Below are 57,671 nucleotides of genomic sequence, written 5' to 3'. Positions count from 1 at the left end.
TGCATTAACATTAAAGAACCATGAAGATGAAGCAGTACTAAAAGAAGCTGCTGAACGAGTAAATGCTCTAACAGAAAAATCACCGTTGTATGTTTAATAGATTTGGAGAGGATTCCCTAAGGGGTTTCCTCTTTTTTAGTGGTTAATGTTAATTACTGGAGTAAGTTGGGTTGGGTAAATAGGGGCTGTTAGAATCAATTTGCCATGAAGCTATTGATTGAAATGAAATTAATAAGCGCCCTTAACATCATTTTGCCATGAAAATGTTGATTGAAATGAAGTTAATAAGTCTTCTTAGCATCTTAGCATCAATTTGCCATGAAGATGTTAATTGAAATGAAGTTAATAAGCGCTCTTACCATGATTTTGCCAGAAAACTAGTGATTAAAATGAAGTTAATAAAGCCTCTTAACATCACTTTCAAAGAGAAAAATAGTTCCAAATGAAGTTAACAAGGCCACATTTCTCGATAAATAACGCTATATTATTACACCTTCCTAACATTTCCGACCTTAACCTTGAATAACAGTCTGTTTTTCAGTACAATTTTAAAGATGTAAGAAATTAACTAAAGGAGTGGTCGCCAAATGGGAAATGTACATGTTTTAGATCATCCGTTGATCCAACATAAATTATCATTTATTCGAGACAGAAATACAGGAACAAAAGAATTTCGTGAGCTAGTGGATGAGGTTGCAATGTTAATGGCTTTCGAAATTACACGTGACTTACCACTAGAAGAAACAACAATCGAAACACCAGTAACCTCAACAAAAACTAAAGTGTTAGCTGGTAAGAAGATTGGTTTAGTTCCTATTCTTCGTGCAGGATTAGGAATGGTGGACGGAATGTTAAAACTGATTCCTGCTGCTAAGGTTGGACATGTTGGGTTATACCGTGATCCAGAAACATTAAAACCAGTAGAATACTACATAAAACTTCCTTCCGATATTCAAGAACGTGAGCTGATTGTTATCGACCCAATGCTAGCAACAGGTGGATCAGCAAATGATGCAATTCAATCGCTTAAAAACCGTGGAGCAAAAAATATTCGTCTGATGTGTTTAATTGCCGCACCAGAGGGTGTTGAAGTAATTAAAGAAGCACATCCAGATGTTGATATTTATTTAGCTGCATTGGATGAAAAATTAGATGACCATGCGTACATTGTACCTGGACTAGGTGATGCTGGTGACCGCTTGTTCGGTACCAAGTAAATAGAAATGGTGGAGTGGATTAAGATGCCAAAACGCATCAAAGTTATGACGATCTTTGGGACAAGACCAGAAGCTATTAAAATGGCTCCACTTGTTCTGGAATTGAAAAAGCGTTCAGAGGAGTTTGAGCCGATTGTTACGGTAACGGCTCAGCATCGAGAAATGCTTGATCAAGTCTTAGAGATATTTAATATTACGCCAGACTATGATCTGAACATCATGAAGCAAAAACAGACCCTTGCTCAAATTACAACTCGTGCGTTAGAAGGTCTGGATGAAGTCATGAAAAAAACGCAGCCTGACATCGTGCTTGTTCATGGCGATACAAGTACGACATTCGCTGCATCCCTTGCTGCTTACTATAATCAAATTGCAGTAGGTCATGTGGAAGCAGGACTTCGCACGTGGAATAAATATTCGCCGTACCCAGAAGAAATGAATCGGCAACTAACTGGGGTAATGGCAGATTTGCATTTTTCACCAACGGAGAAATCAAAACAAAACCTACTAGATGAAAATAAACCTGAGGACCGAATCTATGTAACGGGGAATACGGCAATTGATGCATTAAAAACAACCGTTGACCCAAGTTATACTAGTTCGATTCTTGAAGGTCTAAATGGTAAACGTTTAGTCTTAATGACTGCACACCGTAGGGAAAACCAAGGAACAAACATGCAGCAAATGTTCCGTGCGATCAAACGTTTAGTGGAGAAACATCAAGATATTCAAGTAGTGTATCCTGTACACTTAAATCCAGTTGTGCGACAGACAGCCAATGAGATATTAGGGGATGATGATCGGATCCAACTAATCGAGCCGCTTGATGTCGTTGATTTCCATAATTTTGCTGCGCATGCACATTTAATCCTGACTGACTCAGGTGGAGTTCAAGAGGAAGCTCCGTCCCTTGGTGTTCCGGTTCTTGTATTACGTGATACGACCGAACGTCCAGAGGGAATCGATGCAGGTACGTTAAAATTAGCAGGAACAGATGAAGATACGATTTTTAATCTTGCGGATGAATTACTTTCTAGTCAAGAAGCCCATGATAAAATGGCAAAAGCTTCTAATCCGTACGGGGATGGCGAAGCATCACGCAGAATTGCCGATGCGATAACCGAATACTTTAACAAATAATGATAAGAGACTTCCATTTCGGGAGTCTCTTTTGTCGATTAATGTATCATCCACCCAAATTTTACAAAGAATAATTTGGAGGAGGGATTTTGTGCGAATGATACTATGGGCGCTTATCGTTGGTTTTTCTTTTTTTGCCATACCAAGTGAAGGCTTTGCTACACCGAAGGAAGTCTTTGCACAAGAAAGAGAGAAACATCAATCCATTATTATTGAGGTAGAAGGAAATCCGATAGAGCACAAAAAATATTTGGAAACTTACCACCCCTTTATTGATGTTATCGCAACCTATGAAAAACTTTTTAATGGACTTGCCCTACAAGGGTCACCGGACCAACTCGAAAAGATGGGGACATTAGATTTTGTCAAATCCATACATACCGTGCAAACTTATCAAACCAACACAATGGAAAAACCAATTGATTCTATTGAGGATTTACTGAAAGGTAGTCCGGAGATCGTTATCCCTTCCGAACTTAATAACACCATATATACAGGAGAAGGGATAACAGTCGGAGTTGTCGACACAGGAATTGATTATAACCATCCAGATTTACAACTAAATTATGCTGGTGGCTATGATTTAGTAGATTTAGACGAGGACCCAATGGAAACGACAGAGACAGAAGGAGCCCCAACGAATCATGGTAGTCATGTAGCGGGAATTATTGCAGCCAATGGAAGCTTGCAAGGAGTCGCCCCAAGTGCTGAAATTCGAGCATACCGAGCATTAGGTCCTGGGGGGAGCGGAACGTCGGTACAAGTAATCGCTGCGATGGAACAGGCGGTGAAAGATGGTGTCGATATTATCAATCTGTCACTTGGAAATTCGGTCAATGGACCTGATTATCCGACAAGTGTTGCCGTGAATCGCGCGGCGGACCTTGGGATAGCAGTCGTCATTGCCAATGGGAATAGTGGACCCAATAACTGGACAGTAGGAGCTCCAGCAACAGCAGCGAATGCACTTGCGGTTGGAGCTTTTGCCAACTCACAAACGATTCCGATGTTATATGACAGCTTGTCGGATAAAAAAATAACCATGCTGCCGATGCAAGGCTCCATTTCCTGGGAACTCTCCATGGATTATGAACTGGCATTAGGTTATGAAGAGGACCTTGATGGGAAGATAGCATTGGTACAAAGAGGGAAAATTCCATTCTATGAATTGGCAAAAAAGGCGCAAGAAAAAGGTGCCATTGCGGTTATCATTTATAACAATGAAGCAGGGAGCTTCCGCGGAGCTTTAGCTGGCCGGGAACCACTCCAAATTCCGGTAGTATCGGTTTCAAAAGAAGATGGGGAGTGGCTTGTACAATATGCATCCGAGCAAAAGCACCCCTATATTGATACTATCTATGAAAAAACCAAAAGTGGAATCGCGCCATTTAGTTCACGAGGTCCAGTGACAGTTAACTGGGATATTAAACCAGATATACTTGCTCCGGGAACCAATATTTTAAGTACTGTCCCAGGTGGTTACATGGCACTTCAAGGGACGAGCATGGCAGCACCTCATGTTGTAGGGGTCATTGCATTAATGAAAGAGGCCAAACCAAAATGGACGAATGAGCAAATCTATGGTGCATTGAAAACAACTGCCATCCCAATTACAGACGAAACTGGTCAACTGATTGAGCCCATTATACAAGGTATGGGGAAAATAGATCCAAAGCGTGCCATAGAAACACCGACCATTATATATAATCCATCTTTATCCTTTGGGAAAATCAATGATTACCGCAAGACAGAAACAATAAAACTAACCATCGAAAACACATCCAATCAAACAAAGAAATATGCCTTTACGAATCCTAGAAAACAAACTGGCCTTAGTTGGAATCTTCCAATGCCGTTTGAAGTAGAAGCAGGGGAAAAAGTAGAGATACCGATAGACTTGAGTATTACCTCGCCACAAATGGAAAAGGGCATTCACCAAGGGTGGCTAACCCTAAGCTCGGATAACGAGAAGTATCATCTACCATATTTATTTATCAATGAGACAGCAGATTATCCGAAGGCGACAGGGTTCGAATTTACTCTGAAATCCTTCTCTGAAGATGAATTTGTCTACCGATTATATTTAACAGATGAAACGAGAAGTGTGGAAGTAGAACTCTATGATCCACAGACATTGATATTTGACCGAACATTATTCCGAATGGAAGATACGCAAGTAGGAATGAATGAGGGCTATATACGAAAGAGGGACCTTGGCAAGCCTGGTAGATATTTAGCCATCATTACGGTACAACTGGAAAATGGCACGTATGAAAGTTATGAAACAGAAATCGTGATTAGTCCAGATTTGTAGAGGAGCGAGGCATTTACTAATAGAGAGGTAAAAGGTAGATAGACAACTTATCATCTCCTTTATTATTAAATGGAATAGTTGGGACATAAGTATTATGTTGGTCTATAAGATGTATATTAATCTATACTAGCCCCGGAAATATACGAAGACTCCTGTGGGAGGATAGGCATAGGTGAGACCCCGCAAGATGCACCTGCGTCTGCTAGTAACGCTACGATGTAGGCTTCCTCGGTGCAAGGCAGCAAGGAAGCTTATTCAGGTAGTAGCCTGGCTCACCAGCCGCCCACGGCAAGGTAGACACTGCGAGGTACTTTCGAGCAGATGTCGCCCCTGTGCTGGAAGTAAAAGCGAAATATATTTCCAGGGCGGGTCACAACTAATACAATAGAATTCACCTACCCAACTCCCTAAATTTATTAATGGAGTTCACAAAACTGTCACGAAATACAGACGCTAGTTTCGATATACTAATAGTAGAAAATACGTAACGCCAAATCTTTACAAATCATTGGTTTATATACAAATTTTGGATTGTATAAAATATGTCAAATTTAATAGGATACCAATTGACAAACAAAGGTAGGCTAAGGTAAACTGACTTAGTGTGGAATGATAAGGTTTACATGAAAAAGTCTTGACTATGTCAAATTTTTTTTGCTTACATAAGGCAAGAAATGTGAACACACACCAATCATTTCCCCAGGAACTCTAGATTAGGAGTGATCAGATTGGGGAACAAACCACATCGAGCAATTGTATTAGCAAGTGCGGTTTCTGCTAACTTAGCAGGTGGGACGATTCTAGGGATTTTCCTTGGTGGCTGGATTGACAATCTATTATCCACAAGGCCAATTTTCACAATAATTGGGCTTCTGATAGGACTAGCTGCAGGAATCTATGGAATGCTAACAACTGTTAAGAAATTCACGGAAACGGGAGATAATAAGGAATGACCAACAATGAAAATCAATATGCCCGTCAACGTAAGTGGATGTTTTACCTTCTAGCAATTCTCGTACTTGGGGCAGGATTTACTCCTTATTTACGTATTTTCCTCGGGCTTCTACTAGGAAGTGCCATCAGCTTCTATAATCTATATCTATTACAAAAGAAAACAATCGAATTTACAGAAGCAGTCGCTACTAAACAAAAGGCACGAGGACTAGGTACATTTTCAAGGCTTGCTGCAGTTGCTTTAGCAGTCATACTATCACTTCGTTACGAAGAGTATTTTAATATGATTGCCGTAATTATTGGATTAATGACTTCCTATTTGGTCATTATGATAGATTTTATTATGTACAAAAATAAGGACAGCGCTTGAAAGAGGGGTGAATAAATATGGGTCATGGGGCGCCGATTTACCACGACGTCTTTGGAATCAGTTGGCTTGATTTCAACTTGTCGAACATATTTATGATTACTGTTACATCCTTAATTGTGTTTATTCTTTCCGTACTAGGAGCCAGAAAGTTACAAATGAAACCAACTGGTGCACAAAATGTAATGGAATGGATACTTGATTTCGTAAAAGGAATCGTAAATGACACGATGGATTGGAAGACTGGTAAGCTATTTTTACCATTAGCACTGACACTATTTTCTTATATTTTAGTAGGAAATATGCTTGGTGTTATCACAAACGGAATACACGACCATACTGTCTGGTGGAAATCACCAACAGCAGATCCGGGTATTACCCTAACACTAGCTGCAATGGTAATTGTTTTATCACATTTCTATGGAATCAAACTTCGTGGTGGAAAAGAATATGTAAAAGATTATTTCCGCCCACTACCAATGTTATTTCCAATTAAAATTATTGAAGAGTTTGCAAATACGCTAACTCTAGGCTTGCGTCTATTCGGTAACCTTTATGCCGGGGAAGTACTACTAACTCTATTAGTAGGATTAGTATCTGGCTCAGTTTTAGGATTTATCGGTGGGGCAATTCCATTCTTAGCATGGCAAGGATTCTCCGTCTTTATCGGTGGTATCCAAGCATTTATCTTCACAATGCTTTCAATGGTTTACATTTCTCACAAAGTAAGTGAAGAACATTAATTTCGTGTAACAACCAGTTTTAATAGTAATCTGTTAAAACCGGAATTATTAAAAATTTTATATATAATCTAAGGAGGATTTTTATTATGTCAGGAGCATTAGCAGCAGCAATAGCGGTAGGTTTAGCAGCACTAGGTGCAGGTATTGGTAACGGTCTTATCGTAAGTAAAACAGTTGAAGGGATCGCTCGTCAACCTGAGCTAAAAGGTCAACTTCAAACTACAATGTTCATCGGTGTAGGTCTAGTAGAGGCTATGCCTATCATCGCGGTAGTTATCGCATTAATGGTAATGTAGTAATTTGATATTAAATTGAAATGGCGAAGGTCCAATAAAACTTCGCCGTTGTTTTTAACTAAGTATTACGTGAACATTCTAGATGATTGTTGAATCAGGTTGAAAGGAGTGAATTCAGTGCAAGCATTCACAACTATTTATGCATCAGATGCCATAATTTGGGGATTTCATGTTGGTGACATGTTGTATCAACTATTCTTCTTCGCTCTTTTACTATTCCTAGTGCGTAAGTTCGCATGGGGCCCAGTAATGAACATGATGAAAAAACGTGAAGAATATGTTGCTAACGAAATAGAAGCTGCAGAACAAAGTCGTTTGGAAGCAGAGAAAGCGTCTAAAGAAGCAGCAGAACAATTAAAACAAACAAAATTAGAAGCACAAAAAATGATAGAGGATGCGAAAAACGCTGGTGTGAAGCAGGAACAAGATATTATTGAATCTGCGCGCCTTGAAGCTGATCGTATCAAAAAAGCAGCACAACAAGATATTCAGAACGAAAAAGAAAAAGCACTTCAAGCACTTCAAGATCAAGTTGCGTCCTTATCTGTTCTTATTGCAAGTAAAGTAATTGAAAAAGAACTAAGTGCACAAGATCAAGAGAAGTTGATCAACGAATACATTAAAGAGGTAGGAGAAGAGCGATGAGTGAAGCAGTAGTTGCCAAACGTTATGCAGATGCTCTTTTCAGGCTCTCAAGTGAAAAAACAACACTTAATGAAACGTTAGAAGAATTACGTGTTGTGAAGCAAGTTTTTAATGAGAACAGTGAATTACATGCATTCTTAGCGCATCCACGTGTTACAAATGACAAAAAGCGCGCATTCTTAGATGAAGTGTTCAAAGGGGCTTCCAAAGATGTATTAAGTACATTAAAGCTTCTTGCTGAACGTCATCGCGTAGACAGCATCGCTGATGTTGTGACAAGCTTTGAAGCACTTGTAAACGAGGCAAGCGGAGTTGCACAAGGAAAAGTATATTCTGTTCGTAAGTTATCCGATGCTGAAAAAGCAGAGCTTGAAATTTCTTTTGCAAAGAGCTTAAATAAATCAATGGTCAAGCTTGAAAATGTAGTAGATCCTTCTATTGTTGGTGGTGTGAAGATTCGTATGGGTAACACCATTTATGATGGAACAATTAGTGGTAAACTACGTCGTATCGAGCAAAATATTAAACTTGCGAACATTTGATGATAGGGGTGAAATGGTATGAGCATCAAAGCTGAAGAAATCAGTAAACTGATAAAACAGCAAATCGAAAATTTCGATTCAGATATTGAAGTAAGTGATGTCGGAACAGTTATTGAAATTGGTGACGGTATCGCACGTGCTCACGGTCTTGATAATGTCATGGCTGGAGAGCTAGTTGAATTCTCGAACGGTGTAATGGGTATGGCGCAAAACTTGGAAGAGTCTAACGTCGGTATCGTTATCTTAGGCCCTTACACAGAAATTAAAGAAGGCGATGAAGTTCGTCGTACAGGTCGCATCATGCAAGTACCAGTTGGTGAGGAACTAATTGGTCGTGTTGTTAACCCACTAGGGCAAGCAATTGATGGTGGTAAACCAATCGAAACGAGCAAAACTCGTCCAATCGAATCTGCTGCTCCTGGAGTAATGGATCGTAAATCAGTTCATGAACCACTTCAAACAGGTATTAAAGCGATTGACGCACTAGTACCAATCGGTCGTGGGCAACGTGAGCTTATCATCGGTGACCGTCAAACTGGTAAAACTACAGTAGCGGTTGATACAATCTTAAACCAAAAAGACCAAGATATGATTTGTATTTATGTTGCTATCGGACAAAAAGAATCTACCGTTCGTGGAACAGTAGAAACTTTCCGCCGTTATGGCGCATTAGATTACACAATCGTTGTATCTGCTGGTGCGTCTGACCCAGCTCCATTATTATACCTAGCACCATATACAGGTGTAACAATGGGTGAAGAATTCATGTACAATGGCAAGCACGTACTTGTTGTATATGATGACTTATCGAAACAAGCATCAGCATATCGTGAGCTTTCCCTATTACTTCGTCGTCCTCCAGGTCGTGAAGCATTCCCAGGGGATGTATTCTACTTACATTCACGTTTACTAGAGCGTGCAGCGAAACTTAGTGACGCACTTGGTGCTGGTTCACTAACTGCACTTCCATTTGTTGAAACACAAGCTGGAGATATCTCTGCTTACATTCCAACAAACGTTATCTCCATCACTGATGGACAAATTTTCTTGCAATCTGACCTATTCTTCTCTGGTGTACGTCCAGCGATTAACGCCGGTCTATCAGTATCACGTGTAGGTGGTTCTGCGCAAATTAAGGCGATGAAGAAGGTAGCCGGTACATTACGTCTGGATCTAGCTTCATACCGTGAACTTGAGGCATTCGCACAGTTCGGTTCGGACCTTGATAAAGCGACGCAAGCAAAACTTAACCGTGGTGCTCGTACCGTAGAAGTATTAAAACAGGGCTTACATAAGCCTCTAAAAGTTGAGTATCAAGTAGCGATTATCTATGCACTAACAAAAGGATTCTTAGATGACATTCCAGTAGAAGATATTACTCGTTTCGAGTCTGAATTCAATGGTTGGTTAGATTCTAATAAGCCTGAATTACTTGCTACAATTCGTGACACTGGAAACCTTCCAGAAACGGAAGATATGAACGGTGCAATCGAATCATTTAAAAAGACATTCTTAACATCTGATAATAAATAATTACCTTAAGAGTGATAAGTGAGAAGTTAGGATAAATCAAAAGGGTGAATTTAGACGGTCAATGGCATTATCAGCTCCGGGAATATACGGAGACTCCTGTGGGAGGATAGGCATAGGTGAGACCCCCGAGAATGCACCTGCGTCTGCAAGTAACGCTACGCAGAAGGATTCCTCGGTGCAAGGCAGCAATGAAGCAAACTCGTTGTAGTAGCCTGGCTCACCAGCCGCCCACGGCAAGGTAGACACTGCGAGGTTTTTTCGAGCAGATGTCGCCCCTGTGCTGGAAGTAAAAGCGCAGTATATTCCTGGAGCGGCTAAGGTGCAGTTATTATAGTATTGATCTAATCTTTCTTACATCAAACAGCTTTTATTCTAACCTCTCCACGAACTCTGCCTACGAAAGGGTGGTGAAAGAGCTTGGCATCACTTAGAGATATAAAGAAACGTATTGATTCTACAGGAAAAATGAAAAAAATCACCAAAGCGATGGAAATGGTATCTGCAGCTAAAATGAACAAAGCGGAGCAAAATGCGAAGAAGTTTGTTCCTTATAGCGAGAAGATGCAGGAGGTTGTGGCAAGTATTGCAAAACATACTGACGCAACACATCCAATGCTACAAACTCGCGAGGTGAAAAAGACAGGTTATATCGCGATTACTGCTGATAGTGGTTTAGCAGGTGCGTATAACGCGAACATTTTACGGAATCTAAAAAATACAATCGAAAAAAATCACACATCTTCTGATGAATATACCGTTATTGCAATCGGAAGAATGGCTGTAGATTTCTGTAAGAAACGTAATATTCCAATGGCGAAAAGCATTATTGGACTTCCAGATCAGCCATCATTTGCATTTATTAAAGATATCGCATCTGAAACCGTGCAAATGTACAGTGATGAAGAAATTGATAAACTAGTCATTATCTATAACCATTATGTCAGTGCAATATCTCAAGTTGTTACAACAAACCAGCTATTGCCGATTGAAAATATGGATAGTGCTACCGGACAAGGAAGCCAGTATGAATACGAACCAGGAGAAGAAGAAATTTTGGCAGTGCTCTTACCGCAATATGCTGAAAGTCTAATCTACGGTTCTTTACTGGATGCAAAAGCCAGTGAACACGCTGCACGTATGACGGCAATGAAGAGTGCAACTGATAACGCATCTGATCTTATCGATGAATTGTCATTGTCTTACAACCGTGCGCGCCAAGCAGCGATCACACAAGAAATTACCGAGATTGTTGGTGGAGCAGCCGCTCTAGAATAGTCTTGTGGATAGTAAGTTAGGAGGGAAATCGATGAGCAAATGACACGTTACTCAAGTAATGGGACCAGTCGTTGACGTACGATTCGATGACGACAAGCTTCCTGAAATTTATAATGCTTTAACTGTCAAACTAGCTGAAGGTACATTAACACTAGAAGTTGCCCTTCACTTAGGAGACAACTCTGTCCGTACGATTGCGATGGCATCAACTGATGGCTTACAACGTGGCATGGAAGTCGAGAACTTAGGTAGACCGATTTCTGTACCAGTTGGTGACGTAACATTAGGACGTGTATTTAACGTATTAGGAGAGAAAATTGACTTGGATCCAGAACTTCCAGAAGGATTGCGTTTAGATCCAATTCACCGTCAAGCTCCTAAATTTGAAGATCTATCAACAGAAACGGAGATTCTAGAAACTGGAATCAAAGTCGTTGACTTATTAGCACCTTATATCAAAGGTGGTAAAATTGGTTTATTCGGTGGTGCCGGTGTAGGTAAAACCGTTCTAATCCAAGAACTTATCAACAACATCGCACAAGAGCACGGTGGTATTTCCGTATTCGCAGGTGTAGGGGAACGTACTCGTGAGGGTAATGACCTTTACTACGAAATGAAGGACTCTGGCGTTATCGCAAAAACAGCGATGGTATTCGGTCAGATGAACGAACCACCAGGTGCACGTATGCGTGTTGCCTTAACTGGTCTTACAATGGCGGAATATTTCCGCGATGAACAAGGTGCAGACGTACTATTATTCATCGACAACATTTTCCGTTTTACACAAGCAGGTTCAGAGGTATCAGCCCTACTAGGTCGTATGCCATCTGCCGTTGGTTACCAACCAACACTTGCAACGGAAATGGGTCAATTACAAGAACGTATTACATCAACTAATAAAGGTTCTGTTACATCTATCCAAGCGATTTACGTACCAGCCGATGACTATACGGACCCGGCTCCTGCTACAACATTCGCTCACTTAGATGCAACAACGAACCTTGATCGTAAATTATCAGAGCAAGGTATCTACCCTGCGGTGGATCCACTTGCATCAACTTCTCGTGCGCTTGACCCAGAAATCGTTGGTGAAGAACACTATGAAGTTGCTCGTGAAGTACAAGCTACACTACAAAAATACCGTGAATTACAAGACATCATCGCTATCCTAGGTATGGATGAGCTTTCTGATGATGATAAATTAACGGTTGCACGTGCACGTCGTATTCAATTCTTCTTATCTCAAAACTTCCACGTTGCAGAGCAATTTACTGGTCAACCAGGATCTTACGTACCAGTAAAAGAAACTGTAAAAGGATTCAAAGAGATCTTAGAAGGTAAATACGATGACCTTCCAGAGGATGCATTCCGTCTAGTTGGTCGCATTGAAGAAGTAGTCGAAAAAGCACAAAGCATGGAATAATGACTATTGGGGGTCTCACCCCTATAGAGTCTTAAGGAGGGGTTACATTGAAAACACTAACTGTGAGTGTTGTTACTCCTGATGGCCCTGTCTTAGAAGATACGTATGAAATGGTTAGCTGTAAAGCAGAAAATGGCGAACTTGGTATTTTACCAGGTCATATACCATTGGTGGCTCCACTTTCAATCTCAGGCGTACGCCTAAAGCGAGATTCAGGTGAAGATAAGCTAGCTATTAACGGCGGATTTTTAGAGGTTCGTCCAGATAAAGTAACGATTCTTGCTCAATCTGCCGAAAAACCTCAAGAGATCGATGTTGCACGTGCTCAAGCAGCAAAAGAACGTGCCGAACGCCGTCTTCAATCCAAAGAAGATCGTATCGATCGAGTAAGGGCAGAATTAGCACTCAGAAGAGCAGCTAACCGCTTGAATGTTGCTCAAAGATAATTAATACAAAAACCCTCGTGATTAGTTTCGCGGGGGTATATTTTTTGGAAATTGATACAAAAACCAAAACTCTAAGAGAAGCTTACAGCACAATAGTTACCTCTCAATTACTATTCCCCAACATTAAGATTCCTCCATTGTTACCAATTCTCCATGTATTTGTAAATTAATTACCAACAAAAAATCAAACAATATTCCTCATTCCTGTCGATATTTCCCGGGAAATGCGAAATATAAATATACATGTAATGTTTCTTGTCGAAGTAGCAGCCTAACCTCAATTCAGTTGACTTTAAAAGGAATCCATGGCACAGTTCTAATTGAGTGAATCTATATATAAGGTGGTTATTATGTTATCAATCGGACAAATCGCACTGATGAGTATCCTTTCTCATATTATGTTTATTTTTATTACATGGCGTTTAATGCAGAGCATTAATTTTGATCCACTGATTCGAAAAGGGCGAGGGACGGAAGCTAAAATCTTACTTCTTTTCCTTACGATAGTAATTGGTACAGGAGTCAGTCGATTCTTTCTTGAGTTCTTACGGTGGTCACAAGACCTCACTTACCTTCTTCAATAATAGAAGGTTAATAGGTTATCTAGTAATCTATCAAAATTATACGTATGTTAATTATCTCTCTTGTTCATACTGTAGATAAGTATGAACGAGGGGGACTTATTTATGAGAAGAGTTTTTGCACTATGTCTTATTATTTTATTTTTCACCAATACCGTCATTGCAAAAGAAAGTGACTCTAATGAGTTAATTGATATTGCTACGATGATTTTAGAAAATAACCTCCAGATTCAGGAGTGGGAAGTAACCATGAAGGAACATAGGGATGCAACTCATTTGCAAGAAATGGTACAGGATTTAAGTAATAGTTATTCTGTCACAAAACATGAAAATGAAAACAGTATTATTTATTCAGTTAAGGACACTCACAAAGAGGGTACAATAAACGTAAATTATAATGTAATTTTCCCCAAGGATAATAGGTATGAATCTGAATTAGTAATAACAATTAATGGTAGTTCATGGGATGAAAATATTGAATCTTCCTATGTAAATTTGATGTCAGTATTAACTGGTAAATTTTTTACAGATAACATTAAAATATTCTCTTGTATGTCTACGAGAGCTAGTGCTATAATTAAAAATGATAATATTGTAGAAAATATTACTGAAAAGCTTAAAATTAGTCATAAAGAGACATATAATGACACATTAAAACCGACAAAAGATGCAGAATATATATATGGATATAGCCCTTTATGGGGACAAAAGATTACCATTCAGGATAAGCCAGTAAATGTACAAATAGTATCGCAAACACTTGGCAGTGGTGATGTCCAATTGACAATTGGAACACCTATCCTAATAAATGAATATTAATATAGGGAAATTGGATCTGAAGGAGAATTGAAATATGGATAAAATCATCGTAAGAGGCGGACAGCAATTGAATGGTAATGTTCATGTAGAGGGTGCAAAGAATGCTGTGCTACCCGTAATTGCTGCGAGTATTCTTGCTAGTGAGGGAACTAGCGTTGTTCATGATGTCCCAGTTCTAGCTGATGTTTATACAATTAATGAAGTTTTACGTAATATGAATGCTGATGTAGTATTTGAAAATAATAAAGTGTATATTGATGCTTCAAAGGAATTAAAAACGGAAGCGCCATTTGAGTATGTTCGAAAAATGCGTGCCTCCGTTCTTGTTTTGGGTCCATTACTTGCTCGTTTCGGTCATGCACACGTTGCAATGCCTGGAGGATGTGCAATTGGTTCACGTCCAATTGATCTACATTTAAAAGGGTTTGAAGCAATGGGTGCTACTGTTCATGTTGGAAATGGTTTCGTTGAAGCACAGGTAGATGGCCGATTAAAAGGTGCAAAAATCTATCTTGATGTACCAAGTGTTGGTGCAACTGAAAATATTATGATGGCAGCGACTTTAGCTGAAGGAAGAACCATTTTAGAGAATGCAGCGAAAGAGCCTGAAATTGTTGATTTAGCTAATTTCTTAAATAAAATGGGAGCGCGTGTTGTTGGCGCTGGAACGGAAACAATTCGTATCGACGGTGTAGAGTCATTACGAGGTGCAGTTCATTCCATTATTCCAGATCGTATTGAAGCTGGAACATTTATGGTTGCTGCAGCAATAACTGGTGGAAATATTTTAATAGAAAATGCAGTAAGTGCACATTTAAGACCATTGATCTCAAAGCTTGAGGAAATGGGTGCTACAGTAATGGAAGAAGGCAATGGTATCCGTGTTATTGGACCAGATGCATTGAAAGCAACAGATATTAAAACATTACCACATCCAGGATTTCCAACCGATATGCAATCACAAATGATGGCTCTTATGCTATGTGCTCACGGTACAAGTGTTATTACGGAAACCGTTTTTGAGAATCGTTTCATGCATGTAGAGGAATTCCGTCGTATGAATGCAAAAATGAAAATAGAAGGACGTAGTGTCATTATTGACGGTCCATCTGAACTTCAAGGTGCAGAAGTAGCTGCAACAGACTTACGTGCAGCAGCTGCATTAATTCTTGCTGGCCTTCGAGCGAATGGTTTAACTAGAGTTACAGAGTTAAAGCATTTAGATCGTGGGTATGTTAACTTGGCTGGAAAACTAGCTAGCCTTGGAGCAGACATTGAACGTGTCGATGAAAATGGCGATGTTGTACATCCGCATAACATTGATTACGTTGCTGAATTGTCATAAGTAGATAACTTAATAGATTAATAGGGTGAAGCACGGTTTCTGTGCTTCACCTTTTTGATTTGGTTATGCAAGCATCAACCAAATTCAGTGACACATCAACCGTTCGTGTGAAATATCAACCAAATAACGACCAACATCAACCAATTCACGAAACTATCAACCAAATTTGTTAATCATCAACCAAACTTAAAAAACATCAACCATTTTAAAAGAAACATCAACCAAATGAGATCACCTCGCCATCCAATAAACACAAATACCTCACCATATTTTACCAATTAAAATAATGATAAATATTATAAATAGTCTTGCAATTCAAGTGTATAGAGGATACAATATTATCTATTAATAGAATATGAGCTTTCCATGAAATATGTCGAGTAGGATGAAACATTTCTCCTCAGAATCAGACCCCAAAAACTACTCGAAAAATCGTACATAACTACCAACAAATCCAATCATGTAAAAGAAAATCCAATCATATAATTTAACAAACACATCTAAAGGGGACATGTTATGAAACTCTATTTATCTGTAGATATGGAAGGGATAACAGGACTACCAGATTATACATTTGTTAGCGCTTCCATGCATAATTATGAGCGCGCACGCAAGATAATGACAGATGAGACGAATTATGTTATCGAAGCTGCATTTCAATCAGGTTGTAGCGAAGTACTAGTCAATGATAGTCACATGAAGATGAATAATATATTAATTGATCAGCTTCATCCGGATGCCCATCTCATAAGTGGAGGGGTAAAGACCTATTCGATGGTGCATGGTCTTGATGATAGCTTTATCGGTGCCATGTTTATTGGTTACCATACAAGAGCTGGAATGCCTGGGGTAATGTCACATTCGATGATACATATGGTACGTAATTTCTTTATTAACGACATGCAAATTGGTGAGCTAGGCATGAATGCAATGGTTGCAGGTTACCATGGTGTCCCAGTTCTCCTTGTTTCAGGTGATGATGAAACAGCAAAAGAAGCCGAAGAACTAATTCCAAATATAACGACAGCAATTGTCAAAGAAGCCATTTCAAGATCAACAGCAAAAAGTCTTACACCGAAAAAAGCTGGTGATTTACTTCAAGAAAAAGTGAAACAAGCAATTGCGAATCGTGATAATGTCCGACCGTTAACACCACCTGACAACCCAAAGTTGAAAGTGGAATTTGTTAATTACGGTGCAGCAGAGTTAGCGAGTATGATGCCGGGAACTGAAATAATTCCAGGAACTACGATGGTGGAATATCAGGCGAAAGATATACTGGAAGCATATCGGGCCCTGCTTGTCATGATTGAACTTGCTTATGAGACGAAATATGCATAGCAAGGAGTTAGTTGTATTGAGAGAGCTTGGAGATAGGATTCAGAGGATAACCGATCAATCAACTGGTACCTGGGGTATTTCCTTATACGACCTAGATACAAACGAAACTTGGGAAATGAATGAACATCATCTCTTTTACGCGGCTAGTGTAATCAAAGTGCCCATTATGATTGCGGCCTTTGCTGCTAATAAACGTGGTGAATTTATTCTGAGTGATACGGTTGAACTCAAACGGGAAAATATAGTTGGAGGTAGTGGTGTTCTTCAACATCTGACACCGGGTACTCAATTTACTATTTATGACTTACTAACGTTAATGATTATCCAAAGCGATAATACAGCAACGAATATGATGATAGAGTTGGTCGGGGTTCCATCCATTCAGCAAACGATGAAGGATATTGGATTAGAAAAAAGCAAATTTTATCATAAGATGATGACGATGGATGTTGATCGAGAAGGAATGAATGAAATTACAGCTAGTGAAATGGCAGGTATGCTAAGAAAACTAGCAACTGGAAAAATCATTTCCGTTCATGCTTGTGAACAAATGATAGCGATTATGAAACAACAACAAATTACCAATTGTTTGCCAGGGAAAGTTCCACCAACGACAGAAACGACTATCGGCTCCTTGAAGGAATGGGAGATTGCGAATAAAACAGGAAATGTTTCCGGGATTCGGCATGATATTGGTATTTTCTATGTTGGTAAACGAAAATTAATCGCTTCTGTTTTGACTAGTGGCTTAGACGATATACAATCGCCTGACATCCTATCCAAAGTGGGCTTAGAAATCTACCAATATCTTAAACAATCGCTTCATAAAAGATAGAAACATGTCATAACTTATTGCAAGGAAGCTTTTCTACATATAACTAGCGCATGATGCGTAAAAGATACAGGAGTTGGGGGAAATGCTCAAATATATATTAAAACGACTGTTAATCATGGTCGTCACCTTGTGGATTATTATTACACTAACCTTTGTACTAATGGTATCTGTTCCTGGATCTCCGTTTAATAGTGAAGGAAATTCCAATGAGATTGTACAACAAAACCTAGCCAAACATTACAATCTCGATAAACCATATCATGTGCAATATTTACTTTACTTAAAATCGATTGTGACATTAGATTTTGGACCGTCGATTAAACAACCTAACCAGACTGTAAATGACTTGTTAGGACGAGGATTCCCAATATCCGCAGAGCTTGGAATTGTCACGATTATTGTTGCGGTGATTTCTGGGATAACCCTCGGAATACTAGCTGCACTCCGACATAATGGTGTTATTGATTATCTGGCCATGGGAATTGCAGTACTTGGGATATCGATACCAAACTTTATCATGGCTACCCTATTAATTGATCAACTAGCTGTTCAACGGGAGTGGTTCCCAGTTGCGACATGGAAAAGCCCAATGCACATGGTGCTTCCCGTATTAGCGCTTGCCACAGGGCCAATGGCCATTATTGCAAGACTAACAAGGTCCACCATGCTGGAAGTATTAACACAGGATTACATAAAAATGGCTCGTGCTAAAGGGTTAACACCATGGAAAATTATCGTGAAACATGCGCTTCGAAACGCACTCATGCCAGTTATTACTATCATGGGAACATTGGTCGCTGGAATTATGACGGGATCCTTCGTTATCGAGCAAATTTTTGCGATTCCAGGCATGGGAAAATACTTTGTTGAGAGTATTAACCACCGAGATTTCCCCGTTATCATGGGGACGACCGTATTTTATAGTGCATTCTTAATAGTCATGCTGTTCCTTGTGGATATTGCCTATGGAATATTAGATCCAAGAATCAAAGTAGCGAAGAAGGAAGGGGAGTAACATAACATGAAATCTAATCAAAATCCCCAACATATCACACGAGAAAATGTACCGGATGAATGGTTTACATGGCGGGAAAAAAACGTAAAAGAACTAGAGATGGTTTCCAGGCCTTCCTTGTCTTACTGGAAGGATGCTTGGCGACGCTTGCGAAAGAATTACCTTGCAATGGCAGGTTTAATATTTTTAATTCTATTAATAATCATGGCGATATTTGGCCCAATCGTGTCACCATATGACGCAAACAAACAGAGCTTATCGGAGCAATATCAACCGCCATCAGCGGAACATTGGTTTGGAACAGATGGCGCAGGTCGGGATGTTTTCACCCGCACATGGCATGGAGCTAGAATCTCCCTATTTGTTGGATTTATGGCAGCATTGATCGACGTGACCATCGGAATTATTTGGGGTGGAATCTCTGGATATAAAGGCGGACGCACCGATAATGTCATGATGCGAATTATTGAGATTTTATACGGTATCCCTTACCTATTAGTCGTTATCTTGTTACTAGTAGTGATGGGACCAAGTCTAACGACGATTATTATCGCCCTCACCGTCACGGGATGGGTTGGTATGGCCAGGATTGTGCGGGGGCAGGTCATGCAGATTAAAAACTATGAGTATGTCCTCGCATCGAAATCCTTTGGTACGAAAACACCGAGAATTATTCGGAAAGGGCTCCTTCCAAATACGATGGGTCCAATTATCGTTCAAATGACACTAACCGTTCCATCAGCAATTTTCGCGGAAGCATTTTTAAGTTTTATTGGACTTGGGATATCGTCGCCGAATGCCAGCTGGGGTGTGATGGCAAATGACTCACTCGGTGCAATACTTTCTGGTAACTGGTGGACGTTATTCTTCCCAGCGTTTTTCATATCCTTTACGATGTTTGCCTTTAACGTCTTAGGAGACGGATTACAAGATGCACTGGATCCGAAATTAAGGAAGTAGGTGGACTGATGGAAAAGATTCTAGAAGTAAAAGACTTACACGTTACCTTCACAACCTATGGAGGTACCGTACAGGCAGTAAGAGGCGTAGACTTCCATTTAAATAAGGGCGAAACACTAGCAATCGTTGGGGAATCCGGTTGTGGGAAAAGTGTCACATCCAATGCAATCATGCGACTCATACCGAGCCCACCAGGTAAAATCACTGCTGGAAAAATTCTATTTAAGGGCAAGGATTTAGCGAAAGAATCCGAGAAGAAAATGCGACAAGTGCGCGGTGTGGATATTTCAATGATATTCCAGGATCCGATGACAGCATTAAACCCAACACTAACCATTGGAACCCAGCTTATTGAAGGATTGAAACAGCATCGCAAAATTACAGATAGTGAAGCAAAAAAACGCGCACTGGAAATGATGGATCTCGTTGGTATTCCTAATCCAGCAGAGCGTATGAAGCAATATCCCCATCAATTTAGTGGTGGGATGCGTCAGCGTATTGTCATTGCAATTGCCTTAATTTGCGAGCCTGAGTTACTGATAGCGGATGAGCCTACTACCGCACTGGATGTAACGATTCAGGCACAAATACTAGAACTATTTGAAAAAATCCAAGATGTTACGGGAGTTTCGATTATCCTCATTACCCATGATCTAGGAGTTGTTGCGAAGATTGCAGACCGAATTGCGGTTATGTATGCGGGGAAGATTATTGAAACAGGAACGAAGCGGGAGATTTTCTATGAGCCGCAACACCCGTACACCAAAGGATTACTGAATTCTGTTCCACGATTGGATACAAAAGGAAGGCTAAAACCAATCGATGGTACACCACCAGATTTATTCTCACCTCCAGAGGGATGTCCATTTACTGCTAGATGTCCATTTGCGATGGAGGTGTGTAATAAAGTTTACCCGAAATCTAGTAATCTAAGCGATTCTCATTCCGTAGATTGCTGGTTACAAGATGAACGGGCAAAACAATTACTGGCCACAATGGTCACAAATTAAGGATAAGGGGGATAAGAATGAAGAAACTACTCTTTTTGCTGATAGCAGCACTGACAGTGTTTTTCTTAGCTGCATGTACTGCTAACAATGAAGCGGGCGAAGACCCAGAGGAAAAAGAAAACGTGGAGGAACCAGCTGATAATGGCGAAACAACAGATGAAGAATCTGGATCCGATGAAAAGGTACTACGATTAAATAATGGTACAGAACCAAGTTCATTAGACCCGTCTATTGGGTTTGATGCGGTATCTTGGGACCCATTAAATAACTTAATGGAAGGTTTAACTCGATTAGACGCAGACCATCGTGCTGCAGCTGGAGTAGCTGAGGACTGGGAAATCTCTGATGACGGTTTAACGTACACATTTACGTTACGTGAAGATGCAAAATGGTCCAATGGAGACCCAGTTGTTGCAGCGGACTTTGAGTTTGCTTGGAAATACATGTTGAACCCTGAAACAGCTTCTGCAGCAGCGTTTTTAGGTTATTTCATTGAAGGAGCAGAGGCATATAACAGTGGCGAAGGTTCCGTTGATGATGTGAAAGTAACTGCAGTGGATGAAAAAACGTTGGAAGTTGTCTTAGCAGCACCAACTGGATTCTTTTTAGATGTTTTAACAAATCCAGCATTCTTCCCAATCAATCATAAAGTAGCCGAGGCTGACCCGAATTGGCATACCGAAGCAGAAACATTTGTTGGGAACGGTCCTTTTGCATTAGAGTCTTGGAAGCATGATGAAGAAATGGTATTCGTGAAAAACGAACATTATTGGGATGCAAGTGCTGTGAAATTGGATAAAGTCCATTTCGCAATGGTAAATGACTCCAATACCCAATATCAAATGTTTGAAGCAGGAGACCTGGATACAGCAAGTATTCCACCAGAATTATCCGATCAGTTAATTGATGGAGATAATGTATTCATCGGACCATACGGTGGTTTGGAATTCTTCCGTTTTAATCTTGAAATGGAACCATTCCAAAATAAGAAAATCCGTCAAGCATTTGCATTTGCCGTTAACCGAGATGATATTGCACAATATGTTGTGAAAAATGGGGTAGAACCAGCATACGGATTCATTAACCCTGGGTATACAAGTCCATCTGGTCAAGATTTCCGTGAAGTGAATGGTGATCTAGTAACCTTCGATCCAGATAAAGCAAAACAGTTACTGGAAGAAGGTATGGCAGAAGAAGGCTATGATGAATTACCAGCGATCACGTTAAGCTACAATACAAGTGATACGAACAAAGCAGTAGCAGAAGCATTACACGGTATGTTCCAAGAGCATTTAGGTGTGGAAGTAACACTGGAAAACCAAGAATGGAACGTATTCTCTGAAGCACAAAAAGCATTAGAGCTTCAATTCTCTCGTAGTTCATTCATCAATGACTACAATGACCCAGTTAACTTCCTAGAAAGCTTTATCACGGATTCCTACATGAACCGTACTGGCTTCTCTAGTGAGGAATATAATGAGTTAATTGCAACTGGTAAATCAGCTACAGATGAAGAAGAACGTTGGAATGCATTATTCGAAGCGGAGAAATTATTAGCCGAAGAAATGCCAGCATTCCCAATCCGTTACTACAATACTGTAGTACTTGAAGCAGAAGGTGTAGAAGGAATCCTACGCCACCCAGTAGGATACTTTGATTTGAAGTATGCGGATAAGAAGTAAGAGGAGTAACTGTTCTTCATCTTTTGTATGAGGAAGTTTTTAATTGATTGCACTGAGCGGCCCGAATACACGGAGACTCCTGCGGGAGGAAAGGCATCGGTGAGACACCGAGTATGCACCTGCGTCTGCAAGTATCTCTACGTAGCATGCTTCCTCGGTGCAAGGCTGCAAAGAAGCATACTCAAGTAGTAGCCTGGCTCACCAGCCGCCCGCGGAAAGCGGAGTGTATTCGGGCCGCGGACCAGGCTAGAAATGATTACAAAGGAATGGCTCATCTACTAGATGAGCTACTCCTTTTCATTCATTTATAAACTTACATTCAGAAAGAAGGTACACAAATGCTACTACCAAAAGCGCTACAAAAAGGAGATACCATAGGTGTGATTGCCCCTGCAAGTCCTCCTGATAAAAAACGCCTCGAACAAGCGATACCCTTTTTCAACAATCTTGGCCTCCGTGTGAAACTGGGGAAATATGTAGACGAAGTTCATGGTTATTTAGCTGGAACAGATGAACAACGTCTGGAAGATTTTCACAATATGGTAGCAGATGATAGTATCAAAGCAATTATTTTTGCACGTGGTGGCTATGGTACAGGTCGAATTGCCTCTTCTATTAATTATCGATTAATCGCCAATCATCCCAAAATCATTTGGGGTTATAGTGATATAACGTATTTACATACGGCCATTCAGCAAAAGACAGGGCTAGTTACCTTCCATGGTCCAATGTTAGCTTCCGATGTCGCAGATCCTAACTTTGATGAAATTTCTGCCTCATCATTTGAACAGCTTTTTGAGCCGGTAACGCTCCAATATAATGAAAACATCGCACCATTAGAAATACTAGTAGATGGAATTGGCGCAGGTCCTTTGGTAGGAGGAAATCTTGCTTTAATCACTAGTACGCTTGGTACACCATACGAGATTGAAACCGATGGAAAAATCCTACTTATAGAAGATATTTATGAACAACCATATCGGATCGATGCCATGCTGAACCAACTAAAACTAGCTGGGAAACTTGATAACCTTCACGGCATGGTAGTTGGTGACTTTGCGGAAGCAGAGCCGAAAGAAAAGCCATCTTTAACTTTAGAGGAAGTGTTAGATCATTATTTAGGTGATTTAGAATGCCCAGTGATCAAAGGATTTAAAATTGGTCATTGCTTTCCACATTTCGCCGTACCATTAGGTGCAGGTGCAATTCTAAACACGAGGGATAAAACATTGACGATTGATCCGGGGGTAGAACGCTAATGAACATTCAACAAATTGAAACATTCAAGGCAGCCATACCGTTAAAAAAGGCGTTTAAAACGGCATTACGAACGGTGACCGTTGCGGAAACTATCGTCGTCAAAGTAACTTGTGATAATGGAGTAGTTGGCTGGGGAGAGGCTCCACCGACACATGTTATTACGGGAGACACGTTAGCTAGTATCTCCTTTACGGTCAATGATGTAATTAAACCAGCGCTAGTAGGAATGGATTGTCTTGACAGAGAGCTTCTTTTTGAAAAGATAAATCGTATAGTGGTTGGAAACACGAGTGCCAAGGCAGCAGTCGATATGGCTATTTATGACTGTGTTGCCCAGCATGCACGCATGCCTCTTCATCAATTTTTAGGTGGATATCAAGACAGGATTGAAACGGATTATACCGTTAGCGTCAATAGTCCCACTGAAATGGCAGAGGATGCAGAAGGCTATGTGAAGGACGGCTTTTCCGTTCTAAAAGTGAAAGTAGGAAAAGACCGAATAGAAACTGATATTGAAAGAATTCAGGCCATTCGGGATAGAGTGGGTCCTGATGTAACTATACGACTAGATGCAAACCAAGGCTGGAATCCGAAAGAGGCGGTTCGCTCCATTCAAAAGATGGAAGACCTTGGATTGAATATTGAATTTATCGAACAACCAGTAAAAGCCTACGACCTGAAAGGATTAAAACACGTGAAGGACCATACCCATATTCCGATTATGGCAGATGAAAGTGTTTTTTCCGCACGGGATGCTAGAGCGGTTTTAGAAATGGATGCAGCTGATCTAATAAATATTAAACTGATGAAGGTTGGTGGCATTCACGAAGGACTCAAGATTGCGAAACTAGCAAGTGTATACGGTGTCGATTGCATGGTTGGTAGTATGATTGAATCCAAGATTGGTATAACTGCAGCAGCACACCTTGCCGCAAGCCAACCAAATATAAAATTCTTTGATTTTGATGCACCTTTGATGCTTGCAGGAGATTTAATCCGGGGTGGCATTACGTATACAGAAAGTAATATTACCTTAGGAAATAGGCCAGGCCTAGGAATTAGTGGTCTAAATGAAGAGTATCTCGTATAGAGAACACAGCTAGAAAGGAGCGGTACAATGTTTAAACAAACTTTTCAACTTCCAGATGTATTCCACGTAGCGGCTGTTCAGGTCGTAACCGTCTGGACAAATCCAGAGTCTGCTAGAGAAATAGATGAACATGCTATTAGCGATCCGACGAAAATCGAACAGTGGATTGACCAATTAACCTATGAGGAAAAGGTTGCCTTATGCAATGAAAATCGGGTACAGACACAGCTTTTATATGGAGAAGTAGCAATTATTACTGAAGTGAAGGGTGACTGGGTAAAGATTACCATTCCTAGCCAACCTTCGAAAAAGGATAACAACGGATATCCAGGCTGGGTTCCACTGAATCAATTAAAACAAGTTACCAAGGATGAATGGCTTCGAGCTGAGACAGCTGCTGTTACCTCAAAACAGGCATGGCTGGAAAATGAGTCAGGCGAACCAATAATAAATGTTAGTTATATGACTTGCCTTCCTGAAATTAAGAAAGAGGCAGACCGGGTAGAGGTGCTTACCCCACAAGGAGCTGCTTATTTACCAACAGAAGTAGTAGATGTTTTCCCTACAGTAGAAGGTGGAAAACTAGGAAATGGTGCGAATATTATTGAAGCCGCTGAAAAGTATGTGGGACTTGATTATCTCTGGGGCGGAATGAGTGCGTTTGGCTATGACTGTTCTGGTTTTGCCTATAATATGCACAAAGCCAATGGCTACCAGATTAGTAGAGATGCATCCGACCAGGCAGCCTTTGGAAAGGAAGTTCCATATGATGAATTATTGCCAGGGGACTTACTCTTTTTCGCTTATGAAGAAGGAAAGGGAAGTATCCATCATGTTGGATTTTATTACGGCGACGGCAAAATGATTCACTCCCCTATGACGGGAAGAGGCATTGAGATTACGGAATTAAAAGATACCAAATACGAAAAAGAGTTATGTATTGCGAGACGATACTGGGAACCGGGGGATGTATAAGAAATGGCGGAAGAAAGAATCTTAGAAGTTAAAAACTTGAAAAAGCATTTCAACCTTGGAAAGAATAAGGTGCTCAAGGCGGTAAATGACGTTACATTTCACGTGAATAAAGGGGAAACATTTGGACTCGTAGGTGAGTCTGGCTGTGGGAAGTCGACGATTGGGCGTACGATTATTGGCCTGTATAACCGAACAGAAGGGGACGTCGTTTTTGATGGGGAAAATGTTCATGAGCTCAGCGAAAAAGAGATGTTCAAGCTACGCCAAAAGATGCAAATGATTTTCCAAGATCCCTATGCATCGTTAAACCCACGCTCCACAGTACGTGAGGTCATTGCCGAACCGATGGAAGTACATAAGCTATATAAAAGTAAAAAGGAACAAACGGAACGCGTTTATCAGTTACTGGAAGAGGTTGGTTTGAATCGAGACCATGCAGACCGTTATCCACACGAGTTTAGTGGTGGACAGCGCCAACGGATTGGAATCGCCCGTGCACTAGCACTAAATCCGGATTTCATCATTGCAGATGAACCAATTTCCGCACTCGATGTATCCGTTCAAGCACAAGTGGTCAATCTATTAAAAGAGCTGCAAGAGGAAAAAGGATTAACATTTTTATTCATTGCGCATGATTTATCGATGGTTAAACAGATATCAGACCGCATTGGGGTTATGTATTTAGGGAATATGGTAGAGCTAACTGTCAGCGATAGTCTCTATGAGAATCCACTCCATCCATATACTCAGGCATTACTTTCCGCCATCCCAATTCCTGATCCAGATATCGAGGAAACGCGCGAACGGATTATTTTACAAGGAGAATTACCAAGTCCAATTAATCCGCCAAGTGGCTGTGTATTCCGTACACGCTGTCCATTTGCAATGGAAATCTGTGGCCAAGAAAAACCAGAATGGCAAGAGGTGGAGGAAAATCACTTTGTTGCATGTCATTTGTATAATGAGCAGGTGAAAAAGGACAGGGTTAAAGAACCTGTAGTGAATATACGGTAGAAAAAATGAAGGGATTGTCTTACTATTATGTATAGACACCCCTTTAGTTTTGTCTGAAATTAACTAAGAAGGAAGTGAATGAAATGAAATGGGAAGAAGTACGTAGGCTATTTCCAAACCAATACTTAAAACTTAGAATACTGGATTCTTATCAAGAGGATGGAAGAAGAATTGTAACTGAAGTAGCTTTAATAAATACTATCAGTGATCCAAAAATAGCTACAAGGGAGTTACTTCAGGCAAATGGGAACGTTATTGTATACCATACAGGTAACGAGGAGATTTATATTGATGTTAGGGAACCTATTGGTTTTAGGGGGATTAGGTTATGAAATTAGAGTTCGTAAATAACTTACTTGAGACTAAAATGGGGATTTACTATAAAGGAAAAACAAAAGTAATTGATAAGCTTGTGATTGATACCCTCATATCCTCAGATATAGTTGATGATATTGGGATATATTTAGAAAATGGAGACTCATTGGTTAGTTCATTTGGAATAGGAGGAGAGGAGTACTCTTTTCGGAAACAAGTTGATTTCATAAAACTCGGTTCATATTACACAAGAAATCCTAAGCTTGATTTTGGAAATTTAAGTAAATGGGGTATTAATGGCCTTATTGGTCTAGATATCCTTATGGCTGGTAAGTTTATTATAGATTTGAGGAAATTAGAAATAACACAATAGTTGACCACTCCCATGTAAGAAAAACCACTTAATAACACTTCGCAGTCTTCACCAGAGAAATAATCTTCAAATAGAACTTGTCCTATCAAAAATCCTTTCAATAGATTTCAAAATTCTAGTTCTATTATTTTTACTAACTGTATAAGTTTAATAGTAGGAATGCTAGATATGAAAAAGTGTGTAAGGAGGGTGCCCCATGAAGAACAATAAAAATTCCATCAAACAAATACAAAAACTAAAAAAGAAAAAAGCTCAATCGAAGCATCAAATCTTACAAAAACGTTTTTCGACAAGCAATACACAAAAGCCAATTCCACTGACTAAAGGGCGCTTCAAATGGAAATTCCCAGCTGTATTTTTGCTCAGTATCGTATTTATCATTCTAGCTGTTCCGACATTAATTGTTGTCCCTTTTATCTCAAACAGTGAGGTATTGTCCCAATCTATTGATCGGGTAGCAGAACCAGAATATGAAGAGACATTGGCAGAAGACTCTGCTGTTGAAGTCGCAGTAATGCGTTCTCAAACGTCTCAAATCGAGAATGTTCCGCTGGAAACGTATGTAGCGGGGGTTGTTGCATCCGAGATGCCAATTGAATTTGAAACCGAAGCATTAAAAGCACAGAGCTTAGCAGCAAGAACCTACATCGTGAACAAAATGTTGTACCAAACGGAAGAGGTGTCCTCAGACGTCACCGACACCATTCAAGATCAAGTATACAAAAACGATGCCGAGCTTCGATTGAAGTGGGGCAAAAACTACCATAAACATATGCAGAAAATAACCGAAGCGGTACTCGCTACGAAGGGTCAAATTATTACGTACAATGACAAACCGATTGATCCACAGTTTTTCTCAACGAGTAATGGCTATACAGAGAACTCAGAGGATTACTATATTAATGAAATTCCATATTTGCGTAGTGTGCCAAGTCCATGGGATGAAGCTTCCCCATATTATTTAGACCAGGAAACATTTACATTCGAACAAGTAGAAACCGCACTTGGTATCGACTTACCGGCAAATCAACAACTAGCGATTGAAGTGACTAGAACCGAAAGCAACCGGGTAAATGAATTACATGTTGCTGGAAAGGCATTGTCAGGCCGTGAAGTAAGAGAAAAGCTAAAATTACGTTCCAGTGACTTTTCCATCAAACAAAAAGGTAATCACCTGATCTTCACTACGAAAGGAAACGGACACGGCGTAGGCATGAGCCAATACGGCGCCAATGGCATGGCCCAAGAAGGCAAAACTTACGAAGAGATTGTCACTTACTATTACAAGGATGTTGAAATTAGTTATTTAGATGAAGCAGTACCAGCGTTGGTTATGCAGTAGACAGTAGCACCTCCTAGATTTTGTCTAGTGGGTGCTTTTTGATTTCATCTTATAGTTGATGATGCATGAAAAATGGTTGATAGTCCCTCGAAAACGGTTGAAGTTTTTCCAGAATGGTTGATAAGCATCCGAAAACGGTTGAAGTTTCTCCAGAACAGTTGATATTCTCCGAAAACGGTTGAAGTTTCTCCAGAACGGTTGATATTCTCCGAAAACGGTTGAAGTTTCTCAGAACGCTAGATAGTCCCTGAAAACGGTTGAAGTTTCTCCAGAAAGGTTGATATTCCCTCGAAAACGGTTGAAGTTTCTCCAGAACGGTTGATATTCCCCGAAAAACGGTAGAAGTTACGCCAAAACGGTTGATAGTCCTACAATAACGGTTGATAATGACCCGAAAACAGTTGATAGCCATCCCAGTACTGTTGATACCCCGCAACACGCAAAGCCCCACCAACCTGCAAATCCATCCAATCTATCTACTATTCCTATCTATTAAATCCGCTAAAACCATCAAATTTCCCGCTAGAAAAACTTAATATCCCCAAAAACAAATGAAAAATGCATAAAAACAGAAAAAAAGTTTTATAAAATGTATAGATTTTTCGTTTTCTGTTCAGAATGGTTGGTGAGGTGATGAATAAATGAAAGAGGAAAACAAAGCGCCTAAAAAAGGTGCCAACTCAATTTTTCGTAAAAAATGGTTTTTCCCTGCAGTATACTTAACGATTGCTGCACTTTTATTGGCGGTAGTAGTTTGGTATCAAAATTTGGATAATCAATTACCAAGTGCTGGGGATGACCAGGAGCTAAGTGACAATTATACACCAAGTCCACATGATCAGGATGCAGAACCGGTAATGGATTCTTCGGAAGTCATTAAGATGCCAGTAGCTGATCAGGAACAAGCAGAAATCGTAACTAAATTCTTTGATTACGACGCTTCAGCAGAAGACCAAGAAAGTGCACTGATTCTTTCTAACAACCGATACTACCAAAGCACAGGTGTTGATATCGTTTATCCAAACGGTGAAGCATTTGATGTTTTAGCATCATTAAGTGGTACGGTAACAGAAGTAAAAGAGGATCCATTACTAGGAAATGTGGTAATTCTATCACATGAAAATGGCGTATCAACGTATTATGCTAGTCTTGGAGAAATTAGTGTACAAGCTGGGGATGAAGTGAAACAAGGCGATGTCATTGCAACAGCTGGAGAGAATATCTTCGGTAAAAACAATGGTACCCACCTACACTTCGAAATCAGAAAAGATGAAGAAGTATTTAACCCAGAAGAGTTCTTCAATCAACCTGTTAGTAAGTTAGAAAGTGTTGAATCTGAAGATGTTTCAGAGGAGCAAGACACTTCTAGTATTACATCCGAAGAAGTAAATTCTGAAAATGCAGATGAAGAAACAAATGATGAAGATTCTACCGAGGAAACTACTGAAGAAACCGATGAAACAACGGAAGATTCTTCAGAGGACTCCGAGGAGACTTCAACTGATTCCGAAGAATAATTGTTAAGAGAAATCCTAGAAAATATGCTAGGGTTTCTCTTTTTTTTCATTCCCCCGATATCACCCCACAAAGACTCGCCAAAAACCCTGATATTTCGCCCTTATTTGTAAGAAATATGTCGAACGATTATCCCTATTTTTTGAAAAAATTATGTTACTATTATAATAGTTAAAAACTAGTAGAATTTAATATATTACAATCTCGTAAAAAGTTATCCGTTGTGGAGAATCGATATAGTACGTTGAAGCTGAAAGGACTGGTTAACAAAAAATGAGCTACGGAAGTACACACCTAATGCCGGAATACATGACCTCAGTATCAGAAAGTGCGGAATTAACACTAGGACAAGTTATTTTATTATTATCCCAAGAGCATGACGAGAAAGCTGTAATCGAGCTAACTCGTAAATATTGTTTGCAATCTTCCTCTACCATTATTCAGAAACAAGGTATGGAGTTTTTATATATAAATGGTTTTTACGAAGATTTAAATCTATTAATCGTGAAAAACCAACTATCGAATAATATATCTAATAAGTTATGGGCAGAGGTCTATCAAATAATATTAGATCTCCGTTCTAGAAAATATACGATGGGCGAACTGCGACAACACCTTCGAGGAATAAAGCATTCTGATCCCGAACTACAATGCTTAATCGAATTAGCCATTGTAGATACTTATTTTTATCAAATGGATTTCGGGAAAATCGGAAACTTCCTGGATAAGCAAGCCGATTTATTTGATGCCATTCAAGATACGTATTTACTTTCCAGCTTCAACTTAAGAATTTATCAAAAACTATTTATTTACTATTGGAAAAGAAACGAGTTAATCATGGCTAGAAAGTATGCTTTTCGCGCATTAAATCAAACCAACAGTCCATCGACAAAAGCAAGCTTACATATCCACCTAGGTTTAACCTATACGTTCGATACATATTATCAAGGCATGTATCACCTAAAAGAAGGATTAAAAATCGCTAAGCAATACGATTTAAAAAGATATATTCGTAGTATTGAAAACAGTAATGTTCCATTCTTAGCTGCTCATTTTGGCAGAACTGAAGGAATAGAAACAGAAGATATTAGTGAACTAGCACATCTCGAAATTGCCAAAGGAAATAATGAAAAGGCAATCGAGTTATTAGAAGATATTTATACGGATAGTCCTTTTAAAATGTATTACATGGGGCTAGCCAAGCAGGATAAGAACTTATTATCCGAATCCTGCAAAATGTTTGTGGAAAGAAGTGACTATTTCTTTAGTAGATTACCAATTACAGCCATAAAGAATCTTCAAGCATAATTCACTCGTTATGATAGGATTCAAGTTTAAAAATGCTCTTATGTCAATAAGGAGAGGAGGAATAATATGAAGAAGTTCAAAACTTTTGCTTTCTCAATGTTTTTAGGTTTTGTAGTACTCTTCACCATCATTCAACCTGCAAGCATGTTTTTAGCTGATCCTGAGTACGGTGATTTAGATGATATAAATTAATATGGTCTTACCAACTGAATAAACTTGAATCCTTTCATATAAAACCAAAAGGCCTATGCATATACTGTATAGAACTTTTGGTTATTTTTTTGCCTGTTAAAGGTCATGTGAAGAAAAATTCAAAATAAAATAAAAAAAAACATCTTGTCCCTCAAGTGATTCCATCGAATTTTAATCATAATCTAGCCACTCCGGTAATAAAATGTTACAAACCAAGCATTCAGTAAGTCTGAGGTGAGAGCTTATGTGGCTCTTCATGAACGCATCGATTTTGCTTGATTACATATTCCTTAAAAACCAACATCCATAGCATATGATTACTAACGCACTTTACCAACGCCGTTTTTTATATACCCTTTTTGTAAAAAAAATCCTAATATGTAACTCAACTCCAAAAATATCCTAACTAAACAAGCCACTGAAAATCCACTTTTGCTGTTAGTAGAGGTGGCACTCGAAAATATGAAACTTTCATTTTTCGAATCACCTAGTCTCGTCTGACACCTCAGAAATATTCAACATAGGGAGGCGAACGGTGTGCACGATTACATCAAAGAAAGAACTATCAGGATTGGTGAACATATTGTCGAAACGAGGAAAACCGTCCGAGTGATAGCAAAAGAATTTGGTGTTTCCAAAAGCACAGTCCATAAAGATTTAACCGAACGATTACCAGAGATTAATCCCGAATTAGCTCTAAAGGTAAAAGAAATTCTAGAGTACCACAAATCCATCCGACACCTGCGCGGTGGAGAAGCAACCCGTAAAAAGTATAAAACCTCCGACGAAGTGAACGCAACAACAGTAAGGTAAGTGCCAGCAATATCATTATCCTCTTAAGGAGGTGAGTGGTAGAGAAGTACTTAGTTTGGTGACGGTTAACAGTTCAAAATCTCTACACGGGAGGTATGGAGGTAAAAACGCACCTGGTATTGGGGGTGCGTTTTTTTGTGGTGTTGGGATGGTGTGCATCGGGCGGGCGGACTAGCAACTGTTTTTGAAGTGGGATGTGAGCCCAAAGCAGTAGACATATGTCCGGCGCGTGACCCATCAACCGTTTTCAGTGGGGTATCAACCAAAAACAGTATGCTATCAACCGTTATTAATGATTATCAACCGAAAAACAAAAATATCAACCGTTTTTATAAAACATCAACCGAATTTTGCAATATATCAACCAATCTGTAAAAATATCAACCGAAATCATCCAAATATCAACCAAACTCTCCACACCTCAACTGATGCAACTAAAAAAGGCTACTAAAAACAGATTTACTCTTACTTGGCAACGTATAATCCTGAGGATACTCATCCAGCCGCGGAGCAAAATATTTACGTGCACTATTGTTACCGGTATATCTTAAGTTCATTGAATTCAATAAGCGATAAACAACTCGAGGGGATTCCACTAGTAGCAATTCTCTGCACGCTTTGTTAGTAATCATGGGGTTAATCAGGAGGAAGTAATCCAGTATTTTTTGAACGTGTGCTGTTTCACTAAACTTATCACAATTCGAGCAATACCATTTTCGTTTTTTATATATTAATGGAGAATAAGAACAATCGTTACATTCTATACCCTTTATGAGATGGTCGTTAGTGATTCCGAATTGTTTGATTAAGTCTGGTTTATGAGGTGTGTGATTTTTTAACAATGCATTATTTAATTTGTTCATACTTCCATGATCCAAATAGGGTCTCGTGTAATTTGCATAATGCTGTTCCAAGATGGCCGGTAAATGATCGAGATGTATAAATTTATGATGAAATTCCTCCGACTCACCTTTATAAGTGAGAATAGTAGCTGGGTTACTGAGGATTGCAATTGTTTCAATAGGGAGGTTAGGGAAGTGGCGTTTTTGAAGCCAGGAAGTTAGCTGCATCTTTTGATTGTTTGCTTGTAGAATTGGACTTCTGAAAGCCTTTCTTTTGTCATCTGAATTTTGTGTTGTTTGATGGGTATTGGAATCATACTCAATTTCACTTTTCCAATGTTTAATTTCTAAGATTAGGATAAAAGTTTTCGCTACAATAAGGGTATCAATTTGGAAGAAGTAAGGACCGTTTTTCAATCGGATTCCTTGATAAATGTAGGCATCCTTGTGAGGGAAAATGGATACGGTGTAATCGGAGTATTTTTCACCTTGAAAACCTGCCTGGTGATTGTAATACTCGTTCAATAAAATTTGGTTTTTTCTATATTGCGGTTTTAATTGCCGAAACAAAGCCTCGTAACAAAGTATAATGTACGGCTTTGTCCGAAATAGTTGTACTTTACTACTCAAACAAATCACTCCTTTAAATTGGTTCACCATAATATTCTACAAAAATAGATAAAATCCTCTTTTTATTTGTGGAAACTTTAGTATTGATGTCAGGTTACTGCCTCATTTTGAACGGGTATCAACCGAATTGGCAGGTGCATCAACCAAAAGGAGTAGCATATCAACCGAATTCATGCGAACATCAACCAAGATAATCGTCATATCAACCGTATTCCAAAAACATCAACCGTTCCACGAGAACATCAACCAAAAGCCACTCAACATCAACCGTTCCTCGAGAACCAATACCCACCCAACATCAACCGTTCTACCTACAACACAAGCAATCAAAACGAAGCCAACCTAACCCTATACCCCATCCCCCCAACCCCTAAACAAATTTATCCTCCTTTTTTCCTAAATTGCAGTTTTTTGTAGAATGTTGTGGTATTATATTGTATAAGGAGCATTGTGTTTATTAAACAGGTGCGGAACGTTTTATTCGAGGAGGATTATGATGTTTTCTAGGGATATTGGGATTGACCTTGGGACTGCTAATGTGTTGATTCATGTTAAAGGTAAAGGGATTGTACTTAATGAACCATCTGTAGTAGCAATGGATCGCAACACTGGCAGAGTGCTTGAGGTTGGAGAAGCTGCACGTCGTATGGTTGGACGAACACCAGGAAATATTGAAGCAATTCGCCCTTTGAAAGATGGCGTTATTGCTGACTTTGATGTGACAGAAGCGATGTTAAGACATTTTATAAATAAAATTAATGTGAAAGGATTTCTTTCGAAGCCTAGAATGCTGATTTGCTGCCCGACAAATATTACAAAGGTGGAGCAAAAGGCAATCAAGGAAGCGGCGGAGAAATCTGGCGGTAAAAAAGTATACTTAGAAGAAGAGCCAAAGGTAGCAGCAGTTGGTGCTGGCATGGAAATTTATCAGCCTAGTGGAAACATGGTTGTAGATATCGGTGGAGGGACTACGGATGTAGCTGTTCTTTCCATGGGGGATATCGTTACAAGTGAATCCATCAAAATGGCCGGGGATAAATTTGATGTGGAAATTCTTCAGTACATAAAGCGTAAGTATAAGCTTCTAATTGGAGAGCGCACAGCGGAAGATATTAAAATTAATATCGCAACTGTATTTCAAGGTGCACGTAATGAAGAGATGGATATTCGTGGCCGTGATATGGTTTCTGGACTACCACGTACGATTACGGTTTACTCCGAGGAAATTGAAGAGGCACTTCGTGAGTCAGTGTATATGATTGTTCAAGGTGCCAAGACTGTTCTGGAACGTACACCACCTGAACTATCAGCAGATATTATCGACCGCGGGGTTATTCTAACTGGCGGTGGCGCACTAATCCATGGTATTGACCAATTACTAGCAGAAGAATTAAAAGTACCTGTATTCCTTGCTGAAGAGCCAATGCATTGTGTGGCAAAAGGAACAGGAATTATGCTTGAGAATATTGATAAAATAGAACGCAGAAGAATCGTCTAATAAATAAGCAAAGGGGAGGCGTATTGTAATGCTAAGAGGTTTTTATACGGCAGCTAGTGGAATGCTGGCGATGCAACGTCAACAGGAATCACTTTCAAATAATATTGCGAATGCGAACACACCAGGATACAAAGCAGATCAAGCGACATTACGTGCGTTTCCTGAAATGCTCATGTATCAAATGGGAGCGAACACTATCCCAACGAAACAACCGAAAAACTTACCGGTTCAAAATCCAATTGGTTCAATAAATACTGGTGTTTATGTTCAAGAATATGTACCGAATTTTGTGCAAGGTTCCCTTAAAGATACTGGTGTATCCACAGACCTTGCTCTAATTGATGGGGCTTTCCCGGATGAAACCGGAAGCATCTTTTTCACGGTGCAAAATGAAAACGGGGAACCACGTTATACAAGAAACGGTAATTTCACAGTCGATGGACAGGGCTTCCTTGTCACGACTCAGGGCTACTATGTCTTAGACCAAGCTGGTAATCCGATCCAAACAAACGGAATGGAATTCAACGTGAATCCAGACGGTTTACTTCAAGTGGGCGGACAAGCAATCCCACTAGGAATAGCTTACACGGCAGATGCGAATCAATTAGAAAAAGAAGGTAATGGATTGCTTAGCGGGGAAGGGGGAGCTATTCCAGCAGGTGTGACGTTTACCGTACAACAAGGATTTTTAGAACAGTCCAATGTGGATGCAGCGCAAACAATGACCCAAATGATGGAGTCCTATCGTAGCTTTGAAATGAACCAACGAGTTTTAAAAGCTTATGATGAAAGCATGGGTAAAGCAGTGTCTGAAATTGGGCGTATTGGATAATGGAAAGTAGTTATTTAAAGAGGAGGAACCGCCATGTCTAGATCCATGATTCAAGCATCAGTTACGATGAATCAACTCCAACAAAAGATGGATTTGATTGGTAATAATCTAGCGAACAGCCAAACAACTGGATATAAAGCAAGACAAGCGGATTTTGCTTCATTACTATTCCAGCAAATCAATAATATGGATGATCCAGCTAATGCAGAAGGCAGACTTACTCCGGATGGGGTACGTGTAGGTTCAGGTGCAAAGCTTGTCTCTATCAATATTGACTTATCCCAGGGTGCGTTACAAGAAACAGGCCGTGCGCTTGATATTGCATTTTTACAGCCGAATCATTTATTCCAAGTTTCGGTAACCGAAAATAATGTGACCGAAACACGTTACACAAGAGATGGATCCTTTTATTTAAGTCCACTAGAAAACAATCAAGTGATGCTAACAACAAAAGATGGTGATCCTGTTTTAGGTGCGAGCGGCCAAATTATTTTTGAAGATGGCTTTACCGATTTGCAAGTTGCAGATAATGGGCAAATTACTGTAAGACGTGGTAATGACACAGAGGTTGTTGGTCAATTAGCAGTCGTTGAAGCAGTTCGCCCAAGATTTTTAGAAGCAACAGGCAATAATAATTTCCGTCTACCAGATGTTGCAGGGTACAACCAAGCCGAGATTATTCAAGGCGTCACAGCGTCATTAAAAAGTGGATCACTAGAAACATCGAATGTAAATATGGGGAAAGAATTAACCGACTTAATCAATGCACAACGGTCTTACCAATTTAATGCACGTACCATTTCCATGGGTGACCAGATGTTGGGATTAATTAACCAATTACGTTCTTAAATTTTAAAAAAACTCACATTCGCATTTGCGAATGTGTTAATTTTTCTTATTAGGTAAAAAGATATATTCTTTCCGATCTGCCTAAAAGATGATTGACGATTGTCTAACTTTTATCTTATAGTAGAAGAAGAATGAAATGTATGGAAACAGGTGAACCAAGTTATGAGCCCAACAAACCAATTTGAAAAAACAAAGGAAGAGACTCGTACGAGAAGATTGCGTGTAGAAGCATCGACAGAAGACAAACGTCCTGATAAACGTTCTTCTGAAAGCGAAGCGAAGCCATCGGTGCGTAAAGAAGATACGTCTTCCAGTAAAGAACTTTCACCAGAAAAAGAGCAACGTAGAAGAAGATCTGCTAGTGCGGAAATGGAAATGACCGAAACGCTCAAGCAAACGAGAAAACTACAAAAGAAACAGCAAAAAATAGAAAAACGTAAGAATAAAAAGCCAAGATTACGTATTTTCCCAATTTGGCTGCGTCTAGTTATTGTTTCGGGATTATGTGTCCTTGCATTAGGTTACGGATTAATGTTTGGTTATGGTGGGCTTGGTGAAGGTGAACCAAGTGATGCATTGGAATGGGAAACGTGGCAGCATATTATTGATATTATCTTTAAAGCAGAATAGTTAATCAACCTGTACATTAGAAGAGTGCAGGTTTTTTTATGGAAAAAATATTAAGAAAATATAACAGATTAATGACGTAGCAGGATTTCGCGAATATAGCGTAGAAATAATGGAGAAAGGATGTTGAAATGAGGTATGTACATGTTCTTTCTCCAAATGTCAGGCTTTCCTGGTTCAGGTAAATCAACGTTAGCACGCGAAATTGCCGCTCAGACAGTTGTTGTGCTCGTTGATCATGATGTCGTTAAATCGGCTTTGCTTGAAGAAATGCCGGAAATCAACCCCCAGCAAGCTGGAAAGGTAGCTTACAATATCGATTGGTCTCTAGTTGATGCTAATCTAGCCTTAGGGAATAGCACCATTCTAGATAGCCCTTGCTTGTATCCAGTTATGATTGAAAAGGGAGAGGCACTAGCGGACAAATATGGCGCTAAATATAAATATATCGAATGCTATTTAGATGATTATGATCAAATTAATCAACGATTAAAAAGCAGAGAAACTATGCAGAGTCAAATCAGCAAAGTCAGTTCGGAAGTTGTCTTTCGAAGTACACTGGAAAATAGTAAACGACCACTCAATCACCCTTTCTTGATTGTAGATACCAGTAAACCTTTAAAGAATTATTTGCAAAAGGCAATGGATTATATAAATAGTTAATCTCTGTTATAATAAGAAAAAAGATACATATAAAGGAGCGCTAATCTTGGATATTAATGAAATCAAAAATACAATCCCACACCGTTATCCATTTTTATTAGTGGACAAGGTATTAGAAGTAGAAGAAGGGCAACGTGTTGTTGCTTTAAAAAACGTGTCAGTAAATGAGCCATTTTTCCAAGGCCATTTCCCAGATTACCCTGTAATGCCAGGAGTTCTCATCGTAGAAGCTCTTGCTCAAACAGGGGCAATTGCTATGTTAGGAAAAGAAGAAAATCGTGGAAAAATTGGATTCCTAGCTGGTATTGATAAATGTCGTTTTAAGCGCCAAGTCAAACCTGGTGATCAACTGAAACTAGAAGTAGAAATCATCCGTGTCAAAGGCCCTATTGGAAAAGGAAAAGGGACAGCGACAGTAGATGGCGAACTTGCTTGTGAAGCGGAAATTACATTTGCGATTAAATAATTAGGGAATGCTACCATTTCAATGGTGGCATTTTTTATTTGTTTTTCCCGCTGCAGCAATTACAATACATTAATTTTCCGTAAAATAACCGTATCAGTTTTGATGAAACGGGGTAAGCTAATGCCGAAAGTTATTACTACAAGGAGGAAATGTCATGAACAAAAAATGGCTAATCAAATTAGGGGCACCTGTTTTGGCATTATCACTTATGGCTGCATGTGGTGACGATGATACGGAAGACCCTATCGAAGATCCTGCCGGAGATGAAGCTCCGTTAAATCAAGAAGATGACAATGGTCAAAATAATGACCTTGAGAATGGCGGAACGGATGATGGCATGGATGGCGGTCTAGACAACGGTACAGAGGGTACGGACGGCAATGACGGCCTGGATACTGACAATGGCGAAGATGGCCTACTAGATGACGAAAATGGCGAGAATAACGGTCTAGGCGAAGACGGCGAAAATAACGGTGCTGGCCCAACTGAAGGAACCGAAAACGGTGAAGAAGACGATATGAATCAATAATTATGTACATGAAAGATCCCCAAGCAAGACGCTAGGGGATTTTTTTCATGAACGAAAAGCTCTTTATAGCTTAATATCCACGCTTTTGCCAAGAGTTGGATGTGGAGCATTTGATATGTTCTGAGATAACATCTCTGTTAACTGATTTCCTTGTTGTTGCATAAGATCTTTTATATTCGCGACCATTGCTAAACTAGCTCCAGACCGAACTTTGCTGTTTGCCATCACGACAGACATTGCTGCAATATCCATCCAATTCCCTCCTCACCTTAGCCAATTATAACTACTCCCTTTTCATCGGCATAGAATACCCAATCCTTAACAGTATAAGAATCCTTTCATAAGCAAAAGTTAGACTATATGGACTTATTTGTGGTTTAATTTTCTTATCTAGTGAAACGAAGGTATGGTGAGGCTATTTTGGACATTCCACTGGTTTCCATCGGTATTGTTCTTATATTAATCGTCGCAAATGGTATTTTTGCGATGACAGAAATTGCAATTGTAACTTCCCGAAAAGCACGATTAGATAAAATTGCCGAAAATGGTGATAAGCGAGCAAGTTATGCACTAAAGCTGGCCGAAGAACCGAACCAATTATTATCAACTATTCAAATCGGGATTACTTTAATCGGTGTTGTAACTGGTGCTTTCGGTGGTGCTGCAATCGCAAGCCAATTAACGCCTGCGATAGCTAAAATTGAGTCACTTGCACCATTTAGCTCACAAATTAGCTTATTTATCGTGATTGCGATAACAACCTATTTGTCGTTAATTATTGGTGAGCTCGTACCGAAACGAATCGGTATGAATAATCCGGAAAAGGTCGCCCTATCCGTTGCGAAACCAATGTATTACTTTTCAAAAGTAGGCAAGCCATTAATCTGGGTATTAAGTAAATCAACCGAATTCGTTCTGAAAATTTTCGGGATTAAACAAAATAATGATCCGGATGTAACGGAGGAAGAGATTACTCAGTTAATTGAACAAGGTGTATACAGCGGTGTAGTGGAAGAAAACGAGCGTGAAATGGTAGAAAAGATATTCTACATGGGTGACCAGCGATTAGGTGACATCCTCACGCCAAGAACATACCTCGAATGGATCGATTTAGAGGACCCACAAGAGGAAAACTTAGAAATCATGAATACGAGTAACCATTCCTCCTTTCCCGTCGGTGAGGGGAGCCTAGACAACATACGCGGAATCATTCATAAGAAGAACGTCTTTGGAAAATTACTGAAAAACGAACCCTTCCAGTTAGAGGATGTTGTAGAAAAAGCCCTCGTTTTACCGGAAGCCATGATGGCCTTTCAAGCACTGGAAAAAATCAAAGACTCCGGTAAGCACCAGGCAATCGTAATTGACGAATATGGAGGAATTGAAGGATTCGTTACTTTGCATGACTTTATCGAAGTTATCGTCGGGGACATGCCTGATCTTTTTGATGTCGATCCCAAAATTGTCAAACGCGATGAGAAGACCTGGCTTGCAGATGGCCTTATTCCGTTAGAAACCTTTAGACGTTATTTTGAAATCGATGAATTTGAAGAGTTACGCAGTGAATCACACACGCTTGGTGGCTATATTACAACCTATCTAGGTGATATTCCAAAGGTGGGCGACTTCATCCAGGTAGAAGACTTGAAAATTGAAGTAGTTGATATGGATCATGTGCGGGTGGATAAGGTAATGGTGACACGGGTTGAGTTGGATAGTGGGGAGTAGGAGTGGGGGGACGCTGGTGGTAGTGAGGGTTGCTGGTGATTCCCCTCTGATTAGGCGAATATTAACGGAATGCGAGGTGCTATCAACCGAAGCAGAGCGGGCATCAACCGATTTGAGGTGACTATCAACCAAAACATAGCGGGCATCAACCGATTTAAGATGACTATCAACCAAAATGGAACGAATATCAACCGTTTAAATGGAAACATCAACCGAATTAGTCAGAATATCAACCGTTTAAATAAAACATCAACCAAACGAGCCCAAACATCAACCACACCGCCGGACATCAGCCATCCTCCCGCAAAAGAGCCAACCCCACAACCCCCAACTACAACTGCGTCTTCTGCTTCTTCCCAGCAGTCTTCAACATAATCTGATTCACCACTTCGGAGAACATTAACCCCATGGCAATTCCACCAGCCAGTAGCATTACTTTTGTGGAATATTGAAACGCTAATAAGTAATCGTTTTGAACGACGCTGCGCATGGCGTTGTAGGCCATCCCACCGGGGACGAGTGGAATGATGCCAGATACGTTAAAGATGATGATTGGTGTTTTATAGATTTTGGAGAAAAAGCGGCTGATCATGGCAACGAGCATAGCGGCCAGTATAGTTGCTGGAACGGTGTCCATACCTCTCTCGACAAGCACATAATAGACAATCCATCCGACCATCCCATTTAACCCACATTGAACGAGCACTTTTTTCGGTGCATTAAATAATATCCCAAACCCTGCTGATGCAACAAAGCTTGTTATAAGCTGAGCAAGTATTCCCACTCCTAACCCTCCGATCCGTTTATACATGATTTCTATTGTAAACTAATTAGCAAACAGACTGCAATCTTCTGGAATAAAATATCCGGTATTACAGGAAAAAGTTTGCAAATTAAGAAAAGTATTTTTCGTGTTTTGTTATTTCGGAAAGCGAAATACCGCAATAATAGTGAGAAAATCGTTTGAAATGAAGGACTATTATACTATAATTTAGAATAAGTATTCGAATTTTTGTTTAATTTTCTAAAAGGAGAGCTATCATGACTAAGACCGATTCGACACAATCTGCCATATTAAGTATGTTATTTCAAAATAATAATACCCACATTGGTCAAGACGCTCTTACGGAAAAACTACTAAACTACTATGCATCACTAGGAAATAACGCACCCGATTTGATTATGGTGTTCTCTCCAGATGGACAATTGCGCTCTCAAAATCAGATGAACTTGGCTCCATTTACTAATCTAAATAAAATAGAAGACCTCCAGCATGTGCTGTTGAAACAAACATACCAAAAATTTGCAGACGCTTTCGCTAATTCACTGACTGGAAAAACGGAATACTGTGAGGTACAAGTCAAGCGAAAAAAGCAGTTCTACGAAGTCATGATGATGCCATTGCAAAATTCCAGTGACATAGATGGTGTAGGGATCATTATTAAAGATGTGACAATACATAAACGAAAAGAAATAGATACGCGAAGTGAAAATAGAAGTTTTAAATCGATCTTTGATCTATTAGATATTGGTGTCTGGATCAGTGAATATAAAACAGGAAAACTAGTATACGCCTCCAAGGGGTTAGCGAACCTGTATGAATATCCAATTGAATCATTTGATACAGACCAATTAGATATCAAGCATGTGATTCAAAAATATGTTCACGAAGATGATAAAAAATATGTAAAGCAACTGGCCATCGATGTACTAGCCAAAGGCGAATCTGTTGATTTGCGATATCGAATTAACGCGCTTAATGGCGAGGGAAAATGGCTAACCTGCCACACGGCTCCGTACCGGGATGAAAGTGGCAAGATTACCCATATTTACGGGATGCAGACCGATATAACGAATGAAGTGGAGACACAAGAGCAGCTGAGATATTCTGCGAATCATGACCTACTAACGACACTTCCCAACCGAAGAAGTTTGGATGAAAAACTCGATCAGTTAATGAATAGTGAAACACCATTTGCATTTATGTTTTTAAACTTAGATCGTTTTTCGGTTATTAATGGGTCGCTAGGCTACCAAATCGGGGATGAAGTGTTAAAAACAATAGCTGCTAGGCTTTTATTGATTCTCCCAGAGTCGAGCTTTGTTGCCCGTTTAGAGAGCAATGATTTTATCATTCTTCTCGAGGATTATCAGAGTAAGGACAATATCCTAGCCATCACGAATAATTTAATTAACGACATTAAGCAACCGTTAACCATCGATAATTACGAAATTAATTTGACCATTAGCGCTGGAATCAGCATGTACCCAGAAGATGGCGAGACAGTCGAAAGCTTAATGGACAAGGCACACTCAGCGCTCAGCCATGCAAAGAAAAGCGGTAGAAATACATTCCGACTGTATTCCTATTCCAAGGACATTGCATTCCAACGTAAGCTAGCGATTGAGAAAGATATGATCGAAGCTCTAGAAAAAGTAGAATTTGAGCTGTATTATCAACCATTAGTGGAAACAAAAACAGGCCAAATCATGGGCGCAGAAGCACTCATACGCTGGAATCATAAGGAATGGGGGCTAATTTCCCCAGGAGAATTCATTCCAATTGCGGAGGAGAACCATCTAATTAGCGACATTACGGATTGGGTGATTAAAAAGGCATGTAGCCAAATGAAAGAATGGAAAGACAAAGGATTAGAATTAATCCAAGTTTCTGTAAATATTTCACCAATTCGCCTGATGAAAAAAGGCTTCACAGACTATGTGAAGAGACAGTTGGAAGCTTATCAAGTGCCGGCGGGCTATCTCGGGGTGGAAATTACAGAAGGTTCGCTATTAAAAAGTGAAAAAGGCGTGCTGATGACACTTGCAGAATTAAAGGAGCTTGGCGTACGCGTTGCCATCGATGACTTTGGTACCGGCTTTGCCTCACTTAATTACTTGCGCGAGTACCAAGCAGATACGTTAAAAATTGACCAAGTATTTATTCAAAGTCGAGATGGTCAAGTGGAAAAGGATAATATTATTGTCGGTTCCGTCATGGAAATGGCAAAAGGACTTAAAATGAAGATAATTGCAGAAGGCGTGGAGGAATACGGGCAGTATCGTTTCTTAAGAAATCGACAATGTGACCTCATTCAAGGGTACTTATTTTCAAGACCAGTTCCCGTAGCTAATTTTGAAGAATTGTTAGTAAGAGGGGTACTTCAACCAGATCCGGTAAAAGTCGAAAAGGATCGCATAAAAAAACAAAAGCAAAAACAAAGCTTGGGTTTGTCTCCTTAACGGTGAGGAGTACAAACCCAAGTTTTTATTAATGTACGATATCCAATGTCCTTTCTCTTCTCCAAACAAAAAGCATGAACATGCTACCTATCACTATTATTAACACATAGCCCGATGGAACGAGCCATTGCGATAGATCTAGGGCAGTAATTTGATAAATCAAGTAAGAGATACCAGGGCCGATCATTGCGATAATAAAGGGAATCTGAATCCCTACTAACGCTACGAAGTTTGGCATCAAATTCGAAAAAATCATGGCAAGCAAAGCAAATACAAATCCCAAGAAGTAAATAGCAAGAACTGTTAACACAATATATTGGAAGAAGGTAATGTCATACCAATGGAATCCACCGATGAAAGAATTAATTGGACTAGAAAAGAACATTCCCGTATTGTTTAAGGAATAAATACTAAAATAGATTGCTAGAAGTGCTGTAATTACCATAAACATTGCAAGTAACCCAGCAATCATTTTTCTCTTAAATATATTCCGCCCAACCCTTGTTGTATATTGCAAGTCTACTAGTCTTAACGAACGATCCCTAATGAAAACAGGAGATAACAACAACACGACACTAACAATAATCGCTATCGCAACGTTTACGATAAAGTCCTTGTAGTTATAAAAGACCAACTCTGGATAGATATAATAATTACCAGTAGCCTTTATTTCTTCTAACGTTGCAACTTGCTGGGAACTACCTCTTTCCATTTCATTCGCCATAATTATGTCGTTCTCATTTTGAAATTCTATTAAACGTTCGCGCTCCTGAAGCTCCCAGAATAAATCCACATTCTCCTCAAAGACCACTTTGTTTCGTAGCTCTGCTTGTTCCTGATTTTCATAATTGATATCTTGAAAATCTTGATAACTATGTATTCCAACCGATGAAAAATCCACCCTTGATTGAATATATTCGTCTGCATCTTTCAAACGTTGTTCATATGTCTCTTTAAAGTCTGCTTTCTCCCCTTCGCTCATGGAGACACCATATTTCTCAACCATTTCTATACCAATTCGATAGGAGTCTAGAGCTGGTCTTCCATTAGGGAAATGTTCAATATGATAACTGATTAATAAAAAGTACAATATAGCATTAGCGAGAACAAGCAACAAACCAATTTTCCAGTTTAAGATTTTCTTCAATTCTTGTAGTACAATCCGCATTCTCAACAATCCCCTTAGACAATATCTTGTTTATTAAAACGCTTCATAACAAAAACAAACAATATGGTAATAACTACTACAGCCACAAGCACCGTAATGACTTCATAGTATTTAAAAACGAGTAACCCATTACTAGCCATAAACCATTGGTGAGGATTTAAGACGAGACTTGTTAGGTTAAATCCAGTAACAAATATTAGGTTCGATGATTTGGGCATGAACCCCTGTAGCATAAAAAGAATTGTAAATATCGCTATAAATCCAAAGAAAGTAAAATAGCTATTTTTAAGTAAAACAGCAATAGCAAACGTGCTACACGAGAACAGGAGCATACAAATATAAAACAAAGCAATAGCCCCGACTAAATATTGTAAAAAGGACATCTCCCACCAGGAGACGTATGGGAAGTTAGTTTCCCAGTTAAATGCACTACTAATTGAGCTATGCCATAAGTGGGTATAATCAAACACCTTAAAATAGACAATTAGTGCTACAGCCAATAACACTACTGACAGGATTGTGGAGACAGCTAAAGAAGCTACCAATTTATCCACCATCAAACGTCTCCCTCTTTTAGTTGCATATGTAACAAGGTGTGCTTTGTTTTCAAATTCATAATTGGTTATTAATGCCGTGGAAAGCACGATTAAAATGATTGATTCAAAAATAATAGGTAGAAACAACTGTTTAAACAATTGGCTGTGCATGGAATATACTTTACCAGCAAAAAACCATCGCTTATGCTCCATATTACGCTTCATCTCATCGAATCGATTTCCAAACTTCTCATATTGTTTACTCAGCGATTCGGAGGCTGCACCACTCAACCCATAGTTTTGAATATTGTTTTCACCAAGTTCTTTGATATCAATCTTCTGGTAGGATTCATCGATATGTTTAGCCGTATCTAAATACATTTCTTTTAGATAAATAGTATAAAAGGAATCCAACTGGTCTTCCGAATATTTCTCTTGTCGCTCATAGGTCAATTGCGAAAAAAATTCTCCAGCACTAGAAAAAGATTGACCAGCTTTTTCCTCGGTTATGTTATTTAAATGAGTCAGTTCCTCTTGTAAATCCTTTTCCATTTTAAGGAGAGTTTCATCAGTAATTTCTACTCCGTAAGAATTAGCTACGTCATTAGCTACATGCAGTTCCTTATTAAAATCAGAAGAGTTAGAGACAATCAATATATTATAAGCAGTAAATAATAGTAACAAAAATAGAATAATAGGTGATGTTAATGCCTTTTTACATTCGAATTTTACAATTTGCATGTTAATCACACACCTAATGAAAGGTCATCACGGTACTCATAAAGGAAGACGTCCTCAAGATGTGGATTCTTTACTGTCCAGTCCTCTTTTGACTCACCTTTATGAACGAAACGAACTAGCATTTTTGATTGTTCCTGTTTTTCAGAAAGTAGCACGTGATTCGCTCTAAAGGAAGCAAGCTCATCATTTGTAATAGTAGTTTCATAGACTGCTCCGTCTAACGTGTTACAAATGTTTTCTACAGAATCCTTGTATAATAACTCTTGATTCTTAATCATCACCATCTCATTAGCGATAGATTCTATATCAGACACGATATGAGTAGAAATGATAATCAATCGATCGCGAGATAATTCCGTTAGTAGCTGACGAAACCTGGCCCGTTCTTTTGGGTCCAGCCCAGCAGTTGGCTCATCTAGAATAACTATCTTTGGATCATTTAGTAATGCTTGGGCAATCCCGACCCGTTGAATCATACCACCAGAAAACTTACGCATTTTCTTATTAGCCACATCAGACAACGCTACCTTATCGAGCAACTCTGTAATCTTTTCTTGGGCAACCTTTTTCTCAATCCCTTTTAATGCAGCCAAGTACATTAAATAGCTCTTAGGAGAGTAATGTTTATAATAGCCGAATTGCTGTGGCAAAAATCCAAGTACTTCACGATACTCCTCATCTAAGCTGGTAATATCGGTTCCGTTATACAGTATTTCCCCTTTGCTTGGCGAAATAAGTGTAACTAGCATCTTGATTAACGTCGTTTTACCAGCACCATTTGGGGCTAGTAAACCATATACTCCAGAACCGAACTCAAGATTAATATTTTTTAATGCGGTAAAGTCTCCATAGTTTTTACTAACGTTATTAACTACCAACATATTATCGAACTCCCTCTACTGGTTTAAAATGCACCAGCTTTCTTAGATAATTGAAATAGATACCAATACTTAATGCTAGAATAACCAGATAGACAGGGATAGGAATGGTCATTAAGAAACCTTCATAAAAGTCACTTTTCACATAGCTCAAACTCATGTTAGCTACAACCCATCCCCCTATGACGAAGGCAATCATCAATCTCGATTGCCGTTTCAAATAGGCGAATAAAAAGATAATAGAAAAGAGGAATAGGGATGTAATGGAAATCATAATAGCTCTGAAAAATTGGATATCATCATCTAATAAAGAAACGGATCGAACACTACAAACATTTACTAGAATTGCTATGATACTAAACACGAACATGCGAAATGCTGCTACTTGATACAGGTTATATTTGCAAACCATCTCCACTTCATACGTAGCTGTATGGATTTTACTAGTAAAATGATAAATAGATAGAGTCATGAATAAAAGTGGTGATAGCAGAAAGGTAATCGCATAAAAGTCTTTAACTTCATAAAACCGACTCTCTGTTACAACAAATGGAATAAAGAGTAAGGCACTAAATCCAATAAGGAGAATGAGAAACTCCTCCCAGCGATTCGGCATCAAATTGCGTAACCCAATTTCTTTGTATAACCGAAGCAAGTAAACATGAAATGATTCCTTTGGCTTCAATCCAACGGAAATAATATGATTTAATTCCCTTTGGATTTGCTCGTCACTAGGCATTGGAATATGAAACTTTTCCTTAGTCATGGCTAAACTCCTTCATTTCCATTTTGATTAATTTTAAGGCTGCATAATACCTTGTTTTCACAGTCGAGAGGGGCAGCTGTTCCATCTCCGCGATTTCATGAAATCGATACTCTCCAAATAATTTGAGCCTGATAACTTTCTGATAGCTCGTTTCTAACGAATTAATAATGGATGCGATTCGTTCCATTTCTTCCTTATACTCTAAGGACACCACTAGATCCTCACTATCATGCAACTCCATATCCTCGATTGTGTCGGATATCCGTCTCATTTTATAGTGCCTCGAGCGGTAAAAATCCACCACACGATTAGAAGCTATTCGGTATAACCACGTCCGGAATGTAGCGGTACGTCCTTCAAATTGATGAATAGACTTTAGAACACTAATAAAGATCTCCTGGGTCAAATCAAGTGCTAACTCCGTATCTATTGTTTGTTTGTAGACGAATGCATAAATTTCTTTATAGTATTTTGCAATCAGTTGATTAGCTGCTTCGGTATTTGCTTTTCGCTTTATCTCTTTTATCCATTTTTTCTCTTGATCCATCATTTCACCACGTATTCCCCTTAACCCTGTCTCTATTCATATAGTCGAAGTGAGCTGGGAAAAAGTTTTAAATATGAAAAAGTTTTTTGTAAAGAGGTAAAAATAAAAGGAAAAAAAAGAACCTGTTCCCGAATGGTGGACAGGTTCTAGGGGGTTATACCTATCTTAAACAAATGAAAGTACTACCGCGATACCTGCTCCAATCGCAATCGCAGTCAACAGTGCTTCAACTCCTTTAGAAAGGCCAGCCAATAAGTGCCCCGCAAGTAAATCACGAACAGCATTGGTGATATGAAGTCCAGGTACAAGCGGCATAACCGCCCCAATAATAATCTTATCTAACTCCACACCTAATCCAGTTTGAACAAAAACAATTGCAATAAGTCCAATAACGAAGGAAGCAACAAACTCAGATATAAAGCGAATCTCCACCAGCTTATCAAACCAGAGAAAACCGATAAAACCAATCCCTCCTGCCACTAATGAGGGAAGGAAGTCTGCCCAAATTCCTCCGAACATAATCGTAAAGCATCCACTGGCAATCGCTGCAATAGCAACCATGACAGTATTCGAGTAGAGAAATTCTTGCTTCTCCAGCACTCGTAACGCACGAAGCGCTTCATCAATCGTTAATTCCCCAGCAGCGATTCTCCGAGAAACACTGTTTACTTCAGCAATTTTATTTAAATCCGTTGTCCGTTTTTCAATCCGCATCATGTTCGCAGGCTCTGCTTGATCAGTCGAAAAGTTAATACCGGTAGGAGTCACATAGCTCTGCGAATTCTCTCGCCCATACGCCCTTGCTATCCGATTCATCGTATCCTCCACCCGATACGTCTCCGCACTACTTTCCAACATGATTTTCCCAGCTAGCATACAAACCTTGGTGATTTGTTTTTCCATAAGTAATCAGCTCCGAACTCTTTTGTCTTTTCTTATTATAGTAGGGAAAGTGGCGAGATGGAAGGGGGAGGTGGATTGTGTGGGGGGGTATCAGCCGTTTTCTTAAGGGATCATCAACCGAAAGTGCGGGGGTATCAACCGTTTTTGAAGATTATCAACCGAAAGTGTAATGATATCAACCGTTCTTGAAAAACATCAACCGATAAATGACATTATCAACGAGTATTGAAAAATATCAACCAAAAATAGGAAACTATCAACCGAAATACCGAAACATCAACCAAACGGCAGCGCACATACCATACGAACCCCCACAACAAACAAAAAAACCTCCCCAAAAGGAAGGCATACCACTAAGGCATCATCATAATTAGCCCAACTAAAGAAACAAACGGAATAGCATTCGCCATAGCCATACCGATCATCGAAAACGTCATCACTCTTTGCTTCGCTTCTTCTGGAACACCTACAGAACGTTGCAAGAGAATAAATAAAGGTCCAAATACCAATGCAAAAATGACAATAATTCCAGGTAAGTAAAGCTCTTCGATGGAGGACGCTGTAGTTAGATTCATCAGCCCTAGAATGATGAAGATGATTGGAAGTAATTCAGCAATGGCAACTCCGATAAAGAACTTTGTTTGGATGGTACCAACATTATCTGGATTTTCTTTTAGTTTTTCAATGTTAATTTTAAAGATTAATAGAATGGATAGACTTGCTAGGATTGCTGCGATAGCGAAGTAATAAGCAGGACTCATCATAACACTTCCCTTTCAGAAAATTTTAATTTAAACCAAAGGTATCATAGCATAATATGAAAGCCTACTCAATGGGAGAAATAAAAAGTTCTTTATAAAGCACGTTTTATTGTCGAAGTCAGAACTTTCTACCTAGATTCTTTCACGAAAAAGCACGAAAAAATAGGTATATCTTCTTATATAGTATGTAGTATATTGCAGAAAATTACCAAACTTTAGCGAAATCGCTAGAATCTATCCGTATATTTAACTACGACTTTGGTACCTTGTCTAAGTTTTAAGAATTATCTATCATTAAAATTACTAAGTTTTTAGGCTACTAGAATCATAAAGTAGGGGGCTAAAGGCTTAAGTCAAACTTTCATTGAGGAGGAAGGAAATGCTTAAGAGAATTTCGGTATTATCTTTAATTTTTCTATTAGCGTTCAGTACAGTTGCCTTTGCGGTACCTGGAAATATTGTCGTTAATAGTAATCTTCAGAAGGGAACCCTTTCTAAAGATTTAGTAGAAACGATCAATCCAGACGAAGTAGTTCGTGTCACTGTTGAACTAGACGGTGAAGCTCCGATTGAGAAAGCTACGAAAAAAGGGGTTAAGTTTGGCGATTTAAGCGTAGCGGAGAAGAAACAGCTTTTAAATGAAGCGAAAGCAAAGAAAAATACAGTAAAGAAAGCAATGAAGGATAAGAATATTAATGCCAAAGTCCTTCAAGAATTTGATGCTGTTGTAAACGGCTTTAGTGCGGAAGTTAAATTTGGTGAATTGGATGCGATCCAAGCAATTCCAAATGTAAAGAGTGTGGTTATTTCCACTAAGTACGAGCAACCTATTGCTGAGCCAGATATGGTAAACAGTAAAGAACTTGTACAAGCACAACAAGCATGGAATGAATATGGATATACAGGTGAAGGTATGGTTGTCGGTGTCATTGATACTGGTGTAGACCATAACCACCGTGATATGGTGCTTTCTGAAGGGACTTCAGTAGCCCTATTGGAAGATGATGTGAATCAAATTATTGCAGATGAGGGTTTACCTGGTCAGTACTACACAGGTAAAGTACCTTATGGATATAACTATGCAGATCAGAATGATGAATATACTGATAACTACGCAGGTGGCTCATCACATGGTATGCACGTAGCTGGTACAGTTGGTGCAAATGGTGATGAAGACAATGGAGGAATCTTAGGTATTGCTCCAGATGCGCAAATTTTAAACTTAAAAGTATTTAGTAACGATCCAGATAATCCATATACATATGGTGATATCTATATCGCTGCAATTGACGATGCAATTAAGTTAGGTGCTGATGTACTTAACATGAGTTTAGGTGCTACGGCTGGATTTGTGGATAGTCAAAATCCAGAGCAACTTGCTGTTTCTCGTGCAGTAGAAAACGGTGTTATGATGTCTATTTCTGCAGGTAACTCTGCATTATTCGGAGATGGATTCTTCTATCCTTATGCATCTAATCCAGATTATGGTTTAGTTGGTTCTCCTGGTGTTTCGTATGATTCATTACAAGTTGCTTCTTTTGAAAATACATTTATGACAATTGATGCATTAGATTTCGCTATTGAAGGTGGCGAAACTGGTGTTGCAGGATTTATGTCAGCTGGTCAAACAGCACCAACAGTTGGAGCTACATATGAACTGGAAGTAGCTGGACTTGGCCATCCTGCAGATTTTGAAGGAAAAGATTTTGATGGTAAATATGCTCTTGTACAACGTGGGGAACTTGACTTCGTAACAAAAGCTCTCAATGCACAAAGCGCAGGAGCTGCTGGAGTAATTGTTTATAATAATCAAGACGGTATGGTAAACATGGCTTCAGATCCGGCTATAGTTATTCCACAAATCTTCCTTTCAAAGGTAGATGGTGATAAGTTAGCGGCAGCAGTGCAAAATGGTCAAACAGCTAGCGTAACATTCTCAGGTGAACAAACTTCAGTGCCAAATGCAGCAGCTGGACAAATGAGTGACTTCACTTCATGGGGTGTAACGCCAAACCTAGACTTTAAACCAGAAATCACTGCTCCTGGTGGGCAAATTTACTCTACACTAAATGATGGTGGATATGGTGTGAAATCTGGTACGTCGATGGCAGCTCCACATGTTTCAGGTGGTAGCGCATTAGTGTTAGAGCGTGTGGATAGTGAATTTAACCTAGAAGGTAGAGACCGTGTTGAATTAGCTAAAACTATTTTAATGAATACTTCTGCTCCAGTAGAATTTGATGGCGCACTAGTTTCACCACGTCGTCAAGGTGCTGGTTTAATGCAACTTCATTCTGCTTTATCTACTCCTGTAGTAGTGACAAATTCTACAACTGGTGAAGCAAAAGTTGCACTGAAGGAAGTAACAGGAAACCAAGTTACTTTCGAATTAACAGCTGAAAACTTCTCAGATGAAGCGGTAAGCTATGAAGTTAGTGCGAATGCACAGACGGATACGCCAGTAAATGCGGGTATTCTTGTAACTGCACCTAACTTGTTCGGTGCATTAGATCTTGGATCAGTAGTTACTGTGAATGGTGAAGCGGTAAGTACAGTGGAAGTTCCTGCAAACGGTTCTGAAACTTTTGAAGTAACTATAGATTTAAGTTCCGTAGATGGGACACTTTCTGGTTGGTTCGAAAATGGTTACTGGTTAGAAGGATTTGTAACATTAACAGACGCAACGGACACGAACCCTTCTCTAACAGTTCCTTATGTTGGATTCAAGGGTGAGTGGGATGCAGCACCTATCTTTGATACGCCAGTTTGGGATCCAATGTCATTCTACGGCATGACTGGTTTAGTAGGAACAATTGGTGGTGAATTCTACATTTTAGGTGAAGATCCATCTCAACTAGCATTCTCGCCAAATGGTGACGGATACTTAGATGATGCAGGGTTAATCCTATCATTCCTAAGAAATGCGAAAGAAGTGACATTTAATGTTCTAGATGCAGATGGTAATGTAGTAGATACTATTTTCACAGAATCAAATATCCGTAAAGACTATTATGATAGTGGAAATGGGTCATATTATAAGTTTTCATCTGACTGGATGTGGGATGGAACTGTAAATGGAACGCTTGCAAATGATGGACAATACTTCCTACAAGCTGTAGGTGTCATTGATTTTGCTGGAGCACAATCAGATTCCATTGAAATTCCTGTATTATTGGATACTACAGTACCTACCATTTCTGCAGATATTAATCGTGGGAAACGTGAATTAACAGTTTCTGTTGCAGATGAAAATGGTAGTGGTGTTGCGGCTTGGCAAGTCCTAGTTAACGGTGAGGATGTTTCTGGGGTACTTACTGATGTAAGTGAATTTGACCTTACTGGAATTCACCCTAGCTCGGTTGTAACGGTTTATGTAGAAGACCTTGCTGGAAACTTCTCACAGAAGAATGTTCTAGGACCACAAGGTAAAGCACACGGTAAATATAAAGATTTACAAAACGCACAATAATATTTTAAAAAAGTAAAACAGCCCCTTATCGCTATATAGTGGTAGGGGCTGCTTTTTTGGGGGACAGAGGGTCAGGTTTCCTGTCCCACACACAGGGACAAGGAACCTGACCCTCTGTCCCTCATTCTCTTTCGGATTTCAGTTGCATTAGTCTGTCTTGGACTTCGGGATCGTTTTCTATTTGGAGCACTTCTTCATAAATTAAAATGGCTTCTTGGCGTTTACCTAGTTCCATATGCTGCTCAGCATCCATCTTCATTTGGTCTATGACCTCTTCTTTATCTGCACAACCAAACATCACTACCAAGCAAGACAATAAAAATAGTAGTTTATAGCAAATATTTTTCTCCTTTTAATAGTATTTGTTCCTATATTTTCCAATGGTGAAATAATTATGTTCTGTTGAAGTCATAGTAGGAAATTAGGATAGTAATGTGAACTTATTCACAGAGGGACAGTCCCTCTAATCCAACTTTTTTACATTGCCTTCACACATACTCAATATCCAGTTAATATCTAAGCTTTATACTAAAAAGGAAAGTATTACAAAAACGTAGGTAAGGGGAGAATTCAATGACGATTCGAGGCATTGCTCATCGTGGATACCCTGTAAACTTTCCTGAAAACACATTATCATCCTTTCAGGCGGCTATAAACTTAGGGTTTTCTCACATGGAGCTTGACGTACATATGAGTAAAGACGGAATCCCAGTAGTTATCCATGATCATACAATTGACCGCATGACAGATGGAAATGGAGAGATTTATAGTTACACGTTAGAGGAGCTTAAACAGTTTACGATCACCCCAAATGAAAAAATTCCTACTTTAGAAGAAGTACTTCAACTAGCCAAAGACCGCATCCATGTATCCATCGAACTAAAGAAACCGAATTTTTATTCAGGTATTGAAAAAAAGGTGTACGAAATTATTCATAAACTACAAATGGAAAAACAGACTTACATAATTTCTTTCAACCATGATTCCTTGCGTAAGTTACGGGCCATTTCCAAAGACATACAAATCGGACCACTCGTTAATAAAGTCCGTCTAACACACTACCGACTCCTAAAAAAGTTAAACGCACAATACTTTGCTGTGAAGTACACAGCCATAAAAGAAAAGCATATTCGAAAGTGTGAGAAGCTGGGCATCCAATTAGTAGTTTGGACGGTGAACACCGTAGAACAGATGCAAACTACAAAGCAATACCCATCAATCTTGGTTACTACTGACGAATTAGAAAAATATAAAGCAGTATTTTCACAATAGAGAGGGGAGAATAACGTTGCTTAGAAAGAGAAAGTCTACTTTAAAAAGATTGATTTACCTACTACTTTTTCCAATGATGTTTTATGCAATTCTCAAGAACTTCCGTAATGAACAGTATGTAAGAATTTAATGCGACAGAGATGGAGGGACAGGAACCTTGAGCCACGGGTGGGACAAGGTTCCTGTGAACTACCACCCGAATAATGGACAAAAGTAAAAGAAGGACATTATTCGGGTTTTCCTATATCTATAAAGTGAAAATCCGTTTATAATTTTAATTAACTAGATGAGCGGAGGATTTTATAGTGGCTAAAAAGTATTATTCAGAAAATGAAATTAAGCAATTAAAACAAAACCCTAATATAGTTGATGTGAAAAAGAATCAAATAACCTATCTCCCAGAGTTTAAGGTAAGGGCTGTTAAAGATAACCTAGAAGGTAAAGCCCCTAGTTTAATATTTTTAGAGAATGGTTTTGATCTTGAGATTCTTGGAAAAGACATACCTAGGAAAAGATTATATACTTGGCGAGAGGTTTATGATAAATCAGGTGAATTAGGGTTGTTAACTGACTTTAGAGGCAAGAAAGAATCTAAAAAGGATTCTAAAGAGCTTTCTATTGAAGAACAGCTTAAAAAGGCAGAAGCCAAAATAAAGTTCTTGGAAATGGAAAATGAGTTTTTAAAAAAGCTAGAAGAGTTGGAAAGGATGGCGATGAAAAAGAAACGAAACTAACACCAGGCGAAAGATATCAACTCATCCATGACACTATCCAACGTAATAATTTAAAGCGTGTACGTACTTATCTATGTGTTCTTGCAGGGGTAAGTAGAAGTGGTTATTATGCCTGGATGGATGCGAAAGAACTTCGAGATTCACGCGAAAAAGAAGATGAAAATGATACGGAATTAATTGCTTACATCTTTAACCAAAAAAGTCAAAAAACAGGCGTATTACTAATAAAAATGATCATGGAAAATGATTATTGTATTTGTATGAATCATAAAAAGATAAGAAGATTAATGCGCAAGTATAATCTAATGACAAAAGTGAGAAGAGCTAATCCTTATAAAAAAATGATAAAAGCAACTCAAGAACATCGAACATTACCTAACCTTGTAAATCGCCAATTTGATCAAGGAAAACCAAGTAAAGTTCTATTAACAGATATAACTTATTTGTATTACGGGAATGGCCAAAAAGCTTATTTATCATGTGTTAAAGATGGGTGTACAAAGGCAATTATTGCACACTATTTATCTACTAATCTAGAAATGAGTATTGTTTATAAAACACTAGAACACCTAGATCAAAACAACGGTATTATCAAACAAAATACTATCCTACATTCAGATCAAGGGGTCCACTACACAAATCCAGAGTTTCAAAAGAAAGCGAAAGAATTGAAGTTAACACAATCAATGTCACGCAAGGGAAATTGTTGGGATAATGCCCCTATGGAGTCATTTTTTGGACACTTTAAAGATGAAGTAGAATATAAACATTGTACGAATTTTTATGAATTACAGCAAGTTGTGGATTCTTATATTGATGAATACAATAACCGGCGATATCAATGGGGGTTAGAAAAAATGACTCCGGTACAATACCGGAATCATTTACTAGCTGCATAAGTGTCCCTTTTTATTACTGTCTGATTTTAGGGTAGTAGTTCACTGTCCCTCTGTCCCTATTAATAGGAATACTCTTTTCAAAGTGGTAATGATTGATACGTGGGCAAATGAGGTGCTTGAAAAAACAAAGAGCATTATTTTTGAAAAGTAATCGGGGAAAGGTGACATAGTCTTAGATGAGGTATATTAGAGTACGGGATATAATGGGCCTGTTGAACACCCTGTTTAGTAATATGAAACATACTAAGATTAGTGGGTAAGATCATCGACGGATGATTTTGCCCACTATTTTTCTTTTTAGAGTTATAGTGAGAAGTGAAAGAAAGCTCGATCAGCCTCAGGGATCATTGAATCCGTATCAAAAACCGAGCTTCTTCACTTTCATTTTTGAATCAGGTTTAAGTATGTTG

59 protein-coding genes (1 of these 59 running past the window's edge) are annotated in these 57,671 nt (G+C 39.1%); 48 read left to right on the top strand and 11 right to left on the bottom strand.

Annotated features, from left to right (window positions below):
• From TE34_RS05310 to TE34_RS05140, 35 genes are all read left to right on the top strand, one after another.
• A protein-coding gene (locus tag TE34_RS05310) for a serine hydroxymethyltransferase (RefSeq protein WP_047983788.1) crosses the window boundary here: on the top strand, window positions 1-97 show its final stretch. The gene continues 1,139 nt to the left of window position 1, outside the view; only the last 97 of its 1,236 coding nucleotides appear in the window; its start codon lies beyond the left edge, outside the window; its stop codon occupies window positions 95-97.
• 490 nt (window positions 98-587) lie between these two features.
• On the top strand, window positions 588-1,217 hold the full coding sequence (upp, locus tag TE34_RS05305) for a uracil phosphoribosyltransferase (protein ID WP_047983787.1): 630 nt from the start codon (window positions 588-590) through the stop codon (window positions 1,215-1,217).
• A 24-nt stretch (window positions 1,218-1,241) separates the two neighbouring features.
• Window positions 1,242-2,357, top strand: coding sequence for a non-hydrolyzing UDP-N-acetylglucosamine 2-epimerase (gene wecB / locus TE34_RS05300; RefSeq protein WP_047983786.1), 1,116 nt, complete (start codon window positions 1,242-1,244; stop codon window positions 2,355-2,357).
• Window positions 2,358-2,454: 97 nt separating this feature from the next.
• The gene (locus TE34_RS05295; protein WP_047983941.1) at window positions 2,455-4,671 is read left to right on the top strand and encodes a S8 family serine peptidase; all 2,217 of its coding nucleotides are present in this window, start codon (window positions 2,455-2,457) and stop codon (window positions 4,669-4,671) included.
• 719 nt (window positions 4,672-5,390) lie between these two features.
• Window positions 5,391-5,624, top strand: coding sequence for an AtpZ/AtpI family protein (locus TE34_RS05290; RefSeq protein WP_330218303.1), 234 nt, complete (start codon window positions 5,391-5,393; stop codon window positions 5,622-5,624).
• Window positions 5,621-5,995, top strand: a complete 375-nt coding sequence (locus TE34_RS05285; protein ID WP_047983785.1) for an ATP synthase subunit I — start codon at window positions 5,621-5,623, stop codon at window positions 5,993-5,995. Before TE34_RS05290 ends, TE34_RS05285 begins: the two co-directional genes overlap by 4 nt.
• Before the next feature lie 17 nt (window positions 5,996-6,012).
• Window positions 6,013-6,735 carry a F0F1 ATP synthase subunit A gene (gene atpB / locus TE34_RS05280; RefSeq protein WP_047983784.1) on the top strand — a complete coding sequence of 241 codons (723 nt, stop codon included), beginning with the start codon at window positions 6,013-6,015 and terminating at the stop codon, window positions 6,733-6,735.
• 86 nt (window positions 6,736-6,821) lie between these two features.
• Window positions 6,822-7,031 (top strand): F0F1 ATP synthase subunit C, encoded by a 210-nt coding sequence (atpE, locus tag TE34_RS05275; protein ID WP_010099433.1) that lies wholly within the window; start codon window positions 6,822-6,824, stop codon window positions 7,029-7,031.
• A 117-nt stretch (window positions 7,032-7,148) separates the two neighbouring features.
• Window positions 7,149-7,676, top strand: coding sequence for a F0F1 ATP synthase subunit B (gene atpF / locus TE34_RS05270; protein WP_047983783.1), 528 nt, complete (start codon window positions 7,149-7,151; stop codon window positions 7,674-7,676).
• On the top strand, window positions 7,673-8,218 hold the full coding sequence (locus TE34_RS05265; RefSeq protein WP_047983782.1) for a F0F1 ATP synthase subunit delta: 546 nt from the start codon (window positions 7,673-7,675) through the stop codon (window positions 8,216-8,218). The genes atpF and TE34_RS05265 overlap by 4 nt, the downstream gene beginning before the upstream one ends.
• A gap of 18 nt (window positions 8,219-8,236) precedes the next feature.
• On the top strand, window positions 8,237-9,751 hold the full coding sequence (gene atpA / locus TE34_RS05260) for a F0F1 ATP synthase subunit alpha (RefSeq protein ID WP_047983781.1): 1,515 nt from the start codon (window positions 8,237-8,239) through the stop codon (window positions 9,749-9,751).
• 417 nt (window positions 9,752-10,168) lie between these two features.
• A complete protein-coding gene (atpG, locus tag TE34_RS05255; RefSeq protein ID WP_047983780.1) occupies window positions 10,169-11,026 on the top strand; it encodes an ATP synthase F1 subunit gamma in 858 nt (285 codons plus the stop codon).
• A 58-nt stretch (window positions 11,027-11,084) separates the two neighbouring features.
• Window positions 11,085-12,449: a F0F1 ATP synthase subunit beta gene (atpD, locus tag TE34_RS05250; protein WP_236687106.1), complete on the top strand. Its 1,365-nt coding sequence runs from the start codon at window positions 11,085-11,087 to the stop codon at window positions 12,447-12,449.
• A 47-nt stretch (window positions 12,450-12,496) separates the two neighbouring features.
• The gene (locus TE34_RS05245; protein ID WP_047983779.1) at window positions 12,497-12,895 is read left to right on the top strand and encodes a F0F1 ATP synthase subunit epsilon; all 399 of its coding nucleotides are present in this window, start codon (window positions 12,497-12,499) and stop codon (window positions 12,893-12,895) included.
• Between the two features lie 350 nt (window positions 12,896-13,245).
• Window positions 13,246-13,479, top strand: coding sequence for a DUF1146 family protein (locus tag TE34_RS05240; protein ID WP_201777675.1), 234 nt, complete (start codon window positions 13,246-13,248; stop codon window positions 13,477-13,479).
• A gap of 102 nt (window positions 13,480-13,581) precedes the next feature.
• Complete coding sequence (locus TE34_RS05235; protein WP_047983778.1) at window positions 13,582-14,295, top strand: YwmB family TATA-box binding protein; 714 nt, start codon at window positions 13,582-13,584, stop codon at window positions 14,293-14,295.
• Window positions 14,296-14,329: 34 nt separating this feature from the next.
• On the top strand, window positions 14,330-15,640 hold the full coding sequence (gene murA / locus TE34_RS05230) for a UDP-N-acetylglucosamine 1-carboxyvinyltransferase (protein WP_047983777.1): 1,311 nt from the start codon (window positions 14,330-14,332) through the stop codon (window positions 15,638-15,640).
• 516 nt (window positions 15,641-16,156) lie between these two features.
• A complete protein-coding gene (locus tag TE34_RS05225) occupies window positions 16,157-16,981 on the top strand; it encodes a M55 family metallopeptidase (protein WP_047983776.1) in 825 nt (274 codons plus the stop codon).
• Window positions 16,982-16,997: 16 nt separating this feature from the next.
• Complete coding sequence (locus TE34_RS05220; RefSeq protein ID WP_236687105.1) at window positions 16,998-17,816, top strand: serine hydrolase; 819 nt, start codon at window positions 16,998-17,000, stop codon at window positions 17,814-17,816.
• Window positions 17,817-17,898: 82 nt separating this feature from the next.
• The gene (locus TE34_RS05215) at window positions 17,899-18,831 is read left to right on the top strand and encodes an ABC transporter permease (RefSeq protein ID WP_047983774.1); all 933 of its coding nucleotides are present in this window, start codon (window positions 17,899-17,901) and stop codon (window positions 18,829-18,831) included.
• Between the two features lie 6 nt (window positions 18,832-18,837).
• A complete protein-coding gene (locus tag TE34_RS05210) occupies window positions 18,838-19,791 on the top strand; it encodes an ABC transporter permease (RefSeq protein WP_047983773.1) in 954 nt (317 codons plus the stop codon).
• Window positions 19,792-19,799: 8 nt separating this feature from the next.
• Window positions 19,800-20,801, top strand: coding sequence for an ABC transporter ATP-binding protein (locus tag TE34_RS05205; RefSeq protein WP_047983772.1), 1,002 nt, complete (start codon window positions 19,800-19,802; stop codon window positions 20,799-20,801).
• A 17-nt stretch (window positions 20,802-20,818) separates the two neighbouring features.
• Entirely contained in the window at window positions 20,819-22,483 is a 1,665-nt protein-coding gene (locus TE34_RS05200) for a peptide ABC transporter substrate-binding protein (protein WP_201777674.1), read from the top strand.
• A gap of 338 nt (window positions 22,484-22,821) precedes the next feature.
• Window positions 22,822-23,742, top strand: coding sequence for a S66 peptidase family protein (locus tag TE34_RS05190; protein ID WP_047983769.1), 921 nt, complete (start codon window positions 22,822-22,824; stop codon window positions 23,740-23,742).
• On the top strand, window positions 23,742-24,833 hold the full coding sequence (locus TE34_RS05185) for a mandelate racemase/muconate lactonizing enzyme family protein (protein ID WP_047983768.1): 1,092 nt from the start codon (window positions 23,742-23,744) through the stop codon (window positions 24,831-24,833). Before TE34_RS05190 ends, TE34_RS05185 begins: the two co-directional genes overlap by 1 nt.
• 27 nt (window positions 24,834-24,860) lie before the next feature.
• Window positions 24,861-25,808: a C40 family peptidase gene (locus tag TE34_RS05180; RefSeq protein ID WP_047983767.1), complete on the top strand. Its 948-nt coding sequence runs from the start codon at window positions 24,861-24,863 to the stop codon at window positions 25,806-25,808.
• 3 nt (window positions 25,809-25,811) lie between these two features.
• A complete protein-coding gene (locus TE34_RS05175; protein WP_047983766.1) occupies window positions 25,812-26,822 on the top strand; it encodes an ABC transporter ATP-binding protein in 1,011 nt (336 codons plus the stop codon).
• 83 nt (window positions 26,823-26,905) lie between these two features.
• The gene (locus TE34_RS05170) at window positions 26,906-27,154 is read left to right on the top strand and encodes a hypothetical protein (RefSeq protein ID WP_047983765.1); all 249 of its coding nucleotides are present in this window, start codon (window positions 26,906-26,908) and stop codon (window positions 27,152-27,154) included.
• A complete protein-coding gene (locus tag TE34_RS05165; protein WP_047983764.1) occupies window positions 27,151-27,510 on the top strand; it encodes a pepsin/retropepsin-like aspartic protease family protein in 360 nt (119 codons plus the stop codon). Before TE34_RS05170 ends, TE34_RS05165 begins: the two co-directional genes overlap by 4 nt.
• A gap of 196 nt (window positions 27,511-27,706) precedes the next feature.
• On the top strand, window positions 27,707-28,852 hold the full coding sequence (spoIID, locus tag TE34_RS05160; protein ID WP_047983763.1) for a stage II sporulation protein D: 1,146 nt from the start codon (window positions 27,707-27,709) through the stop codon (window positions 28,850-28,852).
• 641 nt (window positions 28,853-29,493) lie between these two features.
• Window positions 29,494-30,369: a M23 family metallopeptidase gene (locus tag TE34_RS05155; RefSeq protein WP_047983762.1), complete on the top strand. Its 876-nt coding sequence runs from the start codon at window positions 29,494-29,496 to the stop codon at window positions 30,367-30,369.
• Window positions 30,370-30,664: 295 nt separating this feature from the next.
• On the top strand, window positions 30,665-31,675 hold the full coding sequence (locus TE34_RS05150; RefSeq protein ID WP_236687104.1) for an AimR family lysis-lysogeny pheromone receptor: 1,011 nt from the start codon (window positions 30,665-30,667) through the stop codon (window positions 31,673-31,675).
• A 66-nt stretch (window positions 31,676-31,741) separates the two neighbouring features.
• Window positions 31,742-31,867, top strand: a complete 126-nt coding sequence (locus TE34_RS21600; RefSeq protein WP_269083148.1) for a hypothetical protein — start codon at window positions 31,742-31,744, stop codon at window positions 31,865-31,867.
• Window positions 31,868-32,404: 537 nt separating this feature from the next.
• Entirely contained in the window at window positions 32,405-32,680 is a 276-nt protein-coding gene (gene spoIIID, locus TE34_RS05145) for a sporulation transcriptional regulator SpoIIID (protein ID WP_047983760.1), read from the top strand.
• Between the two features lie 135 nt (window positions 32,681-32,815).
• On the top strand, window positions 32,816-33,055 hold the full coding sequence (locus TE34_RS05140) for a hypothetical protein (RefSeq protein WP_047983759.1): 240 nt from the start codon (window positions 32,816-32,818) through the stop codon (window positions 33,053-33,055).
• A gap of 59 nt (window positions 33,056-33,114) precedes the next feature.
• Here TE34_RS05140 and TE34_RS05135 read toward each other — a convergent pair whose 3' ends face one another.
• Window positions 33,115-34,152 carry a nuclease-related domain-containing protein gene (locus tag TE34_RS05135; protein WP_047983758.1) on the bottom strand — a complete coding sequence of 346 codons (1,038 nt, stop codon included), beginning with the start codon at window positions 34,150-34,152 and terminating at the stop codon, window positions 33,115-33,117.
• A gap of 127 nt (window positions 34,153-34,279) precedes the next feature.
• On the opposite strand from TE34_RS05135, the gene TE34_RS20945 reads away from it, so the two are divergent.
• The 8 genes from TE34_RS20945 to TE34_RS05100 all read left to right on the top strand — a co-directional run bounded on the left by TE34_RS20945 (window position 34,280) and on the right by TE34_RS05100 (window position 39,616).
• Window positions 34,280-34,498: a hypothetical protein gene (locus TE34_RS20945; protein ID WP_157037585.1), complete on the top strand. Its 219-nt coding sequence runs from the start codon at window positions 34,280-34,282 to the stop codon at window positions 34,496-34,498.
• Between the two features lie 150 nt (window positions 34,499-34,648).
• Entirely contained in the window at window positions 34,649-35,650 is a 1,002-nt protein-coding gene (mreB, locus tag TE34_RS05130; RefSeq protein ID WP_047983757.1) for a rod shape-determining protein, read from the top strand.
• A gap of 28 nt (window positions 35,651-35,678) precedes the next feature.
• A complete protein-coding gene (locus tag TE34_RS05125; protein ID WP_047983756.1) occupies window positions 35,679-36,482 on the top strand; it encodes a flagellar hook-basal body protein in 804 nt (267 codons plus the stop codon).
• 33 nt (window positions 36,483-36,515) lie between these two features.
• Window positions 36,516-37,331: a flagellar hook-basal body protein gene (locus TE34_RS05120; RefSeq protein WP_047983755.1), complete on the top strand. Its 816-nt coding sequence runs from the start codon at window positions 36,516-36,518 to the stop codon at window positions 37,329-37,331.
• Window positions 37,332-37,493: 162 nt separating this feature from the next.
• Window positions 37,494-37,961: a DNA-directed RNA polymerase subunit beta gene (locus TE34_RS21395; RefSeq protein WP_236687103.1), complete on the top strand. Its 468-nt coding sequence runs from the start codon at window positions 37,494-37,496 to the stop codon at window positions 37,959-37,961.
• Between the two features lie 141 nt (window positions 37,962-38,102).
• Window positions 38,103-38,621 (top strand): AAA family ATPase, encoded by a 519-nt coding sequence (locus TE34_RS05110; protein WP_047983754.1) that lies wholly within the window; start codon window positions 38,103-38,105, stop codon window positions 38,619-38,621.
• Between the two features lie 43 nt (window positions 38,622-38,664).
• Entirely contained in the window at window positions 38,665-39,087 is a 423-nt protein-coding gene (gene fabZ, locus TE34_RS05105; RefSeq protein WP_047983753.1) for a 3-hydroxyacyl-ACP dehydratase FabZ, read from the top strand.
• Window positions 39,088-39,241: 154 nt separating this feature from the next.
• On the top strand, window positions 39,242-39,616 hold the full coding sequence (locus TE34_RS05100) for a hypothetical protein (protein WP_047983752.1): 375 nt from the start codon (window positions 39,242-39,244) through the stop codon (window positions 39,614-39,616).
• Window positions 39,617-39,679: 63 nt separating this feature from the next.
• On the opposite strand, the gene TE34_RS05095 is transcribed toward TE34_RS05100, so the two are convergent.
• The gene (locus TE34_RS05095) at window positions 39,680-39,868 is read right to left on the bottom strand and encodes a YjfB family protein (protein WP_047983751.1); all 189 of its coding nucleotides are present in this window, start codon (window positions 39,866-39,868) and stop codon (window positions 39,680-39,682) included.
• A gap of 168 nt (window positions 39,869-40,036) precedes the next feature.
• On the opposite strand from TE34_RS05095, the gene TE34_RS05090 reads away from it, so the two are divergent.
• A complete protein-coding gene (locus TE34_RS05090; RefSeq protein ID WP_047983750.1) occupies window positions 40,037-41,344 on the top strand; it encodes a hemolysin family protein in 1,308 nt (435 codons plus the stop codon).
• Between the two features lie 331 nt (window positions 41,345-41,675).
• Here TE34_RS05090 and TE34_RS05085 read toward each other — a convergent pair whose 3' ends face one another.
• Window positions 41,676-42,155: a threonine/serine exporter family protein gene (locus TE34_RS05085; RefSeq protein ID WP_047983749.1), complete on the bottom strand. Its 480-nt coding sequence runs from the start codon at window positions 42,153-42,155 to the stop codon at window positions 41,676-41,678.
• 230 nt (window positions 42,156-42,385) lie between these two features.
• On the opposite strand from TE34_RS05085, the gene TE34_RS05080 reads away from it, so the two are divergent.
• The gene (locus tag TE34_RS05080) at window positions 42,386-44,587 is read left to right on the top strand and encodes an EAL domain-containing protein (protein WP_053074979.1); all 2,202 of its coding nucleotides are present in this window, start codon (window positions 42,386-42,388) and stop codon (window positions 44,585-44,587) included.
• A 28-nt stretch (window positions 44,588-44,615) separates the two neighbouring features.
• On the opposite strand, the gene TE34_RS05075 is transcribed toward TE34_RS05080, so the two are convergent.
• From TE34_RS05075 to TE34_RS05045, 7 genes are all read right to left on the bottom strand, one after another.
• Window positions 44,616-45,755 carry a hypothetical protein gene (locus TE34_RS05075; RefSeq protein ID WP_047983748.1) on the bottom strand — a complete coding sequence of 380 codons (1,140 nt, stop codon included), beginning with the start codon at window positions 45,753-45,755 and terminating at the stop codon, window positions 44,616-44,618.
• A gap of 14 nt (window positions 45,756-45,769) precedes the next feature.
• Window positions 45,770-47,032: an ABC transporter permease gene (locus TE34_RS05070; RefSeq protein WP_047983747.1), complete on the bottom strand. Its 1,263-nt coding sequence runs from the start codon at window positions 47,030-47,032 to the stop codon at window positions 45,770-45,772.
• 5 nt (window positions 47,033-47,037) lie between these two features.
• Complete coding sequence (locus TE34_RS05065) at window positions 47,038-47,913, bottom strand: ABC transporter ATP-binding protein (RefSeq protein ID WP_047983746.1); 876 nt, start codon at window positions 47,911-47,913, stop codon at window positions 47,038-47,040.
• 1 nt (window position 47,914) lies between these two features.
• Window positions 47,915-48,676, bottom strand: coding sequence for a hypothetical protein (locus TE34_RS05060; protein WP_047983745.1), 762 nt, complete (start codon window positions 48,674-48,676; stop codon window positions 47,915-47,917).
• Entirely contained in the window at window positions 48,669-49,223 is a 555-nt protein-coding gene (locus tag TE34_RS05055) for an RNA polymerase sigma factor (protein WP_047983936.1), read from the bottom strand. Before TE34_RS05055 ends, TE34_RS05060 begins: the two co-directional genes overlap by 8 nt.
• 165 nt (window positions 49,224-49,388) lie before the next feature.
• Window positions 49,389-50,126: a threonine/serine exporter family protein gene (locus TE34_RS05050; RefSeq protein ID WP_047983744.1), complete on the bottom strand. Its 738-nt coding sequence runs from the start codon at window positions 50,124-50,126 to the stop codon at window positions 49,389-49,391.
• A gap of 353 nt (window positions 50,127-50,479) precedes the next feature.
• Window positions 50,480-50,887, bottom strand: coding sequence for a hypothetical protein (locus tag TE34_RS05045; RefSeq protein WP_047983743.1), 408 nt, complete (start codon window positions 50,885-50,887; stop codon window positions 50,480-50,482).
• 379 nt (window positions 50,888-51,266) lie between these two features.
• Between TE34_RS05045 and TE34_RS05040 the strand changes: the two genes are divergently transcribed.
• Window positions 51,267-54,356 carry a S8 family serine peptidase gene (locus TE34_RS05040; protein ID WP_053074978.1) on the top strand — a complete coding sequence of 1,030 codons (3,090 nt, stop codon included), beginning with the start codon at window positions 51,267-51,269 and terminating at the stop codon, window positions 54,354-54,356.
• A 121-nt stretch (window positions 54,357-54,477) separates the two neighbouring features.
• On the opposite strand, the gene TE34_RS05035 is transcribed toward TE34_RS05040, so the two are convergent.
• Window positions 54,478-54,615, bottom strand: a complete 138-nt coding sequence (locus tag TE34_RS05035) for a hypothetical protein (RefSeq protein WP_157037584.1) — start codon at window positions 54,613-54,615, stop codon at window positions 54,478-54,480.
• 314 nt (window positions 54,616-54,929) lie between these two features.
• On the opposite strand from TE34_RS05035, the gene TE34_RS05030 reads away from it, so the two are divergent.
• Together TE34_RS05030 and TE34_RS20570 are read left to right on the top strand one after the other, a co-directional pair.
• A complete protein-coding gene (locus tag TE34_RS05030) occupies window positions 54,930-55,628 on the top strand; it encodes a glycerophosphodiester phosphodiesterase (RefSeq protein WP_047983741.1) in 699 nt (232 codons plus the stop codon).
• A gap of 305 nt (window positions 55,629-55,933) precedes the next feature.
• Window positions 55,934-57,261, top strand: a protein-coding gene (locus TE34_RS20570) for an IS3 family transposase (protein ID WP_157037583.1) whose coding sequence is annotated in 2 segments (ribosomal slippage) — window positions 55,934-56,303 and window positions 56,303-57,261 — 1,329 coding nt in all. Because the reading frame shifts where the segments join, the coding sequence is not laid out codon by codon here.
• Window positions 57,262-57,671 lie beyond the last annotated feature (410 nt).

The organism is Ornithinibacillus californiensis (genome assembly GCF_001038485.1).
In the GTDB taxonomy this organism is placed as follows: Bacteria; Bacillota; Bacilli; order Bacillales; family Amphibacillaceae; genus Ornithinibacillus; species Ornithinibacillus californiensis.
Note: the sequence above shows the minus strand (reverse complement) of the source record. Positions and strands in the feature narration are given on the sequence as shown.

Excerpts from the sequence above, each read along its gene's own strand:
- upp (WP_047983787.1), top strand. The coding sequence starts at position 588 with ATGGGAAATGTACATGTTTTAGATCATCCGTTGATCCAACATAAATTA.
- wecB (WP_047983786.1), top strand. The coding sequence starts at position 1,242 with ATGCCAAAACGCATCAAAGTTATGACGATCTTTGGGACAAGACCAGAA.
- TE34_RS05295 (WP_047983941.1), top strand. The coding sequence starts at position 2,455 with ATGATACTATGGGCGCTTATCGTTGGTTTTTCTTTTTTTGCCATACCA.
- TE34_RS05285 (WP_047983785.1), top strand. The coding sequence starts at position 5,621 with ATGACCAACAATGAAAATCAATATGCCCGTCAACGTAAGTGGATGTTT.
- atpB (WP_047983784.1), top strand. The coding sequence starts at position 6,013 with ATGGGTCATGGGGCGCCGATTTACCACGACGTCTTTGGAATCAGTTGG.
- atpE (WP_010099433.1), top strand. The coding sequence starts at position 6,822 with ATGTCAGGAGCATTAGCAGCAGCAATAGCGGTAGGTTTAGCAGCACTA.
- TE34_RS05265 (WP_047983782.1), top strand. The coding sequence starts at position 7,673 with ATGAGTGAAGCAGTAGTTGCCAAACGTTATGCAGATGCTCTTTTCAGG.
- atpA (WP_047983781.1), top strand. The coding sequence starts at position 8,237 with ATGAGCATCAAAGCTGAAGAAATCAGTAAACTGATAAAACAGCAAATC.
- atpD (WP_236687106.1), top strand. The coding sequence starts at position 11,085 with ATGGGACCAGTCGTTGACGTACGATTCGATGACGACAAGCTTCCTGAA.
- TE34_RS05240 (WP_201777675.1), top strand. The coding sequence starts at position 13,246 with ATGTTATCAATCGGACAAATCGCACTGATGAGTATCCTTTCTCATATT.
- TE34_RS05235 (WP_047983778.1), top strand. The coding sequence starts at position 13,582 with ATGAGAAGAGTTTTTGCACTATGTCTTATTATTTTATTTTTCACCAAT.
- murA (WP_047983777.1), top strand. The coding sequence starts at position 14,330 with ATGGATAAAATCATCGTAAGAGGCGGACAGCAATTGAATGGTAATGTT.
- TE34_RS05225 (WP_047983776.1), top strand. The coding sequence starts at position 16,157 with ATGAAACTCTATTTATCTGTAGATATGGAAGGGATAACAGGACTACCA.
- TE34_RS05215 (WP_047983774.1), top strand. The coding sequence starts at position 17,899 with ATGCTCAAATATATATTAAAACGACTGTTAATCATGGTCGTCACCTTG.
- TE34_RS05210 (WP_047983773.1), top strand. The coding sequence starts at position 18,838 with ATGAAATCTAATCAAAATCCCCAACATATCACACGAGAAAATGTACCG.
- TE34_RS05205 (WP_047983772.1), top strand. The coding sequence starts at position 19,800 with ATGGAAAAGATTCTAGAAGTAAAAGACTTACACGTTACCTTCACAACC.
- TE34_RS05200 (WP_201777674.1), top strand. The coding sequence starts at position 20,819 with ATGAAGAAACTACTCTTTTTGCTGATAGCAGCACTGACAGTGTTTTTC.
- TE34_RS05190 (WP_047983769.1), top strand. The coding sequence starts at position 22,822 with ATGCTACTACCAAAAGCGCTACAAAAAGGAGATACCATAGGTGTGATT.
- TE34_RS05185 (WP_047983768.1), top strand. The coding sequence starts at position 23,742 with ATGAACATTCAACAAATTGAAACATTCAAGGCAGCCATACCGTTAAAA.
- TE34_RS05180 (WP_047983767.1), top strand. The coding sequence starts at position 24,861 with ATGTTTAAACAAACTTTTCAACTTCCAGATGTATTCCACGTAGCGGCT.
- TE34_RS05175 (WP_047983766.1), top strand. The coding sequence starts at position 25,812 with ATGGCGGAAGAAAGAATCTTAGAAGTTAAAAACTTGAAAAAGCATTTC.
- TE34_RS05170 (WP_047983765.1), top strand. The coding sequence starts at position 26,906 with ATGAAATGGGAAGAAGTACGTAGGCTATTTCCAAACCAATACTTAAAA.
- TE34_RS05165 (WP_047983764.1), top strand. The coding sequence starts at position 27,151 with ATGAAATTAGAGTTCGTAAATAACTTACTTGAGACTAAAATGGGGATT.
- spoIID (WP_047983763.1), top strand. The coding sequence starts at position 27,707 with ATGAAGAACAATAAAAATTCCATCAAACAAATACAAAAACTAAAAAAG.
- TE34_RS05155 (WP_047983762.1), top strand. The coding sequence starts at position 29,494 with ATGAAAGAGGAAAACAAAGCGCCTAAAAAAGGTGCCAACTCAATTTTT.
- TE34_RS05150 (WP_236687104.1), top strand. The coding sequence starts at position 30,665 with ATGCCGGAATACATGACCTCAGTATCAGAAAGTGCGGAATTAACACTA.
- TE34_RS21600 (WP_269083148.1), top strand. The coding sequence starts at position 31,742 with ATGAAGAAGTTCAAAACTTTTGCTTTCTCAATGTTTTTAGGTTTTGTA.
- mreB (WP_047983757.1), top strand. The coding sequence starts at position 34,649 with ATGTTTTCTAGGGATATTGGGATTGACCTTGGGACTGCTAATGTGTTG.
- TE34_RS05125 (WP_047983756.1), top strand. The coding sequence starts at position 35,679 with ATGCTAAGAGGTTTTTATACGGCAGCTAGTGGAATGCTGGCGATGCAA.
- TE34_RS05120 (WP_047983755.1), top strand. The coding sequence starts at position 36,516 with ATGTCTAGATCCATGATTCAAGCATCAGTTACGATGAATCAACTCCAA.
- TE34_RS21395 (WP_236687103.1), top strand. The coding sequence starts at position 37,494 with ATGAGCCCAACAAACCAATTTGAAAAAACAAAGGAAGAGACTCGTACG.
- TE34_RS05110 (WP_047983754.1), top strand. The coding sequence starts at position 38,103 with ATGTTCTTTCTCCAAATGTCAGGCTTTCCTGGTTCAGGTAAATCAACG.
- TE34_RS05100 (WP_047983752.1), top strand. The coding sequence starts at position 39,242 with ATGAACAAAAAATGGCTAATCAAATTAGGGGCACCTGTTTTGGCATTA.
- TE34_RS05095 (WP_047983751.1), bottom strand. The coding sequence starts at position 39,868 with ATGGATATTGCAGCAATGTCTGTCGTGATGGCAAACAGCAAAGTTCGG.
- TE34_RS05085 (WP_047983749.1), bottom strand. The coding sequence starts at position 42,155 with ATGTATAAACGGATCGGAGGGTTAGGAGTGGGAATACTTGCTCAGCTT.
- TE34_RS05080 (WP_053074979.1), top strand. The coding sequence starts at position 42,386 with ATGACTAAGACCGATTCGACACAATCTGCCATATTAAGTATGTTATTT.
- TE34_RS05075 (WP_047983748.1), bottom strand. The coding sequence starts at position 45,755 with ATGCGGATTGTACTACAAGAATTGAAGAAAATCTTAAACTGGAAAATT.
- TE34_RS05070 (WP_047983747.1), bottom strand. The coding sequence starts at position 47,032 with ATGCAAATTGTAAAATTCGAATGTAAAAAGGCATTAACATCACCTATT.
- TE34_RS05065 (WP_047983746.1), bottom strand. The coding sequence starts at position 47,913 with ATGTTGGTAGTTAATAACGTTAGTAAAAACTATGGAGACTTTACCGCA.
- TE34_RS05060 (WP_047983745.1), bottom strand. The coding sequence starts at position 48,676 with ATGACTAAGGAAAAGTTTCATATTCCAATGCCTAGTGACGAGCAAATC.
- TE34_RS05055 (WP_047983936.1), bottom strand. The coding sequence starts at position 49,223 with ATGGATCAAGAGAAAAAATGGATAAAAGAGATAAAGCGAAAAGCAAAT.
- TE34_RS05050 (WP_047983744.1), bottom strand. The coding sequence starts at position 50,126 with ATGGAAAAACAAATCACCAAGGTTTGTATGCTAGCTGGGAAAATCATG.
- TE34_RS05045 (WP_047983743.1), bottom strand. The coding sequence starts at position 50,887 with ATGAGTCCTGCTTATTACTTCGCTATCGCAGCAATCCTAGCAAGTCTA.
- TE34_RS05040 (WP_053074978.1), top strand. The coding sequence starts at position 51,267 with ATGCTTAAGAGAATTTCGGTATTATCTTTAATTTTTCTATTAGCGTTC.
- TE34_RS05035 (WP_157037584.1), bottom strand. The coding sequence starts at position 54,615 with ATGAAGATGGATGCTGAGCAGCATATGGAACTAGGTAAACGCCAAGAA.
- TE34_RS05030 (WP_047983741.1), top strand. The coding sequence starts at position 54,930 with ATGACGATTCGAGGCATTGCTCATCGTGGATACCCTGTAAACTTTCCT.